At 51.1% G+C, this 57671-nt stretch carries 50 protein-coding genes and 1 pseudogene (1 of these 51 running past the window's edge); all 51 read right to left on the reverse strand.

Annotation, left to right across the window (positions count from 1 at the left end):
• On the reverse strand, positions 1 to 147 hold a 147-nt coding region (locus tag HY282_03345), incomplete at its 3' end, for an NAD-dependent epimerase/dehydratase family protein (protein ID MBI3802776.1).
• 93 nt (positions 148 to 240) lie between these two features.
• Positions 241 to 1662: a sugar transferase gene (locus tag HY282_03350; protein ID MBI3802777.1), complete on the reverse strand. Its 1422-nt coding sequence runs from the start codon at positions 1660 to 1662 to the stop codon at positions 241 to 243.
• A gap of 122 nt (positions 1663 to 1784) precedes the next feature.
• The gene (locus HY282_03355) at positions 1785 to 2897 is read right to left on the reverse strand and encodes a glycosyltransferase (protein MBI3802778.1); all 1113 of its coding nucleotides are present in this window, start codon (positions 2895 to 2897) and stop codon (positions 1785 to 1787) included.
• Positions 2894 to 3607: a class I SAM-dependent methyltransferase gene (locus tag HY282_03360; GenBank protein MBI3802779.1), complete on the reverse strand. Its 714-nt coding sequence runs from the start codon at positions 3605 to 3607 to the stop codon at positions 2894 to 2896. Before HY282_03360 ends, HY282_03355 begins: the two co-directional genes overlap by 4 nt.
• Positions 3600 to 4874 (reverse strand): flippase, encoded by a 1275-nt coding sequence (locus tag HY282_03365; protein MBI3802780.1) that lies wholly within the window; start codon positions 4872 to 4874, stop codon positions 3600 to 3602. The genes HY282_03360 and HY282_03365 overlap by 8 nt, the downstream gene beginning before the upstream one ends.
• A gap of 56 nt (positions 4875 to 4930) precedes the next feature.
• Positions 4931 to 5563, reverse strand: coding sequence for a glycosyltransferase family 4 protein (locus HY282_03370; protein MBI3802781.1), 633 nt, complete (start codon positions 5561 to 5563; stop codon positions 4931 to 4933).
• 516 nt (positions 5564 to 6079) lie between these two features.
• A complete protein-coding gene (locus HY282_03375; GenBank protein ID MBI3802782.1) occupies positions 6080 to 7030 on the reverse strand; it encodes a glycosyltransferase family 2 protein in 951 nt (316 codons plus the stop codon).
• Between the two features lie 103 nt (positions 7031 to 7133).
• Entirely contained in the window at positions 7134 to 9041 is a 1908-nt protein-coding gene (locus tag HY282_03380) for a hypothetical protein (protein MBI3802783.1), read from the reverse strand.
• Between the two features lie 706 nt (positions 9042 to 9747).
• Positions 9748 to 10452: a glycosyltransferase family 2 protein gene (locus tag HY282_03385; GenBank protein MBI3802784.1), complete on the reverse strand. Its 705-nt coding sequence runs from the start codon at positions 10450 to 10452 to the stop codon at positions 9748 to 9750.
• 22 nt (positions 10453 to 10474) lie between these two features.
• Positions 10475 to 11269: a TVP38/TMEM64 family protein gene (locus HY282_03390; GenBank protein ID MBI3802785.1), complete on the reverse strand. Its 795-nt coding sequence runs from the start codon at positions 11267 to 11269 to the stop codon at positions 10475 to 10477.
• A gap of 21 nt (positions 11270 to 11290) precedes the next feature.
• Complete coding sequence (locus HY282_03395) at positions 11291 to 11860, reverse strand: NUDIX hydrolase (protein MBI3802786.1); 570 nt, start codon at positions 11858 to 11860, stop codon at positions 11291 to 11293.
• Positions 11857 to 13104 carry an L-2-hydroxyglutarate oxidase gene (gene lhgO, locus HY282_03400; protein MBI3802787.1) on the reverse strand — a complete coding sequence of 416 codons (1248 nt, stop codon included), beginning with the start codon at positions 13102 to 13104 and terminating at the stop codon, positions 11857 to 11859. Before lhgO ends, HY282_03395 begins: the two co-directional genes overlap by 4 nt.
• A 2-nt stretch (positions 13105 to 13106) precedes the next feature.
• Complete coding sequence (locus HY282_03405; protein MBI3802788.1) at positions 13107 to 14045, reverse strand: NAD-dependent epimerase/dehydratase; 939 nt, start codon at positions 14043 to 14045, stop codon at positions 13107 to 13109.
• Between the two features lie 31 nt (positions 14046 to 14076).
• Positions 14077 to 14667, reverse strand: a complete 591-nt coding sequence (locus tag HY282_03410; protein ID MBI3802789.1) for an SIS domain-containing protein — start codon at positions 14665 to 14667, stop codon at positions 14077 to 14079.
• Positions 14668 to 14673: 6 nt separating this feature from the next.
• Positions 14674 to 15378, reverse strand: a complete 705-nt coding sequence (locus HY282_03415) for a nucleotidyltransferase family protein (GenBank protein MBI3802790.1) — start codon at positions 15376 to 15378, stop codon at positions 14674 to 14676.
• A gap of 7 nt (positions 15379 to 15385) precedes the next feature.
• Positions 15386 to 16552 (reverse strand): DegT/DnrJ/EryC1/StrS family aminotransferase, encoded by a 1167-nt coding sequence (locus tag HY282_03420; GenBank protein ID MBI3802791.1) that lies wholly within the window; start codon positions 16550 to 16552, stop codon positions 15386 to 15388.
• Positions 16553 to 16595: 43 nt separating this feature from the next.
• Positions 16596 to 17633: an alpha-ketoacid dehydrogenase subunit beta gene (locus tag HY282_03425; protein MBI3802792.1), complete on the reverse strand. Its 1038-nt coding sequence runs from the start codon at positions 17631 to 17633 to the stop codon at positions 16596 to 16598.
• A 12-nt stretch (positions 17634 to 17645) separates the two neighbouring features.
• Positions 17646 to 18671 (reverse strand): thiamine pyrophosphate-dependent dehydrogenase E1 component subunit alpha, encoded by a 1026-nt coding sequence (locus HY282_03430; GenBank protein ID MBI3802793.1) that lies wholly within the window; start codon positions 18669 to 18671, stop codon positions 17646 to 17648.
• A gap of 1 nt (position 18672) precedes the next feature.
• A complete protein-coding gene (locus HY282_03435; protein ID MBI3802794.1) occupies positions 18673 to 19656 on the reverse strand; it encodes a GDP-L-fucose synthase in 984 nt (327 codons plus the stop codon).
• 8 nt (positions 19657 to 19664) lie between these two features.
• Positions 19665 to 20663, reverse strand: a complete 999-nt coding sequence (locus tag HY282_03440) for a kinase (protein MBI3802795.1) — start codon at positions 20661 to 20663, stop codon at positions 19665 to 19667.
• 117 nt (positions 20664 to 20780) lie between these two features.
• Positions 20781 to 22310, reverse strand: coding sequence for a cobalamin B12-binding domain-containing protein (locus HY282_03445; protein ID MBI3802796.1), 1530 nt, complete (start codon positions 22308 to 22310; stop codon positions 20781 to 20783).
• Between the two features lie 133 nt (positions 22311 to 22443).
• Positions 22444 to 23370, reverse strand: a complete 927-nt coding sequence (locus HY282_03450; protein MBI3802797.1) for an NAD-dependent epimerase/dehydratase family protein — start codon at positions 23368 to 23370, stop codon at positions 22444 to 22446.
• Positions 23367 to 28445: a glycosyltransferase gene (locus tag HY282_03455; protein MBI3802798.1), complete on the reverse strand. Its 5079-nt coding sequence runs from the start codon at positions 28443 to 28445 to the stop codon at positions 23367 to 23369. Before HY282_03455 ends, HY282_03450 begins: the two co-directional genes overlap by 4 nt.
• Positions 28446 to 28492: 47 nt before the next feature.
• Complete coding sequence (locus HY282_03460) at positions 28493 to 29773, reverse strand: ABC transporter ATP-binding protein (protein ID MBI3802799.1); 1281 nt, start codon at positions 29771 to 29773, stop codon at positions 28493 to 28495.
• Positions 29774 to 29776: 3 nt separating this feature from the next.
• Complete coding sequence (locus HY282_03465; protein MBI3802800.1) at positions 29777 to 30589, reverse strand: ABC transporter permease; 813 nt, start codon at positions 30587 to 30589, stop codon at positions 29777 to 29779.
• 44 nt (positions 30590 to 30633) lie between these two features.
• Positions 30634 to 31122: a dTDP-4-dehydrorhamnose 3,5-epimerase family protein gene (locus HY282_03470; GenBank protein MBI3802801.1), complete on the reverse strand. Its 489-nt coding sequence runs from the start codon at positions 31120 to 31122 to the stop codon at positions 30634 to 30636.
• 9 nt (positions 31123 to 31131) lie between these two features.
• Positions 31132 to 31968, reverse strand: a complete 837-nt coding sequence (gene rfbD, locus HY282_03475) for a dTDP-4-dehydrorhamnose reductase (protein ID MBI3802802.1) — start codon at positions 31966 to 31968, stop codon at positions 31132 to 31134.
• Positions 31965 to 32969 carry a dTDP-glucose 4,6-dehydratase gene (gene rfbB, locus HY282_03480; GenBank protein ID MBI3802803.1) on the reverse strand — a complete coding sequence of 335 codons (1005 nt, stop codon included), beginning with the start codon at positions 32967 to 32969 and terminating at the stop codon, positions 31965 to 31967. Before rfbB ends, rfbD begins: the two co-directional genes overlap by 4 nt.
• A gap of 15 nt (positions 32970 to 32984) precedes the next feature.
• Positions 32985 to 34067, reverse strand: coding sequence for a glucose-1-phosphate thymidylyltransferase (locus HY282_03485; GenBank protein ID MBI3802804.1), 1083 nt, complete (start codon positions 34065 to 34067; stop codon positions 32985 to 32987).
• Between the two features lie 14 nt (positions 34068 to 34081).
• A complete protein-coding gene (gmd, locus tag HY282_03490; GenBank protein ID MBI3802805.1) occupies positions 34082 to 35044 on the reverse strand; it encodes a GDP-mannose 4,6-dehydratase in 963 nt (320 codons plus the stop codon).
• Between the two features lie 29 nt (positions 35045 to 35073).
• Positions 35074 to 36414 carry a phosphomannomutase/phosphoglucomutase gene (locus tag HY282_03495; protein ID MBI3802806.1) on the reverse strand — a complete coding sequence of 447 codons (1341 nt, stop codon included), beginning with the start codon at positions 36412 to 36414 and terminating at the stop codon, positions 35074 to 35076.
• 1 nt (position 36415) lies between these two features.
• On the reverse strand, positions 36416 to 37864 hold the full coding sequence (locus HY282_03500; GenBank protein MBI3802807.1) for a mannose-1-phosphate guanylyltransferase/mannose-6-phosphate isomerase: 1449 nt from the start codon (positions 37862 to 37864) through the stop codon (positions 36416 to 36418).
• A gap of 411 nt (positions 37865 to 38275) precedes the next feature.
• Positions 38276 to 38920 carry a methyltransferase domain-containing protein gene (locus tag HY282_03505; GenBank protein MBI3802808.1) on the reverse strand — a complete coding sequence of 215 codons (645 nt, stop codon included), beginning with the start codon at positions 38918 to 38920 and terminating at the stop codon, positions 38276 to 38278.
• An 11-nt stretch (positions 38921 to 38931) separates the two neighbouring features.
• Positions 38932 to 39777 carry a hypothetical protein gene (locus HY282_03510; protein ID MBI3802809.1) on the reverse strand — a complete coding sequence of 282 codons (846 nt, stop codon included), beginning with the start codon at positions 39775 to 39777 and terminating at the stop codon, positions 38932 to 38934.
• A complete protein-coding gene (locus HY282_03515; protein ID MBI3802810.1) occupies positions 39771 to 40934 on the reverse strand; it encodes a glycosyltransferase family 4 protein in 1164 nt (387 codons plus the stop codon). Before HY282_03515 ends, HY282_03510 begins: the two co-directional genes overlap by 7 nt.
• Positions 40931 to 42091: a glycosyltransferase gene (locus tag HY282_03520; GenBank protein ID MBI3802811.1), complete on the reverse strand. Its 1161-nt coding sequence runs from the start codon at positions 42089 to 42091 to the stop codon at positions 40931 to 40933. Before HY282_03520 ends, HY282_03515 begins: the two co-directional genes overlap by 4 nt.
• Entirely contained in the window at positions 42084 to 43100 is a 1017-nt protein-coding gene (locus HY282_03525; GenBank protein MBI3802812.1) for a glycosyltransferase, read from the reverse strand. Before HY282_03525 ends, HY282_03520 begins: the two co-directional genes overlap by 8 nt.
• Positions 43097 to 43924, reverse strand: a complete 828-nt coding sequence (locus HY282_03530) for a hypothetical protein (protein ID MBI3802813.1) — start codon at positions 43922 to 43924, stop codon at positions 43097 to 43099. The genes HY282_03525 and HY282_03530 overlap by 4 nt, the downstream gene beginning before the upstream one ends.
• 7 nt (positions 43925 to 43931) lie before the next feature.
• Positions 43932 to 45077 (reverse strand): putative lipopolysaccharide heptosyltransferase III, encoded by a 1146-nt coding sequence (gene rfaQ / locus HY282_03535; protein MBI3802814.1) that lies wholly within the window; start codon positions 45075 to 45077, stop codon positions 43932 to 43934.
• Positions 45074 to 46150 carry a glycosyltransferase family 4 protein gene (locus HY282_03540; GenBank protein ID MBI3802815.1) on the reverse strand — a complete coding sequence of 359 codons (1077 nt, stop codon included), beginning with the start codon at positions 46148 to 46150 and terminating at the stop codon, positions 45074 to 45076. The genes rfaQ and HY282_03540 overlap by 4 nt, the downstream gene beginning before the upstream one ends.
• A 6-nt stretch (positions 46151 to 46156) precedes the next feature.
• Positions 46157 to 46693: an isoprenylcysteine carboxylmethyltransferase family protein gene (locus HY282_03545; GenBank protein MBI3802816.1), complete on the reverse strand. Its 537-nt coding sequence runs from the start codon at positions 46691 to 46693 to the stop codon at positions 46157 to 46159.
• Positions 46690 to 47487 carry a glycosyltransferase family 2 protein gene (locus tag HY282_03550; GenBank protein ID MBI3802817.1) on the reverse strand — a complete coding sequence of 266 codons (798 nt, stop codon included), beginning with the start codon at positions 47485 to 47487 and terminating at the stop codon, positions 46690 to 46692. Before HY282_03550 ends, HY282_03545 begins: the two co-directional genes overlap by 4 nt.
• On the reverse strand, positions 47484 to 47654 hold the full coding sequence (locus HY282_03555) for a Trm112 family protein (GenBank protein MBI3802818.1): 171 nt from the start codon (positions 47652 to 47654) through the stop codon (positions 47484 to 47486). The genes HY282_03550 and HY282_03555 overlap by 4 nt, the downstream gene beginning before the upstream one ends.
• 54 nt (positions 47655 to 47708) lie before the next feature.
• Positions 47709 to 48740: a lipopolysaccharide heptosyltransferase II gene (gene waaF, locus HY282_03560; GenBank protein ID MBI3802819.1), complete on the reverse strand. Its 1032-nt coding sequence runs from the start codon at positions 48738 to 48740 to the stop codon at positions 47709 to 47711.
• Positions 48741 to 49315: 575 nt separating this feature from the next.
• Positions 49316 to 50323, reverse strand: a pseudogene (waaF, locus tag HY282_03565) (lipopolysaccharide heptosyltransferase II).
• A gap of 70 nt (positions 50324 to 50393) precedes the next feature.
• On the reverse strand, positions 50394 to 51272 hold the full coding sequence (locus HY282_03570; protein MBI3802820.1) for a lysophospholipid acyltransferase family protein: 879 nt from the start codon (positions 51270 to 51272) through the stop codon (positions 50394 to 50396).
• Positions 51273 to 51293: 21 nt separating this feature from the next.
• Complete coding sequence (gene lpxK / locus HY282_03575) at positions 51294 to 52412, reverse strand: tetraacyldisaccharide 4'-kinase (GenBank protein MBI3802821.1); 1119 nt, start codon at positions 52410 to 52412, stop codon at positions 51294 to 51296.
• Positions 52397 to 53767 carry a 3-deoxy-D-manno-octulosonic acid transferase gene (locus HY282_03580; GenBank protein MBI3802822.1) on the reverse strand — a complete coding sequence of 457 codons (1371 nt, stop codon included), beginning with the start codon at positions 53765 to 53767 and terminating at the stop codon, positions 52397 to 52399. The genes lpxK and HY282_03580 overlap by 16 nt, the downstream gene beginning before the upstream one ends.
• A gap of 33 nt (positions 53768 to 53800) precedes the next feature.
• Positions 53801 to 55549, reverse strand: coding sequence for a lipid A export permease/ATP-binding protein MsbA (gene msbA, locus HY282_03585; GenBank protein MBI3802823.1), 1749 nt, complete (start codon positions 55547 to 55549; stop codon positions 53801 to 53803).
• Positions 55546 to 56751 carry a lipid-A-disaccharide synthase gene (lpxB, locus tag HY282_03590; GenBank protein MBI3802824.1) on the reverse strand — a complete coding sequence of 402 codons (1206 nt, stop codon included), beginning with the start codon at positions 56749 to 56751 and terminating at the stop codon, positions 55546 to 55548. Before lpxB ends, msbA begins: the two co-directional genes overlap by 4 nt.
• 82 nt (positions 56752 to 56833) lie before the next feature.
• Positions 56834 to 57671 carry the 3' portion of a Gfo/Idh/MocA family oxidoreductase gene (locus tag HY282_03595; protein MBI3802825.1) on the reverse strand. Its footprint extends 158 nt past the window's final position, so 838 of the gene's 996 nt are visible here — the last part of the coding sequence; its start codon lies beyond the right edge, outside the window — the gene reads right to left on this strand; it ends in the stop codon at positions 56834 to 56836.

The following is a 57671-nucleotide window of genomic DNA, read 5'->3' on the forward strand; positions in this document are numbered from 1 at the left end:
GCGTGGATGCTGCAGGAAAGGGGCGATGTTCTCTTTGCTGCCGGTGAAGTAGTTGTCCAGCGAGAGCACTTCATGCCCCTGCCCCAGCAGCGCTTCACACAAATGCGAGCCTAAAAACCCCGCTCCCCCGGTTACCAAAATACGCATACAAAACTCCTGACGTGAGGTCTCCAAAATACCAGACACGTCTGAAAAAGGTCAAGCCGAAAACCAGCCAATCGGCAAATAGGAGCCGGACCGCTAAGAGGCGCCCCGACCGGCCAGAACTACCAAAATTGTCTTAATGAATATTTTAAAGTCGAGCTTGAGCGACCAGTTGTCGATATAGTGGAGGTCTAGCTCCATCCACTTTTTGAAGTCGGTGATCTTGCTCCGGCCATTGATCTGCCAGAGACAGGTCAGCCCCGGCTTCATCGAAAGCCGGCGGCGCTGCCACCGTTCATACCGAGCCACCTCCTCTGGCAGCGGCGGCCGCGGTCCGACGACGCTCATGTCGCCGCGAAGGACATTGTAGAGCTGAGGAATCTCATCCAGGCTGGTTCTACGAAGGAGCCGGCCGATCCAGGTGGTTCGGGGATCGTCCCGGATCTTGAAAACCGGCCCATCCATTTCATTCAGATGCGCGAAATGGGGCTTGAGCGCCTCGGCATTCTCGAGCATCGATCGGAACTTATAAAGGATAAATTGTCTTCCGTTGAGTCCGACCCGGGTCTGCCGAAAGAAGATCGGCCCCTCAGAAGTCGCCTTAATACCGACGGCGATCATAAAAAGAAAGGGAGAGAGGAGAATCAATAAGAAAAAAGAGATCGCCAGATCGAAAAGACGTTTGGCCAGCAGGAGGACTTCATCATGCGGCGTGGTGGTGAAGGTCAGCAGCGGCACCCCATGGAGGTCATCCAGATGAACCTTTGCGATCATATGCGGGAAAAAATTAACCGCAACGCGGGTCCGGATCCCCTGTTCTTCACAGAGAAGAAAAAGCTCTTCGAGCTCCTCCAGCCTTTTTCGTGAAACGGCAAAAATCAACTCATCCACGACATGGCTCTGAAGCATTTGGGGAAGGTCCGAAACGGAGCCGAGCACCGGAGACTTTCCGACCTTTTCTAATTTAATTTCGGGGCTGTCCGAAACAAAGCCGATTAACCGGACCCCCCAGTGCCGGTTCTTCCCAATGATCTCGGCCACCTCTCTGGCCCGCCGGCCCGTCCCGACAATGAGGATGTTCCGGTAGTTATATCCTCTCTTTCTTGCGCTGCGGATAAACGTGCGAAGGGCCAACCGTTCTAAAAAAAGACAGAGGAAGCTTGCCCCGCCGAAAAAAGTAATAAAGAGACGGCTGATGAAGTCGGCCTTGGCGGCGAAAACAATCGCCATGAGGAGGAGCATCCCTGAAATAGAAATTTTGGCGAGCTTCCAGGCTTCCCTCCAAAAGGTCTTGGTCCGCTGCGATTCATAAAAATCGAAGTAGTACAAGAGGGCGGACCAGAGGGGAACGATGACATAGATCAGCCAAAGATAGTTTTCAAAGGGGATCAGGCGTCCATAACTTTGGGATAAATACAGGTCCCGGATGCGGAACGAGAGATAAAACGCGCCGATCAAGATCGTAATATCAGTCAGGTAGACCCCGACCGAGACCAGTTTTGCCTTTTGCTTTAACATAGGGTTCCAATAATATAGCAGAATTTGTTAAATAGCTCTATTGGATTTCTCATTTCTCGAAAAAGCGGCAAAGAGCATCGGCAAGAGAATGGGCAATGAGAATGGGAAGGAGCAGGACGGTTTCATCCTCTCGCGTTATGATCAGGGTCACCCAAGTCGATATTTTCGCTTAAATAGCTCCGCATTTTTGCTTTAAAGATTTCTTGACCAAATTGCCCCGCATGGGCTCGAATCTTTTGCGGATCGAATTCCATTGACTCAAAGCGCCGAACCGCATCGATCAGATCCTCCGGGCTCTGTTTCTGGAAAAACAGGCCGGTGACCCCCTCCAAAACTGTTTCGAGCGCCCCCCCCCGACCATATGCAATCACCGGCCGGCCCGAGGCCATCGCCTCGACCGGCGCGATCCCGAAATCTTCCTCCCCCGGAAAGAGAAACGCCCGGCACCCACTCAGATAGGTCGCCAACGCTTCCTCCGAGACCCGTCCGAGGAAGGTAATATTCTTTTTCGCCTGCTTCCTCAGAACCGCTTCATGGGGACCGGAACCAATAATTAAGAGCGGCAGGCCGAGCCGGTTGAATGCCTCCACGACCAGATCGATCCTCTTATATGGATTTAGACGGGAGACAATCAGAAAATAATTTTCCAATCGGTCTGAAATGGAAAACCGGGCGAGATCGACCGGAGGATAAATTAAATCGGCCCGGCGCCGATAAACCCGTTCGATCCGATCGCAGATATGCTTCGAAATGCCGATGAAGCGGTCGACCCGCGCTGCGGTGGCGAGGTCCCACCGCTTCAGATAAGAGAGCGCCCCCGGCAAGATGATTTTGTAAAGGGGGTTGAGCCCCTCTTTGGCGAGATACGATTCCGCTTCCCAGACAAACCGCATCGGCGTGTAACAGTAACAGACATGGCGCACCCCTTTTGGGACCCGAATCCCCTTCGCAAAGGCGCTGCTGCTGCTGAGGATAACATCATAGCCTCGCAGATCAAACCGTTCCATCGCCGAGGGATAGAGGAGCAAATATTTTTTAAAATGTCGGTCTAGAAGAGGGAGGCGTTGCATGAAGGAAGGTCGAATATCCATCGTTGAGAAAACCGAGGGGAGCTTTTCCGGTATAAAAATAGAGGTGAATATCGGCGCGTCGGGAAAAAGCGCATGGAGCGTTTCGACCACCCGCTCCGCGCCGCCGTATTGATTGAGATAATCATGGACGATGGCGAGCTTCATGGAGAGGACATCGTCCCGCGCTCCCCAACAGACGACGCATCGCGCTCCGCGATGACGACCAGATCTCCTTTAAACATAAAACCCATGAACCAGAGATTTAAAAAGGTCTTTGCAAGCGCTACCAGGAAGTGTTTGTTCGGCTCCTTGTCCCGGGTCGTCTTGATCACCTTAAAGCCGGCCCGCTGGAGCAGAAGCACCAACAATTTCTCGGGATAGGGCCGGACATGGGTCGGGTCGAGCCAGAACCGCTCCGAGGTTCTCAGATCACTGGCGTTGGGGGTGATTAAAATCAGGCGGCCCCCCTTCTTCATCACCCGTTGGAATTGGCGGATCATCTCCATCGCCTCATTCGGCTGCAGATGCTCAATGACATGCGAGCAAAAAATCCCTCCGATGGATTCATCCCGGAGAGAACGAAGATGGCCGAGCGCGTCCCCCTGAACCGCATCGAGCCCTTTGTTCTTGCAGAGTTGAACCGCCTTCTCCGAAAGGTCGAGACCATAGCCGTTTAATCCGGCCTGCTTAAACAGATCGAGCATGATTCCCCGCCCGCAACCGAGATCGAGGATGACGCCGGGCGCCTGTTGAAAGTAAGGGAGATAGCGCGCCTGGTTCTTCCGAATCTGCGACGCATCTCCCCAGGCATACAGAAGATCGATATCGAGATCTTCGATCTGCCCGGCGGGCCGATTCTGATCTTCTTTAGCCAACCGGTCTCCTCCCCGCTATTTTAAAGACATAAATCGACTGAATTGCGGTGTTGATCGCCTCCGTGACCACCACCGCGATCGCCGCCCCTATCATACTATAGCGGGGGATGAGAACAAAACCGAGGATTGAATTGATCAAGAGATTGCCGGCGGCCACCGCAGTCACAACGCGGTACTTTCCGAGCGAGTTGATTATGGCGGTCAACATGGCATTGATCGATTTAAAGACGATCGAGCCGCTCAATATCATCAACACCAAGGTAACTCTGTCGGAAGGGGTCACCACCCAGCCGATGAGCGGACGGGCATAGAACGAGAGAAGAGAGGCGACGGAGAGGGTCGACAGGAAGGTGACCATCAAGACCTTTGAGACGATCCTCCGACTTCCTTTCTGGAAAAAGTCGCCGGAGGGAGACGAAAGAGAAGCATAAAGGGAGAGGGAGAGCGATGTGAAAATCAACATAAACGGTTCTGTGATCCGAAAGGCCGCCGCATACTCCCCCACGGCGGTGGTCCCTTGAAACCATCCGAGAAGAAGCTGATCCATTCTCATATAGATCACGATCATCATGACCGACAGACCGACCGGGAGGCTCTCTCCAATTAATTCGCGCGCGACGGCCGATTGAAACTGCGGGCGGACCCTTCCATAACGGCCATAAATTTTAAAGAGAATAATTAAGTTGGCCAGCTCCGTCACCGGAACGATGAAACAGATCAGCAGGAGCGAGCCCCCGCCTCGAAGGATGATCAGCGTCAACAAGATATAAGAGAGGGCGCTGATGATGTGGCCCAGCGCGGCCTCAATCAATCGCAGTTTTGCCTGGAAATAGGTATTGAATAGATTAATTAAGAGCGTGGTATAAATGGTCGTCGCCAAAATCAGCAGGAAAGGACGGCCGCCGATATCGGGATAAAGGAAGGAGAAAGAAATCAGCGCAATGAGGTAGCCGCCGGTCGCGAAAAGGCATTTCAAGGCAAACGCATTTCCGATCAGCGCTTCAACGGCGCCCTGCTGTCGGGAGAGCCTTCTGATGAGAACCGTATCAACGCCGAGATCGGAGAGAGACCTGAATATTTCCACGAAAGCATAGACGAGCGAAAAGACGCCGAACTCCGCCGGGCCAAACTGTCTGGCGATCAGAAGAAAAAGAAAGACGCGGGCGATCCCCGTCAGTCCCTTGAGGAAGACCATCACCATCGTGTTCTCGACGATGGCGGAAAGAGCTCCGGATTTTCTGAGGACGGCTCGGAAGGTATTTATCATGGAGGGGGCACATCCGTATAAATCTCTTAATCTTTGAGTATTGATCGATAAACTTTTTATTTTCCTTGGACCACGCGATCGTAGACGTCCAACGTCAAGGCGGCGCATCGCTCCCAGCTGAACTGCTTCGCCCGCTCCAGCCCCTTTTGGCTCAGCAGAGCACGCCGCGCTGGATCGGTGATGAGGTCCTCGATCTCCGCCGCCAGCCGTCCGACATCCTCAGGATGGACCTGCACCCCCGCCTCTCCAACAACTTCCGGGAGAGAGGAGACATTCGACGTGATCACCGGCGTTCCACACGCCATCGCTTCCAAGGGAGGAAGGCCGAAGCCTTCATAAAGCGACGGAAAGACAAAAACCGCCGCGCCACTGTAGAGGGCGGGAAGATCGCCTCCCGGAAGGTAGCCGGTCTTGATGGTGCTCGATTGGATGCCGAGCTTTTGAATTTGCATATCTAACGTTTCCATTAGCCATCCCATTCCACCCCCCAGAACGAGGGGATACTGCTCCCTCAGACGCGTTGGCAGGGTCGCATAGGCCCGGAGGAGATTGATGATATTTTTTCTTGGTTCCAGGGTTCCGATATATAAAATGTAAGAGCCTGGCTTTAGGCCGTACTTTGAGAGAACTGGATTTAGAAAAGCGACAGGGACTGGTTTAAAGTGGGCCTCCATTCCTAATGGAGTCACAGTGATCTTCTTAGGTGGAAGATTAAGATATTTTACCATCTCCTGTTTTGTGGCTTCTGAGATTGTTATATAGTGCGAAGCACGGTTGAGTCTTGGATAGAAGTAGCGCTCCATGTAACGAATTCGTTTGGCAGGATGAGTCGCTGGAAAGAGATGGAAGGAGAGATCAAATACAGTCAAAACTATCGGCCCGTTGAAATGCATTGGGATATAATTCGTTTCATGATAGAGCTCAAATTTTCTCCTCAACTGACCGAAGACGAAGAGAAAGTCAAGTGTAGCCCGATAGATGGGGTATGCTTTTCCCAGACGTTGAACAAACTTCCTTGCGCTAACATAAGGTTCAACTGGACGATCTTTTAAACGCTTTCCCCATTGAACTCCATAATAAAAAGTAATATCCCACACTCCCTTTGAATACTGCATGGATTTGAATAGTTGATAAACATAGTTTCCAACCCCGCTCCTGGGACTAAGAAGGGGGATACCATTTGCAATTATACGCACAACAGTTCCTTATAGCTTATGATATACCCGCTTTTTGCCAAAACGGCTTAAAATAAAATCAGCTAACCCCCGTAGTTTATCGAGACTCCTTCCGCCCTGATGCCGGCCTAAAAGAAAACGCATAGCCCCTTTCACAATTACTTTGCCACACCGATATTGTGCTTGGAAGGAAGTCTTACTGTGCTTCCTAAGAAACAAAAGCTTATTTCTAAGATGGTAATAGGTATGGAGTGAAGATCCTAAATTTGCTTTAGTAGATGCCGACTCTTTATGCCATATTTTTGCCGTTTGGACGCAAACAATTTTATATCCTGCCTTTCCAGCCCGAACACACCAATCGACATCTTCATAATATAGAAAATAATTCGGATCCAACAAGCCTACTTTTTTAATAACATCGGCCTTAACCATCATTGCACACCCGCTCAGCCGATCGACTTCAACCGTCTTATCATACTGACCGACATCTAAGTCCCCCTTTCCCCAATGGGGTGACTCCCCTGTTTCAAAATCGATCGACGCTCCCGCAAACCATATCCTTTCTGGTTCATTGAGATAATATATTTTCGGTCCAGCCATGCCGAGACTAAAGTCATTTTCCATCACATTCATCAGATCGGATAATACCGCCGGGTGAACAATAGTGTCATTGTTCAATAAGAAAATATAATCTGCTCCCTTTTCTAAAGCGTGGGAGATTCCAACGTTACTCCCAGCAGGAAAACCGAGATTGGAAGGAAGTTCAAGCAATGTAATGTTAGACGTATTCCGTAGCTTTTCGACCGATTGATCGCGAGATCCATTATCTACAACGATAATCTCACAATTCTGATGTGACACCCTCAATAATGAATTGATGCAGGCTAAAGTATCAGTGATTCCATTCCAGTTTACAATGACGATACTGATTTTTAAGTTATTCATTTCTAGTGCACACTTTAAATCCGTATTACCTGTCATTGATGGCCGAATTCACTAGTATAAACCTGCTCTTCTGCTTTATAGCCTGTAATTATAATAGGCTATGAACTATTTGTTATTTAAATTGATGTTAGCATCCGCCTTATGGCGACCTGGGTATGGCATCAAAAGCCTCTGATTGGCGAATCCTCCACCATGATAAAAATAATGTAACAAAATCAAAAATTATAACTGAAATAAATGATAACCCTATTACATAAGTGGAAAAGAAAAGCCTGGGGTCAAGTTGGCCGAAGTAAGTACTTACATAGGATAATGCCAAAAGCCGAACAAGAGTAAAAGCAAAAAAGATAATTGCTATCCAGTGAAATGGCCCAGGTACGGCAATGCGCCAGAGGAGTAAACGACCGATTGATGCGATGACTCCCAAAATTTCTAAGATTAGTCCAAATCGAATAAAAAAATGAGCAATCCGTTTTCTCCATTTTACAGTGGGGATTCCAAATAATGACATCCTCTCTATAGATTTTTTTTCACTCAATCTATTTTCTTCCCAAATCCGCCCCTCATGTTGACCATGCTCCCGGTAGTGAAGAACGGCACCCCATTCATCGCCGCCGCCGTGAGGGCCAAAGTCCTTTGCCGAAGCGACATCGGGATATCGAAGCCAATATTCTAAACTAAGATATAAGTCCTGAGGATAGTTTTTCCACCCTTCTCTAAGTGTAGATGTTACCTGCGATACGCTATCGAAGTAATGTGTCATTGTAGCAAATTGATACATGCGGCCATAATTGTCGTCGACTGGAAAGGTTTCTGGTAATTCGCCCGCAACTCCAATGGGCGGACGAATCATCATCTTTACAATTTCAGTTCCCTCTTTAATAAATGGCATCACCCATTGCACTTGAAAAGGAGGTATTAAACCCTCTCCATTATATCTACATCTCAATTGTCCATTCTGACACGCCTTTTGTATTTCCAGCCGGGCGTCATGAAAGAATTTCTGCGCGCTCACAAGATCTGGTGTTAAACCCGCACTAAAGGCAGCATCCTTAATCCAAAATAACATCCATCCGTTCGTCCACTCATCACAAATATTAAAACGAGCACATGAATATGAGCCGGGCCCTGGAGGAGGCAGACGCTCTATCATTGGGATCAAACGAGGAACTGTCTCTTGAATTTTTTTTAAAGATTCCTGAGTTACCATAACATGGCGACTCTCTTTACTCACCTCGATACTCCGTATCGCCGCGATGAATTTGGGGAACTCTCCTTCATCCATTTCATGTATAATGGGGAGGCCATAATGCTTTGAAATGAAGGAACGAACCATTGCTTTTCCCGTAAAAGCAAAAATCAACGGCATCAAAATAACTGCGAGAATGGCCAATCGAATTATTGTTGAACGAAATCCACCACAGGCCCATGCATACCCCAATACCAAAATATAAAAGAATAACAGAAGCGCATAAAGTAGTTTATCTTCTTCACGTACTAACAACCCAAATGAAAAACTGACAGCAAGTATAGTAATAGGCCAAAATAAAATCTGTTTGGACCGAATACCATTAAGAAAAAAAATCATTGAGCTTAGAATCACGACTAAGAGCCCAATCGATAAAGGCTCCCGCATGACTCGAAACCATTGGTGATCAAAGGTAACCGGATTAAAGAGATAAATAATGAAAATAAATAGCAAAATAATTCGATGGAAGCCACAACGTTCCAACGCGGTGATAAAAAAAATGCCCGCTGAAATATATAAAAGGTTAATAGATAAAAGGTATGGAATTCCAAGTAACCTGCTCCCCGCAATCCAAAGAGATAAACCGGGGATTTTTACCAAGAGCCTAGCATCATAAGGACCAAATGCTTCACCCTGAAGGAGATGAAAAGCACGGGAAACGTAGAGCCCATCGTCATGAGGAGAATAAATCATCTGTATCGCCAAATCGGAAACTAAAAAAAGCCGCAGCAAAACAATTAAGCTAATAAGAAGCCAAAAGCCAAAAACTATTGGTAGCCTCGAACGAAGAGTTTCCATCTTTACTACCTTTCAGCAACGTGATCATTTATCTATAATATTTATTTTGACGAAAAACCTTTGCTTCTCCAATTGGGTTTTGAAGGCTTTTCCTCAAACCAAAGTTTAAACTGTTCAAATGGGCCTAATACAATCGGAGACTATTATTCGACTCATTGTCCTCCCCATAGGACGCCCACCATTAATCAAGTAAAGATTACTTATAGAGATATTTAGAACGAACATTAACGAACCCGCGCCGGCCCTACTCTGGTACTATACTAAATATTAATAAATATTAAGGAATTGCATATCTTTTACAAACCTGAAATTCTGTGGGTCAAACCGGAAACATATAATATGGCATTCGGTCATGATTAGAAACAAGGAGAGAACAGACCCAAAACAGGACAAGAGCACTGATACCCATCAAACTTGATTAAAAAGAGGAAAAATGAGGAACAATCATATAAGCTCAAGTCACTTGAAATAGAATCATCATAGCCAAAAATTAGTATCTAATGGAATAAATAGAGCGGAATAGATCTCATATAGACATAATAGAAAATATAAAATTGAAAATTAAAAATCCTTAAAACTCTGGAGACTATTGAGTACGAATTGTAATAACGTCGTAAGGGACATGTACTGAGTAAGAAAATTGCCAGCCAGACCCTGAGGAAAAGACCATAAAGATGGCGGTCGCTCTCGATTCAGATCTCCTTCTTTACCTCCAGAAAAACCTCTCTCGAATAAACTGAAAATAGTATGCTGCGCCCCACTTAAATACCTGAAGTTTCCGCTCCCCTCCGATTCTTGGAGGCTCATCACCAGGGATTTCCGTTACCTTAAGCTTTCTCTTAGCTGCCCGGACAGAAAGCAGTGGTTCCCAACTGATCCGGGTATTAAAAAGCTTCTCAGGAGTAGAGTACCCTTCATCTTTATTTAATTCCAAATCATAAACCAATTGAGTTCTATACGCCCGAAAGATCACCATTACATCCGTATAGTGGCCCCCGTGAAGGATATTAACGGTTTTCGTAAAAAGCCAGTTGCCAAAGGCCGTTACAAAGTCGTCATCGTGGCTTTTCGCACCGTCCAAGTAGCGCGAGGCAATCACCATGTCATAGCCTCCCGACATTTTCTTTATCAAATCCGGAATCAGCTCTGGAATCGAATTTCCGTCCGGGCTGAAAGTAATGATCACATCTCCCTGAACGAAGGGAAGGATCTCGTTGTAGCCGTGCCTGAAACCTTTCTTCTTTTGCACATAAACGGAATATCCCTCTTCTTTAGCGTATTCGATTGTGCCGTCCGTCGACCCGCCATCCATAATGATGATTTGATCACACCACTCCTTTTTCACTCTTGGCATGATCGCTTTCATGCCATTGACCTCGTTTAAAGTGGTCACTACCAGTGTAACTTTCATCCAAATCGCCTTTCTCTGTCCTTTAGGAAAGTTCAGATTCCTTTTTTTTAAAAAACCGTTTTATCATTACTCTTACAAAAACCAGCAAACCCGCAGCGCCGGAAAGGAGAAAAACATGCTTTGTGAAGTCATAAGATTCTTCCTTCAGAACAAGGTCTCCAACCGAGTACCCTAAAAAGGAAAATAAAATAATTGGAGGGGTCATAAACACCGCCGATACCCAAACATATCGTCTAAACGGAATCGGAGTAATTCCCCAAAAATAGTTCAAAGGACCGAACGGGAAGATAGGTGCAATCCGGGTGAACGCAACCGCTTTCCATCCCTGTTTATCAATTCCTTCTTTTAATCGGTTCCAAATCGGTTGTTTAAACTGTTCTTTGAAATAGCCTCCGACCAAGTACCGCGAACTGAGAAAGGCGAGGGACGCTCCCATAGCTGCCCCTAAAATTGCCAAAAAACTTCCAAGCCAGGGCCCCCAAAGGAAACCAGCCCCGAGGTTTAACGGTAGGGTCGGAAGAAAAAAAACAGGCAGGATACCATAAAGTAAAATAAACAGAACCGGTGCCAAAGTCGGATGAGACTCTAAATAGACCAGGAGGTACTCCGCCCGAATATATCCCTGACGTCTCAAATAAAAAAACCAAAAAACGGAAACCAGAAAGAACACGATCATTATTAAGCGTTTTCTATCAAGGAAGTGATTCTCTTTAGACGGACAGGTCAAAGCGGGCTCTTGAGCATCTTCAGGTTGCTCTAAGAAAGTCTCATTCCGTTTCTGCGTCGATGGATCGTCACTTATATTCAAGTTATTCAACCATATCGTGCACATTTACGTTCAAATGCAATTTCTTCGATAAAGCGCTACCAAAGTGCAAGGATCTTGAATCACGAAATCCGCAGCCATCCGAGCAATATCTGACGTTGGAAAAAATCGAAGCTCTTTGTGGCCAAATTCTTCCCCACTAAAAGGCCTTATATTAAAACATTCTAAAGCTCCGAAGATATGAATCCGTGCCTGGAGGATTCCTGCTTCAGGTGTTAAGTATCCCAATGACTTCATCCTCTCCGGTTTGCAACCCAAACCCGTTTCTTCTTCCAATTCTCTGATCGCGGAGATGGCAGGGTCTTCTCCTTCGTCGATAAATCCCCGAGGGATCTCCCAGGAGTAATCTTGAATTCCGTGCCGGTATACTCTAATAAGTCCGATTTGCTTCTTCAAGATCGGGAGGATGGCAACCCCGGTGATGAGATTCTCAGCCCTGCTTTTAGGAGCAATAACAAGATAATCCCGGACAACCTCTCCATTTGCTCCTTCAATGAAGTCAAAAAAAACATTAAACTTACTGTTTTCGCAAACCAATCTTCGATCGCGGAGAATGAATTTCGTCCCTCGTCCTTTACTCATTGAGACACCGTCTGTTTAAAGGACTTTTCATATCGATCAACCAGTAGCTCGGCAAAAGCAAAAGAGCTGGTAAATGCGGGAGAAATTGCATTGAGGACGTGCGTAGAAGTTGGCGTCTCTTCAATGATATAATCCATCTCGAGCTTTTTCATTTCAATATTGACCAACTGCGGACGGATACCAACTTTGTTGGAGGGCACTAGATCTTCGGAGGTCAATTCCGGCACGAGTTTGCGGGCTGCTTCCAAAAAAGAGCGTTTACGATATTTCCGCATTTCTGTGTGTACAAGCAGACGAAAGTTCTGATGGTTCCTCAAGTACATGCCGGCCACATGGCGTCCAATTCTCAACCCCTCCGCCATTTTGATTCCACCGAAAATTCCGTAATTCTCTCGGCCAAGTGCTGGAATCGCCGTGGGACCGACATAAACATCTCCACTAACGACCCGCGTTAGATGAACCCCCAGAAAAGGAAGCCTAATGTCTGGAACGGGATAAATGCTTCCCTTTACCAGGCCGTTTCGTTCTGGCCGCAATTTGTAATAAAGTCCTTTGAAAGGAAGAAGCGCATACCCACTCCCCAGCCCCATCTTCTTGGCAATTAAATCTGCATTCGCTCCAGCACAGTTAAACAGGTGCCCATAACCATACCGGCGACGATTGGTATGTACAATCCGCTCCTTTGACTGAATGCGATGAACCTCTTCATTGAAAAGGATCTGGCTTCCTCTATCAGAAAGGAGGGAAGCCAGCTTTCTGACCACGGCCAGACTGTCAATAACAGCCGTGTCCGGACTATAAATCCCTACCTTATATGGACCTGCGTGAGGCTCTATCTTCTTAATTTCCTCCTCTCCGAGAAGCTCGGCTCGAATCTTATTTTCTCGGGCATTCTTAAGCAAACGATCGACTACGGGAAGATCTAGCTCACCGGTCGCGATAATGACTTTTCCAGAACAGTGATACGAGATCCCATATTCTTCGGCAAATCGGCACATCCGAGCAGCACCGATCGAGCAGACCTTCGCCTTTAATGTCTCACTGCCATAGTAGATACCGGAGTGCAACACCCCACTATTGCGGCCACTGGCATGCATCCCAACATGCGGTTCTTTTTCTAAAAGGGCAACGCGGGCCTCGGGATAGCGCTTCTTTAACTCATGGGCGGTGGTGAGGCCGAGAATTCCAGCTCCCACAATGATGAAGTCATAATTCTCGGCCGGCTTATCAAGTGAGCCGTCCAACGTCAGACATTTCCATATTTGGAGTTCTTGATCATGGTATATCCTTTTATCAGTTCCTGAATGCCGAAATCCAAGGGATACATCGGCTTGAAGCCGGTCCGCTCAATTTTTTCATTGGAAACGATATAGTTGCGCTTGTCCGGATCCTCTCCTACCGGAGCCTCTAAAAAGACAAAATCTGAGAGCTGTTTCTGAATAGCCTGACAGAGTTCCAGCTTAGAGAGATTGGCCTCGGAGAGCCCCACATTATAAGCCTCCCCCTTCATCCTATCAAAATGTTCGATGCCATCAAGAAAGGCACGAGCCACATCACGAATATGGATATAATTGCGCTTAAAATGAGGCTCGAATAAGATCACAAAACGATCATATACAGCTCTGTATGTAAAATCATTGACCAAAAGATCAATCCGCATCCTCGGAGACATACCGAAAACAGTCGCAAGCCTAAAGCTGATGGCGTTTTCATGCTCAAGAAGGGCCTTTTCAACCTCCACTTTGTCTTTGGCATAAAGTGAGATAGGACGCAAGGGAGAATCTTCATTACAATAGTTGTTTTTATCACCGCTTCCGTATGCGCTATTGGTCGTTGGCATTAGGACCCGCTGCTCTTTAGATAATGCTTTCAGCATCGTCAAAATTGCTTCACGGTTTGTCGTGGAAGCGGCAATTGGATCCTGATTACACAAGGGCGCACCGACAAGAGCGGCCAGCGGGATGATGATATCGGCCTTCTTCAAAAGCGGTGCGACCGTCTTTTCGATACGGACGTCTCCCCGAACAACACTGAAATTGGGATTGTGACAGACGTGGGCAAGGCTATTCTGTCCGAACATAAAGCTGTCTAACACCGTGACCTTATGTCCCGCGTTGAGCAACTCCGGAACCATAATAGACCCCAAATAACCTGCTCCACCCGTAACGAGAATATTAAAACTCATCATCTTCCTTTCCGAATAAGTTAGACAGCCGCTAAACTACGTCTGGAAACATCTCCGCTTCAACAGCAGCACAAAGTGTGTGTGCCAGAACAATATGCAATTCTTGGATGGTACTGGTCTCCTCTCCGCTGGCAATAATGCAGAAATCGGAAAGCTTTTTCGCATCTCCACCGTCCCTACCACAGAAAACAATAGTGGTCATTTTCATCGAACGACATTGCTCCAGTGCTCTGAGGATATTCGGAGACCGGCCAGACGTCGTAATTCCTAAAAACAGATCGTTCACTCGCATCTTCCCTGCGATCTGCCGGGCAAAGACCTCGTCATAGCCATAGTCATTTCCAATTGCAGTTAAAATAGAGCTATCCACAGTCAAAGCCTCGGCAGGTAACGGAGCTCGGGGCTTGGCAAGCTTGCTGACAAACTCCGCCGCCAAGTGCTGCGCATCCGCCGCAGACCCCCCATTTCCTGCGATATAGAGCCGACCTCCTTGTCGGTAACCCTCCACAACGGCTTCTATCGCCCTGCCGAAGATATCAACCTGCTCATAGTTGGCCAGAAATTCTTTTTTAGCCAAAATCGACTTTTCCAAACTTTCTCTCAATCGATCTGTATGTTTCATCTTTCCTCAGTCTATCTCACCCAGCATTAAAGCGGATGCATAATAATCGTCCGGAATCCCAATATCGATAAATCGGCCTGCCGATTTAAACCCATAAACTCTGCTTCCCGACTGAAGCAGCACTGGGAAAAGTTGATCCTCCAGGGATAGCGCGCTTCCAGGAATCCATTCATCGGAGAGTGCGCCCTTTTCAAAAAGATAAACTCCCCCATTGATCAGACGATTGCTAGGATTGGAGATTCCGCGGTAGGCGACAATTCTCTCTCCTTCTCCGAGCTGCACGCCGCCGTAGCGGCTGTTTTCAGCAACCTCCAAAAGGGCCATCGTTAAATCAGCCTTCTTTTCGAGGTGAAACGATTTAAGCTTTTCCAGATCGACTTCAAAAAAGGTATCCCCGTTTAGCACAAGAAAGGGGCTCGGGTTCTTGATTCTCTCGAGTGCAAGCAACAATCCGCCGCCGGTACCAAGCGGTTGTTCCTCTACCGCATAAACGATCTCGATCCCTTTATATCTATCTTTAAAGTAATCCTGAATCGCATCTCGCTTGTATCCGACCGAAAGGATAAACCGGAGGACCCCTTGCTTAATCCAATAATCCAGTTGGTAGGTCAGAAAGGGACGTCCGTTGATGGGAGCCATCGGCTTGGGGAGATCGGGGACAACCGACTGGAGTCGCGTACCCCGTCCCCCTGCGAGAATAATTGCCTCCATCTCGTTCCTAAGCCAGCTTGGTAATTACGCTGTGAAAGTACTTTATCTTTTCCGAAATATCCGTTGGGAAATTACCGACGAAAAAGCCTTGATCGTGAGCAATATTGGCATTTTTTATTTCTCCGACACACTCATAATCAAAATACTTGATGACATCGTGACGAAGAAAATTGCCCCCAGTGATAATGCGAAAGTTGATTTTCGCCTCCTTGAGCCCCTGCATCACTTTTTTTCGATCGATCTTAAGATCGGGGTTGAGAATCACGGTAAACGAAAACCAAGAGCTCTTTCCATTTTCTCTCTGGATAATAAAGCGCTCGTCGCCCTTAAAGAGGCAAGTAAACAGCTCCGCATTTTTACGTCTGATTTCAACCATCTTATCGAGCTTTTTCAACTGTTCCAAGCCAATTGCGCCGCTCAACTCGAGCGGGCGGGCATTGTAACCGGGCAGAATAAAACGATACGCTTCATAAAAATCATCAGAACGTCTTTCAAAGATTTTTGTATCTAGTGGCAGATCTCGAATCCATCCATGGGCACGAAGCGATTTGGCGATATGATACGTCTCCTCATCTTCCGTAACGAGCACTCCCCCTTCCATGGTCGAGATATGATGGGAATAAAACGTACTGAAGGTACCGATATCTCCGAAGGTGCCACAGAGACGGCCTCCAAGCTCGGCCCCCATTGATTCGCAATTGTCTTCAAATAAATAGAGCCCATGCTCGTCACAAAATTTTCGAAGCCTGTCGAGCGCACACGGATTTCCCAGAATGCTGACAGCGACCACCATCCGGGTCTTTGGGGTCAGCGCCCGCTCCAGTTGGGAGGTGTCCATATTTAACGTGTCCAACTCGATATCGAGAAACTTAAGCTTTAGTCCATATTGCTGAAGGGGATAATACGTCGTTGACCAAGAGATGGAGGGAACGATCACCTCGTCTCCCCGTTTGAGAGGACGGTCTTTCTTATAGAAGAGAGCGGCAATACCAACCAGATTGGCAGTAGAACCGGAACTCACCATCAATGCGTGACGACTTCCAAATTTTTTTGCAAAGGCGGCCTCAAACTTTTTTACGTTCTCTCCCATGGTGAACATGCCGCTATCAATCACCCGGTGCATCGCCTCAATCTCTTCTTTTCCCCAAGAGGAGGCGGTCAGATCATACTCGATTTTTTGCTCTTCTTTTCCCGACTTTTTCTTTATCTTTTCCATGCTATTTCTTACACATCTCCTTAATCGTATTTTCGATCTTGTCAACACTGGGATAGATATACTGTTCCAGAGTAAAGCCAGCTGGGGTTGGAATATCAGGCATCCCGATGCGTCGAACGGGCGATCTCAAATCATCGAATCCTTTTTCGGCCGCAAGACATCCGATTTCAGCACAGAGTCCCCCCATGGTCCAACCGGTATCCACCACTAAAATTCTTCCGGTCTTTCTGAGCGATTCGAGGATGATCGTCTCATCCAACGGCTTAAGCGTCCGCAGATCGATCACATCGGCGGTAATATCCGAATCTTTTAATTTGTCGAGCGCTTTCATCGCTAGATCTAATACATGAGAAGCGCCAACGATGGTGAGATCTTTTCCCTGTCGGCGATAGATCCCTTTTCCAATCGGGACGGTATAAATTCCTTCCGGCACAACCCCCTGCTGCTTCATTAACCAACGGTGCTCAAAAATAAGGACAGGGTTATTATCATAAATGGCGGCGAGCATCAGGCCCTTTGCATCATGGGGCGTACTCGGCATCACGATCTTCAAGCCTGGAACTCCCAGCAAAAGCCCCTGGATCGCTTGGGAGTGTTGCGCACCGGAACCCCAACCCCGCCCGATCGCAGACCAGACAACCATGGGGACTCTCGTCTGCCCATTATCCATGTAAGTGAACTTCGCCGCATGCGTCACCAACTGATTGAAAGCCAACAAAAGAAAATCTGGACGATTATGCATGTAAACGGGGCGCATACCATTCATCGCGGCGCCGACACAAACGCCCATCATTCCTTCTTCAGAGAGGGGCGTATCAAAGACCCGATCGTGACCGAATTTTTCCGGCAGGCCTTTTGTCGTACCAAACATTCCTCCCGGATCATCTACACCCTGCCCGAGCACGAATACGGAGCGATCTTTATCTAGCGCGAGAGAGAGCGCCTCGTTTAGAGCCTGAGCATAACCCAAGATCCGTCCTTCGGAAGGATCTGGCACATCATATACCAGAGAATTGACTAGTCCTTCATCCCAAGGCATTCAAATCACCTCTTAATCACTATAAACGTGAGTATAAAGATCTTTTTCCTTTGGCATCGGACTCGCAATGGCGTGGGCAAATGCCTCCTGGATTTCTTGGTTAATCTCACTCTCCATTTGTTCTCGCTGCATACCGTTTATATCACCCCGATCGGAAAGAAACTCGTAATAGATCTGAATCGGACAGTACTTCTGCCAGACTTTGACCTCTTCCGAATCTCGGTAACCGGTTGCGCTGTCGTCACCGGCCCCGCCATGGCCTCTCCAGCGATAGGTACGGGCCTCGATGAAAGTCGGCCCCTCTCCCCGCCTGGCTCGCTCCGCGGCTTCACGAGTTGCTTCATAAACGTCTAGGACATTATTACCGTCGACGCAGACGCTCGGAAGACCGAAGCCGGCAGACCTCTTGTAGATCTCCACATGCGGCTGACGTGTCTCCAGAGAGGAACAAACGGAATAGAAGTTATTTTCGCAAAAAAAGATAACAGGTAATTTCTTGAGCACCGCGAAGTTCAAGCTCTCAGAGGTGACCCCTTCCTCTGTAGTTGCATCCCCGAGGAGAACCATCGAAACATAATTTTGCTTCTTCAATTGAGCAGCCAGCGCCGCACCGGTGGCAATTGGGACCGCTCCGCCGACGATCGCAGAGGTTCCCGCCATTCCGACGCTCTTGTCGATTAAATGCATCGAACCTCCGCGAGAGCCAGCACAACCATTTGCGCGGCAATACATCTCCGACATCATCCTTTTCAGATCTCCCCCCTTGGCGAGATAGATTCCATGCGTTCGATGGCTTGAATAAACAAGGTCCTCTCGCTTAAGGGCGGATGTGCTCCCGACGCAAGCCGCCTCCTGTCCAATGACCAAATGGATTGGCGTTTTCATTTCATCTTCATGATAGCGGCGCTCGATCTCGAGTTCGACGAGGCGGATACGGAGCATTGACCGATAAAGTGAAACCAAAAAGGTTTGGTCATAATCAATCCCTTTTTCTTTTTGCCTTTGAAAGCCACTTCCGGTATAAGGGTATCGGATCATTTTAAACGCTACCTTCTTGTTTGATAAACCATTCATAGGTGTTTCGAAGACCTTCTTCTAATGTAATCCTGGAGCGCCATCCCAGCGCAATGAACCGGGTACTGTCTAAGAGTTTTCTAGGGGCACCGTCAGGTTTTGACGTATCCCATTCGATTTTTCCCTCATATCCCACGACCCGGCGGATGATCTCGGCAAGCTCTCGGATCGACTGATCAGAACCGACCCCAATATTCAAAGGGAATTCGACTTTGGAGACATCCTGCTCCAGGAGGAGAAGACACGCAGCTGCAATGTCATCCGCATGGATGAATTCTCGTCTAGGATCTCCGGTTCCCCATAATACGACTGACTTTTCTTCCTTTACCTTTGCTTCATGCATTTTTCGAATCAACGCAGAGAGAACATGAGAAGAAGCTGGACTAAAATTATCGTGGGGACCATACGCGCTGTTCGGAATAACTGGAAGGAACCGCTGTTCTCCATACTGACGGTTATATGAGAGACACATCTCCAGTCCTGCCAACTTGGAGATGGCATAAGCAAGGCTGGTCGGTTCAGGTCTGCCGCTTAAAAGTTGGGACTCCTTCATCGGCTGCGGACACTCGCGCGGATACATGCAGGAGGATCCGAAAAAGATCAATCGCTTCACTCCAGCCTGATGCGAGGCACGCAAAACATTCAGCTGAAGCTCTAAGTTCTCAGTAATAAAGTCCGCCGGGTATTCTCTATTCTCAATGATGCCACCGACCCGACCGGCAGCAAGAAAAACGGTATCAGGTTTCTCTTTGTTAAAGAAAGCATCCACCTGGGTACGGTTACAAAGGTCCAACTCATCTCGGGTTCGAGTAAGAATCGGTTGACCCTTCGCTTCCAGCCTACGAACCAAAGCTGAACCAATGAGGCCCTGATGACCTGCGATGTATATTCGTTTGGCTTCCCAGATTTGGAGAGTTCGACCTATACTTTGCAGACCGCCTCGAATCATCCTCGCATTTAACCTAATCCGTTCGGCTGATAAAGCACAATTTTGCTGCCTGAATTTTCAAAACGAAAAGGAACATGGATCAAATACTTCAGCTTCTCCATCACCTGCTGGCGAACCGCTGGGGTAACAAACAAGAGCAAAAACCCTCCCCCGCCCGCCCCCAAGATCTTCCCGCCGGTAGCCCCCGCACGCTTTGCCGCCTCATAAATTAAGTCTATTTGAGGGGTCGATACTCTATCGGAGAGGCTCTTTTTATATTCCCAACACTCGTGTAAAAGTTTTCCAAAATTCTCTATCGGCTCGTTCTTGGACTGAAGGATTGCAATGGCTTCGTTTACCATCTCCCGCATCCTGCAGAGCTCTACCACACGATTTTTAAAGTTTTCGATTTTTGACTTGGCGATATCAGAAGCAATCCTTGAGAAGCCGGTGAAGAAAAGCATTAGATGATTCTCAAAATCTTCTTGTCTCGGTTTATCCATAATAATCGGAAAGACCTCAAAAGAATCATTCGTTTTGAACTCTATCTTATTAAACCCGCCAAAGGCCGCCGATATCTGATCCTGAGAACCGACATTCTCCTTAATCACGTTTTGCTCAATGTGGATCGCCTGTTTCGCAACATCCTCTTTAGAGATATGCTGGCCGTTCATTGCCATAATTGCATTGATTAGCCCGACTGTAAAAGACGAGCTCGATCCAAGTCCGGAACGGGCTGGAAGATCCCCATCATGATGGACCTCAAGACCCTTATTGCAGCCCATCTCTTGCAGAACAGCCTTCACCGCAGGATGGTTGATGTCTGCGATGTCTTTAACCGTCTCAATTTTTGAATAGACGATTCTATATTTATGGTCGAAAAAGGGCGGAAGATAACGACAACTGAGATAACAATACTTGTCAATTGTCGTGGCAAGCACCGAACCTCCATTTTCTTGATACCAGGCAGGATAATCGGTCCCACCTCCAAAAAATGAGACCCTAAAAGGCGTTCGACTAACGATCATGACCGATCCTCATATTGAAGTTTGGACGCCCAGATCCGTTTAAAATCAAGTTCTTTCTCGAGTGGAATTACAGCCGAGACAGGCTACAGGAGCATATCGATTTAACATATTTCAGGATTAAATTACGGGAAGCGCTTGTTTCGTTGGGATCTGCCTATACCAACGACGTTCAACTTTATGGCTCGCCATCTCCCGGATATGGTCGACCGTTTCTAAACCGAATCTTTCTTTAACATAGGATAAATATCTCGGATTATTGAAATAAATCTGAAACGCTTCATCTCGGAACTTCAATACTTGTCCTGCCGTCAAATGTTCCGTCGGAAGTGGTAAAGTATCAATTCCATGCTGCGAGAAACCATGCCACTTTTCGGGCAAAGGCCACCCCTTCTCAACCGCCAAGTTATATAACTTAGAACCAGGATAGGCCATTGCGCTATAAAAGTTTGCGAATTCACAATTCAATTCCAAGGCTAGGTCGAGCGTGTCCTGCATGCTCTGAAGATCATCGTCGGGTAGGCCGAAAATGTAATTTCCAATCACGTTAATTCCGGCGCGCTGAATCGCCCGGACCGTTTCCTGAATATCTTCCTGACCAAACTTCTTGAGGACCCCATCACGGACATGTTTACTTCCGGACTCAATCCCGAGCGCCAGCCAGTTGATGCCAGCTTTTTTCATTTTCTCAAGCATCTCTTCCTGTACCGTATCTACTCTGGCATAGGCCCAAAAGTTAAGATTATAGTTGCGTTCAATTAAAAGATCACAAATATCAAGCACATGTTTTTTATTGAGAACGAACATCTCATCGAGGATCTTAATCGATTTAACCTTATAATTCTGAACAAGGAAATCAATTTCCTGAATCACACTTTGAGGACTTCTATATCGGATGCTCGGTTTTCCAAAGGGAGCGTTAATGCAACAGAAGCTACATTTAAAGGGACATCCTAAACTCGTATAAAGCACCGCATACGGCTGCCGATCATTTAAACGGCCGAAGCAGTGCCAATTATGTGCACGGTATTTCTCCATCGGCAACAGATCCCAAGCCACCCCCGGAAGATCACGATCCAAATCATCACTAATAGGAGCAGGAAGATTTGAAATAATCTCCCCCGATTTCCGATACCAAAGCCCAGGGACAGATTCCAAAGCTTCTCGATTTTCACTTTTTAATACACGAAGCAATCCAAGAATCGTAAAGGGGCCTTCTCCCTCGCAGACAAAATCAACAGGTTCCTCTTCAAGAGTCTTTTTAGGCAACGCTGAAACATGAACCCCGCCGAGGATCGATTTAACATCAGGAGCAAGACGTCGAATTGCTCCACAGGTATCCCCTGCGGCGGTCATCTTTTGAGTGGACGCTGAAGGTTGGGATCCAAAAACAATGACCGCCGCTAACCGGGGATTAAGCTTTCCTATCTCTTCCCCCACCCTCTCTGGAGACCACCCCTCCGCCTCAGCATCGATAATTCTTACCATTTCGCCATGATTCCGAGCAAAAGTCGCGATTAAACCAACCCATACAGGTGGCTCGATTGCGGTCAGTGTGCTGCTGAGACCTTGGTATACCTGCTTCTGCGCGCCTGGATTAACCAATACCAGATCAAGTCGCTGATCACCGGATCTCTCTGAGCTTGCCATTACACACTCCTCTCTTACTCATTATCAATTGAGTGTTACTATCAAAATAGAGGATAGAACGAAATTGATTTTTGTTTGATGCTGTTATACAAGATGCCACATAGATTGTCAACTCTAAAGTCTTGCAATAACCTCAGCTTAAGAGCTTCCTATCCCTGATCATTTGTGAGATTCCCATTGAAAATGGGACATCGGGAGACCAGTCTAATGCCTGGGATGCTCTTTCAATGGCAAGGACATTTGCCGGCACATCGATTTTTCTGGCATATGTAAATGTCACTTTAAGCTGATGTCCCATCTCTTTTTCGATCTCTGAGATAATATCTCGAAGCGTATGTCCAACCCCACTCCCTATGTTAAAGAGTCGATAATCGGTACAATTATTTATCGACTTTACAAAAGCCCTTGCCACATCTGAAACATGAATGAAATCTCTCACGATACTTCCATCACCCCAAATTTCAATGGGCTGTTCCCGAAGAGCCCTCTCAATGAAAATCGAGATAGCGCCCTGATTCGATTCAACCGATTGCCGTGCTCCATAGGGATTCGAGATCCTCAGAACAGCGTAGTCAATTGCATAAAGGCAATGATACAAATGCAAATACTTTTCTATGGCAAGCTTTTGAATTCCATAAGAACAGATAGGGAGGGTTGGATGATCTTCAGGTATTGGAAGGACCTGGGGAACTCCATAAATCGTACCCCCTGATGAAGCAAATATTATCTTTTTTATACCTTCCCTCTTGGCGATATCTAGCATCTGAACAGTTGCGACGAGATTCGATGAGAGATCATAGATTGGATTATCATTTGATGATTGTGGGAGTGTAGTACCGATTAAGTGGAATACGATATCCATATCCGAAAGTGCCTCTCGAACATTATCTAGATCAGAAAAATCCCCTTCCTTAAGATCGATCTTATTTATCAGATGCTTTATATTTATCTTGCTGCTCCCTTTCTTTTCAAAAATTCGCACAAAATGGCCCCCGGCCAATAAACTATCACAAAGATGAGACCCTAAAAAACCACCACCCCCGAGAACAATACAATTCATTGAGAGTTTCCTTTGTAAGAAATAATCGCTTCGCGACATAAATCAGCCTGCATGGACAACAATTTAGTATTATCAAACTTTCGCTGCACAGTGCACCATGCATGAGAAGCTAGGCGGTTTGCCAAAGTTAGATCACTTAAAATTCGATGAATTTGTTCAGCCATCACCTTTGGTTGCCCAGGGGGCACGAGAAGGCCCTCCATTTCAGAGCTAATTATCTCTGGAATACCATATACATTTGTAGAAATAAGGGGAAGTCTAAAAGCCATCGCAAGCAAGACAACCATTGGAAAAGATTCTACTGAACTGGCACAGACAAAAATATCGCTTAATGCATAAAAATCGTAAACTTCTGGAGTTTCCATATATATCTTAAAAAATTCTTCTCCGGCCAATTTAATTTGCCTGCGAAGATTATCGAGATATTCACCCTCGCGACCTCCAACGAGGACAAATAGTAACTCCTCCTTAGAATAAGCGAAATCTCTGATTAAATGGTCCGCTGCATCAATAAAAACATGTTGTCCCTTACGTTCGCATGTGGTTCCAATTAATGTAATTATTTTGCGATTCTTCGGCAAACAGTATTTTTCACGTATTTTCTCTTTGGTATTTTTTTCACAATATTCCGCAATACGATCAAGAGGCAGACCTCCAGGAACGATACGAATCCTATCTTCCTTATCAAGATGGTGATACATTTGGGCGGTTGCATCCGCTGCGATCACGACGCGACATGCTTGAGTGAAAGAACTCTTAACCAATTCTATAACAGGATCAGGAAGATAAAGAAAGTGTTCTTCTATATTGGTACTCTCATGGACATACCATATACTTGGTTTATTGAAAAGCTTGGCGAGTTCGATCCCCCAAAATGTATTGAGCGTATTACATCCAATTAAATCAAAATTTTCTACTGCAAGCTCTTGCCCAAGATCCTTAAGTTTCATACGCATTTTTGTAACACTTTCACCGGTTGCAATCGATTCCTTAATAATCTTTAGAGGTAGACCGGCTTCTTCATACTTCTTCCGCAATGGACCGTCCAAGGGTGACAGCGTAACGACTGAAAATCCTTCCTTTTCAGTTAAATATTTAGCCAATTCAAACGCAACAATAGGAGCTCCCTCAAAATTAAGGTTGTGTGTCAGCAATAACATTTTGATCTTTTCAATTGGATAGACATGCCCTACATATGTTGGATTCAAAGCCATTTCTGTAGAATTGCGATCGAGGGTTCGATTAACAAATGGATCAACATAATTCGGATAACGTTTAATAAAGTTAAGATGTTCAGTAGAGTCATATTGCTGGCCTCTGCTAGCTCCAGTACGATGGACCAATGTGGCATGAGGGGTATAGACAGCTCTTCCGCCGCTTTTCCAAAGTCGTAAACAGAAATCTACATCATTGTAGGCTACGGGAAACATCTGCTCATCCATCCCGCCAAGGCGCTTATAAGTTTCCACTCGAGTTAGTAGGCAAGCCCCGGTTAACGCGGAAACATTCCTAACTATTTGGGCTAAAAACAGGTATCCCAATTGATCTCGATGTTGCCCTATGAAGAAATGGTCTGCCAAACCGTAATATGGACCTATAGTTATACCCGCATGTTGGACTGTCTGATCTGAAAATAGTAAACGTGCTCCGACTGCCTCCACTCCAGGAATTGTCAGCCAACCGACCATATCTTCCAGCCATCCAGGTTCCATAGCCTCAATATCATTATTGAGGATTAACACTGAAGACGTTTGGACATACTCAACGGCCTCATTGATTAGCCGTGCGAAATTAAACGTCCCATCTCCTCTTTTTGGCCTTATAACTTTTACATCGATTGAACATTGGGTATGTAATTTTTCTAAATAATTAAGCGTTTCAATATCCTTAGTCCTATCATCAATAATCAAAATATTTACACTTTTGGGATCCACCGTCCGCTCAAGCGAATCAATGCATGGTTTTAAAAGATCAATTCGATCTTTTGTGGGAATAATAATAGTTACGGGACTTTCTGCTATTAAATGAGCATCCCAATGGAGTTGATAAAGACAAAGATCATGCTTCTCTGCAAAAGATGGGAGAAAAGTCTTAGCCTTAAGGCCTCGTCGATCCAAAGCTTCATTGATTGCCTGTTTCGCGTGCTCAAATATATACTTTTTTTGTCTTCCATTAGAGGCAGTACTTTTATCATGCGCCCTCCAGTGGTAACAAACATACGGAACATGCCTTATTCGGTCAGGAGTTGTCTGCTCTGATACACGGAGAAACAAATCCAGGTCTTGCGCACCTTCAAATCCCTTCCGTAATCCTCCTACTTTTTGTAAAATGCTACGACGGATTACTGTAAGATGATGAGTATAGTTATGGGTAAGGGCCATTTCTGGACTCCATTCCCCTTTGAATTGTGGATCATATCGTCTGCCTTTAGAGTCAATTTTATCCTCATCTGTATAAATCCAATCTACGTCGGGAAAACGATATATTTGCTCTGCTACATGAAGGATCGCATCAGCTGATAATTCATCATCATGATCAAGAAATGCAACATAATCTCCAGTAGACAATTCCAATGCGGAATTAGTCGCTTCTGAGATATGTCCATTAGTTTGACGAAATATAACCTTAATACGAGAGTCTTCCTGAACTAGCTTTGAAAGATAGTTCTTAACTTGTATTTGGGTCGAACAGTCATCGGCCAGACAAAGTTCCCAATTAGGATATATTTGATTCTTTACGGATTGAACCATATCCATCAAGAATTCAAGAGGGGTGTTAAATACTGGAACAATAATACTAATCTTTGGACCGATTCCCAGTAGTCTTTGTGATTTTTCTTTTAAATAATTGAAAAGTGTAGGAGTCATGGCGTTGTGGACCAACCAACGCTCATAAGGAGTTTGAAATTCCCATGCATGCTTTATCCGAAATTCTTTCAACTGCATAAAGCGGTACCGATTTTTGAGAACTCGGACCCGCAATCGCACCTCGCTAAATGATTTAGGCCAATGGCCACGAGCGTTGAATTGCACCGTTTTCCATAACAACATGAGAATAAATTTTATCAAATAAACATATTTCGAATGAAAAAATTTTGGCTGTTGTTCTTCAAGCTTAGTTATTTTTACAGATCGAGTAAAAGCCAACCTCCTACGACCATCCTTCAGCTCTGCTTCTATACCTAAATTAACCCCGCCCTGGCCAGCCAAATCTATAGGCACCGTTCCTTCAAATCCAGAATATTTCGCTTGGGGAAAATGAGGAAAAGCTCTTAGAACGTCATCGCGTTGGATACCATGCCTTAACTGAATCGAAGATTTTCCATCTAGTATTACACGCAATACAAGAGTAGACAAATCCTCAGCAAATAGCCAACCATGAATCTTCAGTAAACCATTTTCTAGCACCGCTAGGGTCAAGGGTAACTCTAGATTCCCCTTGAAACTTCCCGTAGGCGTTACCTCAACGCCTTTTCTGAGCTTAGAAAAATATAAAACGATCTTTGAATAAAGATTATTAATCTCTAAAAACAAAGCCTTTCCCTTTCGAAATATTTTTCTTAAATACCGGCCTTTTCGATTAAGACTATCAGCCAACTGCTTATCCAAATCTAGAACTTTTAAATGCAACTCGACATTTTCTCGTGTTTTGGAATCTAACTCACTTAACTTGTTTTCCAATGTGGCTGTGAGTTCTTTCACAGTTTTTTCCTCTTCGGTCAATCTCCTTTGCCGAACTTCTAGCTCCTGTTCAAGCTGATTTACCTTTTTACTAATTGCCTCCAGTTTTTGCCGTTCGACATGTATAGAGAACTCGAGTTCCGCTGCCTTTTGGCCTTGCTGATGAAGACTTTCTTCTAACCTTTTATTTTCTGCCGCAAAGGAAATATCAGCAATAAGAAAATCAGCAGACATAGGCCAATCCATATCAACTTCCAATGTCCATGAGATCTGTTTAACAGAACTAAGGTGGATAGGGAGGTCCAAAAACAATTTAGGATCACCGGTTGTCGCTACAAACACTGCACCTAAAGGTTCCTGGCAAAAATGAATGTTATCCAACTGAACATTCTGCATGATTTCATCTATGTTGTTCAAACTCCAGTAATTCTCTTCGATTCCATTCAATAAATTCCTTCCTTTAAGATGAATTGAAAACAAATGGAAAAACCCTGGTCGATCTGAAGGATCCAGCCGTAATCTCTGAATATCGATATGATCTGGTAATTCAAAACGTAGGAGTTGGCGCTCTATACCTATAGGAGCCCAAATAGATTTACTCCTTTCCTCAGTAAAACTCCCATTGGAAGAGGTCCAGAACAACGCAACTTGAAAAGACGGTTTAGATGAAACATTCGGTAAAGATAACGTCTCCCATTGCTCTTCAGTCATTTTTCCTACAGTCGCTGAGACAATAAATTGGTATGTTAAAGCATCAGCATGGCTCAACAACTGTTGTCGTAATATAATTGGGAGGAACTCGAGATGGTATTTGTATTCTGTATATTCAGGCATTACTATATTGGCATCAAAGCTGTCAACTCTAAAACCTGATGATCGAAGCATGTATAAAACACTCTTCCTTGTAAAAAAGCGAAGATGCGTTCTATCTAGAAGTCCCTCGTCACGATATTCAAAATTTCCTTTTAACAAATCTCCCACCAAAGCAGCATGCCCAATATTTGGAATAGAGAGCAACAACTTCCCACCAGTCCGAAGCAACGGTCTGCACATTTCTACAACCCGCCATGGATCTCTCAGGTGTTCCAATACGTCTGCCGCGATGATGTAATCATATGTTCCTTCTTTAAAGCGTGAATACAAGTTAATTTGGTCAAGATCTGCAACCCACATTTCTCGACAGTATGGTGCGGCACATTGAGCCATCTCTTCCGACCACTCTATACAGTCGACGGTACACTTCAAGATCTCAGATAAGTAGCGTGTGAAATAGCCTGTTGCCGGACCGAGTTCCAGAACAGTCGAACCGGCCTCGATCATTCGACCAATCCTTCCGAGCGCATCTTGAGCGTTAGGATCAAAAATCTGATTGTAAATATGCCTTCCACTCATCATGATCAATCCAGACTAAAAGTAAGTGATTTATTCAATACGACTCTCGTTCATGAATGAATTACAATATCTACCGGAACCCAAACTTTAGATTGAATTTTCTTATACTTTGGTGGGAGAACCTGGATGATGGTTGCAGTATCTACCCAATCAAAATACCTGGGCAAGCTGTCGTCATATGCAAGTGCTACCGTAACACTATACGTTCCTGGTGTTAATGGAATATTCTGGATAAAATCGACAACAAGTGTCTCGCCAGTTTTTCTGGCAGGAAGCGACTTATTTTCTTCAAAAGTATTAGTCCCGATGACGTCCGTCCCATTTTTATCTCTAAAAATAAATCCAAGAATAGAAAAATTCACATCCTGAGAATAGAGGATATGAACTCTTAGGAGTATTCTTTGGTAGAAATTAATAGAATCTATAGGATCTAACTTCTCATCAAGGATTTCAACATTCTTAATTTTTACCTCACCGCTGCCATGTCGAAAAAGTTTTACCCTTTCATCAAAAGAGGAATCCTCTTTAAACAACAAATTAGATGATACTGCTTGCGTCGGAAACTCTTCCGTATGATCAAGAGAGACTTGCTCACTCCGATAACTATTTGCAACTCGTGCATGATAAATATTTACAACAGATCCTGGGTCGGAATGGCAAATCAGTTTACCTTGATCTATTAGCATTGCGGAAGAACAGAGTGTTTTAATTGCTCCTGTATCATGGCTAACAAAAAGAATTGATATATTATTTTTTTGAAGATCTTTTATTTTCCTCATACATCGGTGCTGAAAAACCACATCTCCAACGGCCAGGGCTTCATCTATTATTAAGATATCGGGATCAACATTAATAGCAGCAGCGAAAGCCAACCGCACAAACATTCCGCTCGAATAAACTTTTACCGGTTGATCAATAAACTCTCCTATTTCGGCAAAGTCCTCTATTGCAGGAAATCGCTGATCCATCTCTTGCCGATTCAGCCCCATTAGAGCTCCATTCATATATACGTTCTCTCGCCCCGTAAATTCCGGGTTAAATCCCGCTCCGAGTTCAAGCAAGGCTGCAACACGGCCATTCACCTTCACTGATCCGTTGGTAGGCTGGAGCACTCCACAAATCATCTGGAGCAGTGTGCTCTTCCCGCTCCCATTTTGTCCGATAATCCCAACCGTCTGCCCTTTTTCAATATTAAAGGAGATATCATTCAACGCATAGAACTCTCGGTGATATTTTTTGCCGTTGAAGTGAAACATCTCCTTTATACGATCTTTAGGAGAGCGATATAAACGGTAAATTTTAGTTAAATGGTTAACCTCAATCGCATTCATGAGTTAGAGGACATCCGCAAAGGCCGGTTTTAACTTTTTAAATACCAGACCCCCAATTGCAAAGCAACACAAGCCAATAGTGAAGAGGTATACCAAGCCGAGTGGATTGGGATCTTTCTGCCCCAACAGGGCCAAGCGATAACCGTCTACCGCGTGAAGCATCGGGTTCAACTTGAGCAATTCTTGAAATCTGTCTGGGATAAGATTTTTCGGATAAATAATGGGAGTAAAATAAAACCAGATGTTAATAAAAACCCCGATAACCTGACCGATATCTCTGAAAAAGACATTAAAGGCGGATAAAATCCATGAAATGCCCATGGCAAATATCCCAATGGAGATAAGGTAAGGCACGATTAGAATCGCTCTAAATGAAAGCCCTATATCAAAAATACCAATAAGAATTAAAAGGATCGCTACTGCTATAAAATGATTTACCATGGCTGCAGCGAGATGACTAAAGGGTAGAATTTCAGAAGGAAAAATGGTCTTCTTAATCAAATTAGCCTGCTCTAAAACCGCGCCAGGGGCCCGCATAACGACCTCAGAAAAGAACATCCAAGGAAGTAATCCCACTATTAGCCAAATGGAGAAATGGGTTCCACCATATTCAGGGCCCAGTTTTACTTTTAAAATTACAGAAAAGACAAAATAATAAATCGACAGCTGAGATAAAGGATGGATCACAGACCAGAAAATACCTAGAAGGGATCCAACATATCGAGCCCGGATATCCCGAACAACGAGACTCTGGATCATATAACGATTTTGAATAATTCTTCGAAGGAAGTTTAAAAGCGGTTTAACGAGATCCAATGTTGACCTATCTATATAAATCCATACTGAATAAAAGAGAAGAGTTAATGCACTGGACGAAGATCAATCACAAAAGGGGAATTCGGATCATCCTCATGCCGAATCTCATCAATAGCCTCTTTCTTCCCTCGGCCCATAAAAAGCCTGTTCGGACAATTGATGACAATCCCATCTTTTCCGCCCACATTTTGGTAAGAGTGAACCACCCCTTCCGGAACGATCACCACTGTCGGGGCATCCTCGCCGACGACGAATTGCATCTTACTTTGGTAAGTTGAACTTCTCTCGCGATTATCCCAAAGAGTTACTTTGAAATTAGACGGACCGATGAAGCAGAAATAATCGGTTTGATCAACATGCTCATGAGGTCCGCGCGTCACTTCGGGTCGAGTGAGAGAGATGTATGACATAACCGGCATAATCGATTTTTCGACGTCATCTTCCCGAAAGAGCTCAGAGAGCCATCCTCGCTCATCAACATATTTCTTCAGGGGGCGAATTTCCACACCGTTAATTTTTCCTTTTTTAAACATGAGGGCCTCCTATACCGCTCTCATAAATCTTTTTAGCGCAGTCTCCCAATTTGGAAGTTCCCATCCTAGCTCCGACTTTGCCTTGTTAGTAGAAAGAACGGAATAGGCCGGACGTCTGGCAGGCCGAGGGAATTCTTTAGTCGAACAAGGAATCACCTTGGTTGAAAGGCCTGCCTCTTCGACAATGCGGGTTGAGAACTGGTACCAGCTGCAATGGCCTTCATTTACAAGGTGGTACTCTCCTGTCGCTCTCTTCTCAATTAACCTTAGAGTCGCTTCAGAAAGATCTTCCGTCCAGGTCGGCGAGCCGATCTGATCATCCACCACCTTTAAGACACTTTGCTTCTCGGCTAATTTTAAAATCGTTTTTACAAAATGATTTCCGCCCTGCCCATAAAGCCACTGTGTTCGGATCAAAAGATAATTTTGAAGATACTTCCGGACGAGGCACTCTCCTTCCCATTTTGAAACACCATAGACACTCAAAGGATTCGCCGGACTATCCTCATAATAGGGTGTCTGTCCAGTGCCGTCAAAGATGTAATCCGTGCTGAAGTGGACCAGATAGGCCCCCCATTGATGCGCCGCTTCGGCTAGATATCCGGCGCCACGGCAATTCACCGCAAACGCAAAATCTCTTTTCTCTTCACATTCATCGACACGTGTGAATGCAGCGCAGTTGAGAATGATCTTGGGACTGAACTTTCCAACTGCATTCCTTACCTCTTGTTCGTTTGTAATATCCAACTCATTCTTACCCGCGGCCCAGACCTCCCATCCAGTCGGTATTTTATTTAAGAACGCCCGGGCCAACATTCCACCGGCCCCGGAGATAAGAACCTTCATAGCGAAACACCATAGATCTTCTCATACATTTTGAGATACTCACCTGATTTGACCCGCTTCCACCAATCAGTCCGAGTCACATACCAATGGATTGTCTCTTCCAGGCTTTTATCAAAGAGATGAGCTGGCTTCCAGCCAAGTTCATTTTCCAGCTTGCCAGGGTCGATCGCATACCTTCGGTCGTGTCCCGGTCTATCTTTGACATATTGGATCAGAGATTTGGGTTTCTTAAGAACGTCCAAGATAAAGTGCACCACTTCGATGTTTTTCTTATCACCCTGCCCACCAATATTATAAGTCTCTCCGGGGAGACCGTGGTGAAAAACACGGTCAATCGCTTCACAGTGGTCCAGAACATAAAGCCAATCGCGCACATAGAAGCCATCGCCGTAGATCGGAAGCGGTCGGTCTTCCAGAGCGTTCGTAATCATCAGCGGAATTAACTTCTCAGGAAATTGATATGGACCAAAGTTATTCGAGCATCGAGTGATGAGTGTTGGGAGACCATAGGTTTTATAATAAGAGGAAACCAAGAGATCGGAGCTGGCTTTGCTCGCCGAGTAGGGGCTCGTTGGCGAGAGCGGATCTTCTTCTTTAAAAAATCCTTCGAGTCTGCTTCCATATACTTCGTCGGTCGAAACATGGACAAACCTGTGATGGCAATATTTCCGCGAGGCCTCGAGAAGGATATAAGTCCCATAGACATTGGTACGGATAAATTCATCGGCATTAACGATGGAACGATCGACATGAGTCTCCGCAGCAAAGTGGATGATGGCTTCAACCTCCTGAGCCAAGCTGTTTACCAAAACAGGGTCCGTAATGTCGCCGCGTACAAACCGATGCCGTGGATTTGCCTCTAGATCACCGAGACTCTCCAAGTTACCTGCGTAAGTAAGTTTATCAAGATTAATAATCGAAACAGAGAGGTTCTGTTCAAGAAAATATCGGACGAAGTTACTCCCGATGAATCCGGCTCCGCCTGTCACCAAAATCTTCATTGCTGACCTTTCAGTCTAGCTTAGTTCAATCCGGCTTTGATCACCGATGATAAATTTCTGGGTCCGCGGCTTGGCCGTTCCTCGAAAAAGTTCGACCTCTTTTCCGAGAAGACTCTTCTCAATCCGAACGTCTACGTCTGTAATTTGACATCGCTCCAAAACAATACTGTATTCCAGCTCGCTATGCTTAATGATACAGTCGTGATATATTGAAGTATATGGGCCGATATAGCTATTTTCAATTCGGGTTCCTTTACCGATAATAGCGGGACCCCGAATCTGGCTCTGAATGACCTTTGCACCCTTCTCAACAATCACTTTCCCCCGTAACTCACTTTTGGAATCCACCTCTCCATCAATTAGCAATCCGTTTGGACTTTCTATCATTTGATCCAGCACAAACCGATTTGCTTCAAGGAGATCCTCAGGCTGTCCTGTGTCCTTCCACCAACCGGTGATCTCTGAATAGCTGACGCCGAAGCCGCTCTCAATCAAATACTGGTGTGCATCGCTGATCTCAAGCTCTCCTCGTTTACTTGGCTTAATCTTATTGACTGCTTCAAAAATATTCTGATCATAGATGTAAATACCCGTGACGGCATAGGGACTTTTCGGCCGCTTTGGTTTTTCTTCAATTCCGATAATCCGGCCATTCTTCAATTCAGGGACGCCAAATCGCTGCGGGTCTTTCACTTTGGAGAGAACCAGATGGCAATTGGTCTTGGTTTCTGAAAAGGCTTTTACAAAATGATTGATTCCGCCAATAATGACGTTGTCGCCCAGATAAAAAACAAACGAATCCTTCTTGATGAAATCTTGCGAAATTTTTACCACATGGGCCAACCCGGACGGTGCTTCTTGGGTAATGTAGCTGATCTTCGCTCCCGACGGTCCCTTATATCCGAGAGCCACCCGTAATTCTTCCTCTGTTTCGGGGTTGACAACAATTCCTATCTCTCGAATTCCAGCAGCCGTTACCGCTTCGAGGGCATAATGAATCATCGGTTTATTTGCAATAGGGATGAGATGTTTATTGCTTGTATGGGTAATAGGCCGAAGGCGCGTACCTCTGCCGCCTGCCGTGATGAGCGCTTTCATCTATCGAGCCTCTATTATCTTGCTTTGAGAATACGAAGATCCTGTTGGACCATCATTAAAATGAGTTCTTCAAAAGGAACACGTGTGACCCACTTCAATTTTTTCCTCGCTTTCTCTGAATTGCCAATTAAAAAATCGACCTCTGCCGGTCTTAAAAATTTCGGATCTGCAGTAATATAATCCTTCGCTTTCAATCCTACGCTATCGAATGCAATTTCGACTAATTCCTCCACGGAATGTGCCTGGCCGGTAGCAATCACATAATCTTCCGGCTGATCCTGTTGAAGCATCAACCACATGGCTTCGACAAAATCTCCGGCAAACCCCCAGTCGCGCTTGGCATCCATATTGCCCATCCGAAGTTCTTTTGCAAGTCCCAGTTTGATTTTAGCCACTGTATTCGTTACCTTTCGGGTAACGAATTCCAGGCCCCGGCGAGGGGATTCGTGGTTGAAGAGAATACCTGAGCAGGCAAAAATGTTATAACTTTCGCGATAGTTAACCGTAATCCAATGGCCATAGACCTTTGCAACGCCATAAGGACTTCGTGGATAAAAAGGAGTTCTCTCCGTCTGGGGGGTCTCTTGAACTTTCCCAAACATTTCGGAAGAGGAGGCCTGGTAAAACCTCGCATCCGGTTTATGTTTCCGGATCGCCTCCAAAATACGGGTCACGCCTAAACCAGTGACGTCGGCGGTTAAAACCGGCTGGTTCCAGGATGTGGGAACAAACGACTGGGCAGCAAGATTATACACTTCTTCCGGCATAATCCCTTTAATCGCCTCATCCAGCGAAGATTGATCGGTTAGATCCCCCTGGATGAAATGAAGTCGGTCGCGGATATGCTCTACCCGCTCATAGTTCTCAGAGCTGGATCGTCGGACCATTCCGAAAACTTTATATCCCTTCTCCAACAAGAATTCGGCGAGATAAGAACCATCTTGCCCTGTAATCCCGGTAATCAGTGCTTTTTTCATCTTTCCTAATAATCTTTAACAGAATAAAATTAACGGATTTTCCGTAAGACCCCGCTCACATAGCGTTGCATCTCTTCCAACCGCTGAAGTGAGCTTGCCTCAAAGCGCAGCACCAACGCGGGCTGCGTGTTCGAAGCGCGGATCAATCCCCATCCATCATCAAACAAAATTCGTATCCCGTCGATATCGACCGTTTTATATTTCTTTGAGAAATAGTCCCGGCATTTTTCAACAATACTAAATTTCTGGTCATCGGCACAATCGACCCGAATTTCTGGCGTTACGAAGGTGCTCGGGAGGTCGGTGAAGAAAGACGACAAGGGGCGATTCTCCTTGACCAGAATTTCGACCAACCGGCAGCCGGCGTAAATCGCATCATCATAGCCGAAGTAGCGATCGGCGAAAAAGAGATGCCCGCTCATCTCTCCGGCGAGCAGCGCGCCGGTCTCCTTCATCTTGGACTTGATGAGGGAGTGACCGGTCTTCCACATGATGGCATTGCCGCCCAACCGGGTCACCTCATCATACAGAATTTGGGAGGCCTTCACCTCCGAGATAATCGACGCGCCGGGATGGTCCCTTAAAATCGTCGAGGCGAAAAGGAGGGTCAACTTGTCCCCCCAAATGATCTCCCCTTTCTCATCGACCGCGCCGAGCCGATCGGCATCGCCGTCGAAAGCCAAGCCGACATCGGCCCCCTCTTTCCGCACCACCGCAATCAGGTCGGCGACATTCTCCGGGACGGTCGGGTCGGGGTGATGGTTTGGAAACCGGCCATCCGGCTCGCAGTAGAGCGGGATCATTTCGCAGCCGAGTTCTTTGAAAATCTGGGGGGCAATCAGGGCAGCGGCGGCATTTCCGCAGTCGATAACGACCTTCTTCGATCGAAAAGAGCCAAAATGTTTGACGAAATACTGTAAATAGCGCGAGAGGAAATCACGTTCGAAGGTGAGCTCCCCCTCCCCTTGGTCAAAATCGCGCCGCTCCATCATCGTCCGGACCTGCTGGATTTCGGCGCCGAAGAGGGTTCCCTTTCCGCGGCAGAGCTTGAACCCATTAAATTCGGCCGGATTGTGGCTGGCGGTGATCATCGCCCCGCCGTCGATATCGAGCTCGAAAAGGGAGAAGTAGAGGACCGGTGTGGGGCAGGCGCCGATATCGACGACATGAAGACCGGTGGAGAGAAGGCCGGTCAAAAGGGCTTCTCGAAGCGACGGACTGCTGAGGCGAATGTCATAACCGAGCGAAATTTTCTTTCCGCCGGAGCGTCGGATCAGCGTCCCGAACGCCTTTCCGATCCCCTCGGCGACCGCTTCGGTTAACGCCGTGCCATAAATTCCTCGGATGTCGTATTCTCTGAAGATCGACATGTCAGCTCTTGCGGGCCTCCACCCTCCCGTAATCGTCCTGGAAACGGACGATGTCGTCTTCTCCTACATAGCCTCCGCACTGCACTTCGATAATCTGAAGCGGCTCCTCGGCCGGGTTCTCCAAGCGGTGCTTCACCCCCATCGGGACGAACGTACTCTGGTTTGCCTGAATGGTATAGACGCTCTCACCGCAGGTGACCCGCGCCGTTCCTGAAACGACCACCCAATGCTCGCTCCGCTTTGAATGCATCTGGAGAGAGAGACGCGCGCCGGGATTGACTTCAATCCGCTTAATTTTATGGTCCCGCCCCTCCTCCAATACGGTATAGCTTCCCCATGCTCGAACCACCGTCCGATGCACCCGGTGCTCGTCGCCGTTTCTCTTTTTGAGCGCTTCGACGACTTTCTTCACCTCTTGGGCTTTGTCCTTCGCACAGATGAGCGTCGCATCGTCGGTATCGGCGACGACGATATCTTTTAAGCCGACGACGGCGACCACCCTTTTGTTTCCATAGATAATGCTGTTCTGGCTGTCGATATTAACGACATTTCCGGTAAGAATGTTGCCGTCGACATCCCGCTCGATGACCTCGTCCAGCGCGCTCCAGGAGCCGACATCCTCCCACCCCATGTCGGCCGGAATCACCGCCAACCGGTCTGATTTTTCAAGCACGGCATAGTCGACCGAAATCGAGGGGAGGGCCGGATAAATCCGCTGGAGCGTCTCCGCCTCCTGCTCCGTTCCGATCTTTTGATCAAATTCTTTGAGCCCTTCCGCCAACTCCGGGAGAAACCGTTTGATCTCGGCCAGAATGGTCGACGCCTTCCAGAGAAAAATACCGGTGTTCCAGAAATAGTCGTCCCGTTTCAGATATTGCTCCGCCGTCTCTCGGCTCGGCTTTTCAACAAAACGTTCGACCGCGGCCGCGCTCATCTGTCCGGCGAAAGGCTTTCCCCGCTGAATATACCCGTAGCCGGTCTCCGGCCGGGTCGGCTTTGCTCCCAGTGTCACCAGATAGCCTTCATGGGCAAGCTTCTCTCCCAAGCGAAGGGCCTCCAGAAAAGCCTGAGGCTGGCGGATAAAATGATCGGCCGAAAGGACCACCATCACCCCATCTTCAAACTTCTTCCGAAGGTGGATCGCTGCAAGGGCGATGGCCGCGGCGGTGTTTCTTCCGATCGGCTCCGAGATAAACCGAGGCTCACCAAAGACAGGATCTAATTGAAACTTAATCTGCTCCGCCTGGGACGGGTTGGTAACGATGTAGATCCGGTCGGATGGAATTAAATCGGAGATCCGCGAGAGGGTTGCCTGAATGAGGGTCTGATTGCCGAAAATCTTCAGAAGCTGCTTCGGATATTCCTCCCGACTCAACGGCCAGAAACGGGTTCCACTTCCTCCTGCCAAAACCACACCGTACATACCTTCTCCCAATGATCGATGAACCATTCGAGCCGGAGATCACCTAAATCCAAGCTGGATCTGTTTTCTAGTTATAGACTAAATAAGAAGCCGTATCTGTTTCCCATGATATCGAAAACGATCGGTAAAAACTTTATATGTTCCGGAGTAACCCGCTAAAGATTTTTGAGGTGTAATAGATATATCAAAACAGGGGAAACATTGCAAGAATAAGTTGGGGTTAATTCGTTGATTTTAAAGGTGTCGGGAAAAGAGCGAATCGGATGAAAGGGGCCTTCCAATCTCGGGTTAAAGATCTCTAGAAGGTCTCCCTGACACCGAGGAACGCTCAAGTGACGCGGCACTTTCAGCTGGAGAAGAATAGCGTGCCGCCCCCGCCGAAGCAACCACGGGGCGGAATGGCTTTTCCTGCAGGGGGGGCCTTTTTCAGGCGAGAAATCAGATCTTGCTGCAGAGGAGGATCATGTTGTCCGAGAAGATCCGCGAGACGGGAAAAACCTGCTCAATTCTCAGCCCGGCCCGCTCGATTTCACGAAAAATCTCATCCTTCGGCCGGCGTTTTTTTCCACTTCCGACCCCCAGTTTCGATCCGAGGTCTCTCCAGAACGCTTTGTATGGATTTCGATACGTATGATCGATGACCAACCAACGCCGGCTGACCCGGCCCATCTCTTTCAACACCTCATGTTTGACCTCGATCGGCAGGTGTGGAAGAAAGCGGATCGAGAGGACACAGTCGACGCTCTTATCCCGCAAGGGAAGCCGCTCCGCATCGCATCGCAGATGTCCGAGAATGCCGGCGCTCCCCGCCAACTTTTTCTGTGAAAAAGACATCATCTCAGCCGAGATATCGGAGCCGATCCAGCGGTGTCCCAAATCGGATAAAAACGCCCCGAAGCGGCCGGTGCCGCACGGGATATCGACCACGGTGCTCTGAGGGGGCAAGGAGGCGAGCGCCTTGGCGAGGGTCGCATGGGTCTGTTTGTTTTTCAACTGTCCCCAAATCGATTGGTACCGGTCTCGATCGTAACGACCTGCAACCGCGGTATTTTGATAACGTTTCTTTGCCGTGTATTTATCCACCTCTACTCCCTTCAGGCGGAGGCTGGGCCCCGTCCCTTTCGTTGAATGGCATGCTGATAAATGTTCCTGAAAAACACTTTCCGGTCGACCTTCAGGTTTGAAGCCGCCGCGAGATACCGCTGGAGGAAACGAACGGCATCCCGTCTGGAAACGATCCCGAGAAAAGAGCTGAGCAGGCTTCCCAAATCTTCAATCCGTCGCGCAAGCGAAATCTCTCTTGAAATTCGGACCGACTCCAAATCGACAAAGGTCAAATGGACCTTCCCCTCCGCCGGATAGACGAGCACATTGCTCGCTTTCAAATCGCCGTAGAACATTCCGGCCCCATGCAGCGTCGCCAATGCGCCGGCCAGCGTCTGGAGCAGGTCCTCTTTCTCACGCAACCGTACTCCATCTGCACACCCTTCGTATAAGCGCGCATACCGTTGATGGACCGCCTCCGCCGAGGGAATCTGTTCCACCAGAAGATACGATTGGAGCAGGAATCCGCAAAGTCTTCTCTCCAAAAAGGCGATCGGCGTCGGCGTCGGGAGCGATGCTTTCATCAGCGCCTCGCCGGCGCGCCACGATTTTCTGGCGCGGGAGCGGACGAAGCGATTTCGAATCCACTTTTTGAACCGGACCCGGCGGGTAAAATCATCCACTTTGACGAAGAGCGGCTCTTTTCGACCGGACCGCTCGATTTCAATCACAAGATAGAGACGGTCCTCCCGCGCATGCAGCAGCGGATAGCGATTCTCCGCAATCGCCTCCGGAAGCCGATCGAGAAAATGTCGAAAGGAAGGATCCTCATATTCGGCATTCACCTCCCCGACGAGCCGCCCCTCCTTCAAGGAAATCGGAACCGTCTTTAACAATCGGGCCGACCCCCGGCGACGATCTCCCGGTAGAGCGCCACCATCTCCCGAGCGGCCTTCTCGGGCGGATATCGCTCCGCCTCCCGACGGGCCGCGCGTCCCGTCCGTTCCATGAACCGGGGGTCGCTGCGGGCTTCATTATAGAAAGAATTGATCTTCTCTGCAAGCAAAAGTGAGTCGGTCGGATCTTTTAAAAGCGCCCCGTTCTCCCCCTCCCGGACGATCTCCGCCCCGCCGCATCCCGCATTGGTAATGACCGGCAACCCGCTCGCCATCGCTTCCAAATGGACCTGCCCAAACGGCTCATAAAGGGTCGGGAAGACGAAGAGGTCCGCCGACGCATAATATTTCTCGATCTGTTTCTGCGGCCCCAAAAACCGAACCGACGCGCCGATACCCAACTGCGCCGCCCGCTGCAGATAGTTGATCGAGCGTCCCCGGCCGAGGACAAAGAGAACGATCTCCGGCGTTTTCAGCACTCCGAGCGCTTCGATCACACAGCGAAGCCCCTTTCGCTCGAATCCCGATCCGACGAAGAGAAGGAGAAATTGCGATTCGGAAACCTGGTGCCGTTTTCGGATGACCCCCCGAGACGCCTCTCGGTTTCTCGGATGAAACCGCTCCAAATCAACGCCGTTGTAGATGACCGTCACATCGTCCGGTCGGACCGGATAGAGTTGGACAATCTCCTCTTTCACCTGCTTCGAGATGGCGATGATTTTTTTATAGTTTCCCCTTTTGAAAATGCGCGATTCGATCCGGAGAATCAGCCAATGAAGGGGGTTGAGAAAAACCAAAAACCGTTGAAAGGGAGAGAGGCGTTTCGTCCGCGCCGACAGCCAGGCGCGATGGCATCCATCCTCCGCCCAATAAATATCTTGCGAGACGGTCTTGTCTAGGCTCTGGACGATATCAAATCGATGTCCGCGCAGCCGGCGCTTCGCGAACCAGGCAAAGGTTAAGACCTTGAGAAAAGAGAGCCCGCCGATCATCGGCACCGGGTGAAAGGTGATTCCCGCCAGACGGTCCCCGGTCCATTGATGGGCGAAGAGATGCACCTCATGGCCCGCTCTCTGAAGATCGAGCATCAGCTGGGTCAGGTGCTGCTCCGCGCCGCCGTGAAAACGGTAGCTTTTTCGGACGAACGCGATCTTCATGGCGCGCCCGCTTCCGTGACCCAAATCTTTTTCTCTTGCAGAAGGGTCTGATACAATCGTTGAATTTTCTCCATCATGATCGCATCGGTAAACTCGGCCGCGACCCGCGCCTGCGCCCGCCGCCCCATCGCCTCCGCCTCCGAGGGGTTCTTCAACAGAAAGCGGATCTTCTCCGCCAGCGCGCCGGCGTCATTCGGCGGAACGCGCAGGCCGAACTTCTCGGAGGGAAGAATTTCGACATTCTCCACGATGTCCGAAGCGATCACCGGCTTTCCCGCCGCCATCGCCTCCAACAACGCATTCGAGAACCCCTCGTTCAACGACGGAAAGACGAAGAGGTTCATCAGCGCCAGATAATCGGGGACCTCCCGTTGAAGTCCGGTCAAAATCAGGCGATTGCCCAGGCCTCGGCGCGCCCCCTCTTTCTCGAGCGCCTCCCGCTCCGGTCCTTCGCCGACGATGATGAGATGGAGATCGGGAAACTCCGACTGCAGCAGCGAAACCGCCTCAATCAAAAGCGCCTGTCCCTTCTCCTTCGCAAGCCGGCCGACGGTCCCGATCACCGGTGCGGCGGCCGGGATCTTCCATTTTACGCGAAGGTCCTCTTGCAGCGCCGGTCTCATAAAGCGGTCGATGTCGCATCCGTTATGGATCACCTTGATTTTCTCTTCCGGAAGATGATCATACCGGATCAAATCCCGCTTCACCGCGTCCGAGACGGTAATCAGCCGATCGGTCCCCCGCGCCAAGAGCCAGTTGACGACGGAGCGATGCCGCTTTCGCCGGGCATAGGTGTTGTGAAACGAGGGGAGGATCACCGGGACGCCGGCCGAAATCGCCGCAATCCGACCGTAGAGGTTTGCGTGAAATTGATGCGTCCGAAGGATCGTCACCCGCTGCTCCCGCATCAAGCGGCGAAGGAGGCCGACGAGCCGCAGATCGAAGGTATGTCGCTGCATCCGATTCAAGACGATCACCGGGGTGCCGTCCCGCTCGATCGCCTCTCCGGTCTCTCCCTTCTCTTTCATGCAGCAGACGATCGGCCGAAACAGCCGCCGGTCATAGAGGCGGACGACCTTACGCAGCTGGTTCTCCACCCCGCCGGACGGAAGCCGCGAAATCAGATGGAGCACCGTCACGGGAGCGCGCTCAGCCATGATCGGCTCCATAGAGGGAGAGAAGGGTATCGACCCGGTGCGCGACGGTGTGATCCTTCAAAACACGGCGGTAGGCGCGCTCGGCAATCTGACGCCGGGTCTCCTCATGATCGAGGTAGTATCGGATCAGCTCCAACAGCTCTTTTTTGTCGTTGTAAGCAATGATCTCTTCGCCGATCTTGAAATGCTTTTCCAAATCGGCCTTCCGATCGAGCAGCTGGAATCCGCCGCAGGCGGCGATCTCGAAGGTCCGGTCGTTGATCCCGGTGATGTCGTTGAGGGGGTGATGGGGGTTGAGCGAAATCTTCGACCCGCAGACCACCTTCGTCTTCTCCTCTCCCCAGACGCTTCGTCCCTGGACCGCCGGCCGAATCGGATCGTCGGACGGGAGGGAGGCCCATCCCTTCCCCCAGATCTTCAGATCGAACGCCTGCAGCTCCCGCATCAAAAACCCTCGATACGGATAGTGCGACCCGACGAGGGAGAGATCGGCGCCCCACCCTTTTTGTTCCTCCGGCGTCAACGCGACGGGACGGCAGACGTCGGGATCGGCGGCATGCGGAAGATAACGGACGTTTTGAAATCCGATCTTCGTCAACGCCGCCAACGCATACGAATCTTTGATGAAGAAGAAATGATATGGCTCGATATTCCGGAATGGCATCATGTGAAGCGGGTTGTCCGGAAAGAGGTTCATCATCACCGTCGGTGTTCTGTTCCGGATCTCCCAGAGCGCCTCGGCCTCGACCGAGCCCCCCTTAAAGACAATCATCAGGTCGGGACGCTCGGCGACCACCCGGCGGACGAGATCGCGGTTCATCCGCCGATGCCACCAGGCTTTCACCCCCTTGTTCTTCTCGATGAATGCAAAGAGATTCCGCTTCTTGTAGGCGAAAAAGTCGACCGCATGGCCCCGCTGCTGCAGCAGACGATGGAACGACCAAGCGATGTCGCTTTGGAAACGCCCCCCTTTCTCGTCATATTCGGGACCGACGATCAAAATCTTCATCCGATTCTCAATCCTTGCTCCAACATCGGCCGAGAGGCCCGCATCGCAGGATATTCTGAAAGGTACCCCTCCAGGATCTCCCGTTGCGCGTCGATCGGGAGCGACCGGACCTGTCTTCCGAAAAAGCTCCGGAGGTCGTCGAGCGCCATCGCCGCAGCGCGGGTAGGATCGGCTTCGCGGCAACCTTCATTATCGAGGAAATAGATTTCGGGCGGACCGAGCGGCTCGACCGATCGGACCAAGAAATTGGTGACGTTCAGATCGCCGTGGATCATCCCCTCCCGGTGGAACGCCCCCAACAGCTTCCCGATCCGTTCGAAGAGCCGGCCCCCGCTGTAACAGTCGAGGAGTTCTTTCTGTTCAAGGAGCTTGGAGAGGCGGACCCCCGCCACCTCTTCGGTCACGAAAAACGATTTGCGGATAAAGCCGAGCCGCCGCTCCTCCCCGAGCGCCAAAAGGGGCGGGGTCAGGAAACCCCGCGCATCCATCCAGCGCCCCGCGGTCCAAGCGCGATGGCCCTTCGACGCCGCAAAGGGGGCCGTCATCGCATGCCGCCAATGGTTGTAGAGAAAGACCTTGAGATAAACCGGCCGCCGAAATGCTTCAATACGATAGACGGCGGTGTTCACCGAGCTCGGAATCCGCTCGATCTTCTCTAACGCTCGTGGGGCGTTCAACTCTCCGGAGAGAAACGCAATAAAGGCCGGGCTGTTCCAGTCGGTCCGAACGGTCAAATGCAAGCGCCCGACGCGCCGCTCCAGATAGGGCGATGCGGCGGGCATCTCGGTCGGAGCGGAGAGATCGGTGGCATTCAGCGGTTCCATCCTCTCTTTAGACTCCGATTGCCGGCAGGAGACGGATGACGCTCGGCTCGCGTCGCGCCGCCTTTAATAGAGAGAGGCTCCGGTCAATCTCTCCGATCACCTCTTTCGGCGTCATCTCCTCCAAGCAGCGGCTCCGCTTGCTCCCGCCGCAGCCGTCTTGGCTGCAGGGAACGCAGGAGAAATCTTTGATCACCGTCGTATGTCCCTCTCCCCAGGGCCGCCAGAGCTCCGCCACCGAGGGGCCGAAGAGGGTGACCACCGGCGTTTCCATTGCCGCGGCGATATGCATCGGCGCACTGTCGACGCCGAAGAAGAGGTCGGCCCGCTTGGAGAGCGCCGCCAGCTCGCGAAGGCTGGTCTTGCCGACCAGGCTCATCGGACGGTGTCGGGTGAGAGAAAGAATCCGGTCGCACTTCTCTCGTTCAATTGCGGCCGGCCCTCCGGTCAACACGACATCGACCCCCCGTTCCCCGATCAGATGATCGATCGCCGCCGCCATCGCGTCATCTTGCCAGCATTTGAAGATCCATCGCGACACCGGATGGACCTGCACCAAAAACCGTCCCTCCGCCTGCCGCCGCTCCGACCACCCTTGCGCGATCAAGAGCGAGAGGAGCCGGTCTTCCTCCTCTTTGGAGAAGAAGAGCTCCGGCCGTTTCCGAAGCGGCTCATATCCGAGCGCGCGGATCGATTCCAGATGCCGCTCCACCATGTGGGTGTGGGTGTTCGGCACCTGAAAGGGAAGGTTATAAATCATCCGCATCAGCCGCGCCGGCCGCTGCGTCGGAAGGAGCCCGACGCGATGGCCCGCCCCCGAGTAGAGCGAGAGAAAAAGGCCGCGGTCGCCGGTGGTCAAATTGACCGAGAGATCGACGTGAGCCGACCGGATTTCTCCCAAGACCGCCCGCTCCCGCCGAAGCCGCTCCATCGCCGGGAGCGCTTTCCACTTCGGATCGACGACGATGATCCGGTCGATGAATGGATTTCCCTCTAAAATCGGCGCCGACTCCTTGAACACCGCCACCGACATCGTTGCCTGAGGAAACGCCTCTTTGAAAGCGCGGATTGTCGGCGTCGAGAGGAGGACGTCGCCGATCTGGCGAAAAAGCATGATCAGAATCGATCGGACCTCCTCCGGCGCAACCCCGATCATCTCCCGCCCCTCTCCAGCGCCGCGTGATAGACCGTCTCGACCTGATCGAGCATCCGGTCGAAACTGAACTCTTTTTCAACCCGCGCCCGACCGGCCCGTCCCATTGCAGCCCGCAGGGCCGGCTGTTGAATCAATTCCAAAATCTTCGCCGCACACGCGTCCGAATCCCGAGGAGGAATGAGATATCCGTTCACCCCCTCTTCGATCACCTCCGGAATACCGCCGACCGTCGTTCCGATCACCGGTTTCTCCATCGCCATCGCCTGGAGCAGCGACTGCGGTACCCCCTCATTCGCATAAGAGGTGAGGACGACGATATCCAGGCGACTCAAGACCGCACGGATGTCGGTCTGATATCCGAGCATCTCGATCCGATCGGTGAGATTGATCCGGTCGAGGAGCGATCGGAGCCGCTCCTCTTCCGGTCCGTCGCCGACGATATAGAACGCCGCCTCCGGCATTTTTCGCAAGACCTCCCGCGCGGCGTCGATGAAGTAGGTATGGCCTTTCCAGTCTCTGAGAAAGGCAACCATCCCGACGGCCGGCACCCCGGCGGCCGGCGGGACCGGCTGAAAATGGCCGAGATCGACCCCGGTTGGGATGGAGATGATCCGCTCCGGCGCAAGTCCACTCTCCTCGATGAGCAGACGGCGGGTCGCCTCCCCGGTGGTGATGATCCGGTCGGGACGCCGATAGAGCCAGGTCGAAAGCCAGCTCCGTCCGACCGGGGTGGAGAGATGCCGTGTCCGGATCAGCCGGGGCCTTCGGCCCGAAAAGCGGGCGGCAAAAAGGCCGAGCCAGCTGTCGCGCGAGCTGTGGGTGTGGACCAGGTCGATTTGATGTTTTTCAATGACCTCGAGAAGCCCCTTCACCGCCGCGGGGTAGCCGCTCTTCTGCATCGGGACCGCCTCGGTCGGCAGGCCGGCTTCTTGCGCGCGGGCAAAAATAAGAGCGTCGGGGGGCGCGGCGACCACCACCGTGTGGCCCCGTTTGACGAACCCCTTCGCCTCGGTCAAGATCCGGATCTCCTGGCCGCCCCACGCCAGGGACGCTTCTGTATGCAAAATCTTCATCTTTTTCTAGCCGACCTTGATGATCATCAACACCAACATCACGAGAATCCCGAGCCAGGTCCGGTGCTCCCGATGTTTCATCACCAGCCCCCAGTCGAAGCTCCCCGCCTCGGAAGCGCCGCGGCGCCAACGGGGGAAGAATCGGGGAACCGTCGTGACATACGCCGAGAAGCGCTCGCCGAACCTTGCAGCAAGCCGTTCTTCTTCCTGCCGGATCGTTGAGCGATAAATAAACGCAAACCCAAAGAGGAACAAGAGGAGGAGCACCCAGCTCCGGCCCATCACCACGAAGCCGAATCCCAAGACCCCATTCCCCAGATAAAGGGGATTTCGCGTAAAGGCATACGGCCCGGTCGTCGCCAGCTCTTGATTCTTCCGGATGTAGCCGGAGGACCAGACGCGGATCGCTTCTCCCAGGAGAACGAACGGGATCCCGGCGGCGATGGAAACGAACGAAGGCCGGGCAAAAAACCAGAAAGCCGCTCCCATCAGCAAGCTGGTGACAATCCGATTTTTTCCGACCAACTTTGAGAGATCAGTCATCCCTCTTTAGGCTCCTTCTTTGTCGTTGTTGCCGGCTTCGCCATTTGGGCGAGCTTGGCATATTTGAAATAGGTATACCGGCTGTAGAGCCGCGCCAATAGAAAACCGTCCCATCCGTCGAGAAAACCGAGACGGAGGAGATACATCCTGATGAAGGTCGTCCAAGGGCGGAGCGTCAGATCGAGGGCGTTCGCTTTTTTCCCCCGTTCGAACAACTCCTCCGCCGCCAAGGTGGAATACCGCTCCATCCGCTCGAAGTAGGCCTCCAGCGACCGGTAGGTATAGTGCTCCAGCGGCGTCTTTAATCGGCCGACCGGGCCGTCGACCGAGACCGCCTCGTGGACCTTTCGATCGAGAAAGCGCCCTTCCTTCCGCTGAAAGAGCCGCAGCACATAATCGGGAGACCACCCGCCGTGGCGAATCCAATGCCCGAGAAAGAAGTTTTTTCTCGGGATCAGATAGCCGGCGGCCGGAGAGGGGGCGCCGATCGCGCGCTCAATCTCCTCTCTTAAGGCCGGGGAAACCCGCTCGTCGGCGTCGAGGCTGAGGATCCAATCATGCGAGGCCTGGGCCACCGCCCAATTCTTCTGCCGGGCATACCCTTCCCAGGGATGATGAAAAACCTTCCCGGTAAACCGCTTTGCGATCTCCACCGTCCGATCGGTGCTCCCGGAATCGACGACGACGATTTCATCGGCCCAGGCCACGCTGGAGAGGCAGGCGTCGATCTCTCCCGCCTCATCGCGGGTAATCACCGTGACCGAAATCGGAGGCCGGCCCGTGGGGGGGGTCACGGGAGCTTGACGGCCTCGTCGATCAGCATGATCGGGATATCTTCCCGAATCGGATAGAGCAGTTTACACTTGGGACAGGCCAACCCATCCCCCTTCTCATTCAATTGAATGTCCCCTTTGCACTTGGGACAGGCTAAAATTTCGAGCAAATCTTTGTTGACCGCCATATCTTCTCCTTATTCAATGGTGGATTTCGGATTGCGGAATGAAATACAAGCGCTTCATATTTTTAATCCGCACTCCGAAATTTCCTTTATCACTTCTTCTACACTGATCGCCCGCATGCATTCGTTTTCTCTCACGCAGCGGTTGCGGTGGCAACCGGCACAGGAGAACTCCTTCCGAATAACTCTGTTTCCTGCGCCATAGGGACCGACCTTCCTCGGATCGGTCGGACCGAACAATGCGATCACCGGCGTGCCGACCGCCGCTGCCAGGTGCATCGGACCCGAATCGTTGCAGATGAACGATTGCGCGCGGCGGATCAAGGCGGCCAGCTCCGGCAGGGTCGTCTCCCCCGCGGCATTCCCTGCCGGCTGTTTCATCATTCCGACAATCCGGCCGACCTCTTCCCGCTCGCCGCGGCTGCCGACGAAAACGATCGAGCGCTGCTTCTCTCCAATGAGCCGGTCGGCCAGCTCCGCGAAACGGGCCGGCAGCCACTTCTTGCTCTCCCAACGGGCGGTCGGGTGGATCACACTAAACGGTCCCGGGGCGGAGAGGCCGATCTTGGGAAGGAGCCGATCGACCGCCCGGTCTGCCTCGGCCGAGATTGAAATCCCGAAGTCGATTCGCGCCACATCACAGCCGAGCGCCCGCGCCACCTCCCGATACCGATCGACCGCATGGACGCTTTGCTCCGGAACCACCACCCGGTCGGTATAAAACCAGGGGGCCCCTTCTCTCGCTGCGGCAAAACCGACCCGGACCGACGCCGTCGTCGCCGCCCCCAACAGAGCGCTCCGCGACAGCCCTTGCAGATCGACCACCAGATCGAACGGCCGCCGTCGAACCGCCCGGATCAGCTGCGGGACGGCCCCCCAGGCAAACGGCACGGCGATCACCTCATCGATATAGGGGTGTCCGGTCAACACCGGCGCCCACTCCGACTTCACCAGCCAAGAGATCCGCGCCGACGGATATCCCTTCCGAATCGCGCCGACCGCCGGGAGGGCATCGATCACGTCGCCGAGCGAACTCGGCTTGAGGATGAGCACCTCTCGATAATTCCGTCCCGTTATTCCGCGAGCCACTCCCGCCTCCGCAGATCGTCCAAGATCCAATCGACGGCGGCGGCCAGGTCGGCGGCGACCTGGTCGGGCCGGCTTCCCGTCCGGCGCATCTCCTCGAGAGAGCGCTCGCCGTAACCGGTTCTCACCAACACCCCCTTTGCGCCGCCGCGCGCCAATCCGATGTCGAGCGGCTTGTCGCCGACGACATAGGAGCCGGTCAGGTCGATCTGATGCTCCGCAATGGCCCGCTCAATCATCCCCATCGCCGGCTTGCGGCAGTCGCAGGGAGAAATCTCGGGATGATGCGGGCAGTAATAGACCGCATCAAGATGCCCCCCCGCCTCCGAAAGAAGGGCCTGAAGATGGCGGTGAACCTCGCCGACCTGCTCCTCGGTAAAATAGCCTCGCGCGGCGCCCGACTGGTTTGTTACGATGATAACCGGAATGCCGCGCCGGTTCAACCGGGTAATCGCTTCGATCGATCCGGAGATCGGCGTAAAGCGGTCGACCGTGCCGATATGCCCGACATCCTCGTTAATGGTTCCGTCCCGGTCGAGAAAAACGGCGATCTTCCGGCGCCCCAGCCGCGCCAGCTGCCGCTCCGCCGCCGCCCCGACCGCCTCGGCCGAGACCCGCTCCATACAGCGATGGTCGATCGGACAGACCCGATAGGTGCAGGGGGCGCAGTCGACTTTGTTTCGGACGATCAGATCATCGGCCCCCGCCGGAGAGGTCGCATCGGGATTGGTCGGTCCGAAGACCGCCACCACCGGCACCCCCAAGGCGGAGGCGACATGCATCGGCCCCGAATCGTTCGTGACAAAGAGCCGGCAGCGGGCGATCAGCGCCATCATCAGCCGGACGGTCGTCTTTCCCGCGACCACGACCGCCGGGTGGGTCATTTTCTCTCGGACCTCCTCGGCCATCGCCACCTCCGAAGGACCGCCGAAGAGGACGATCCGGGCGGGATGCAGATCGAGCAGGCGGTCGGCGACCGCGGCAAACCGGACCGGGTCCCACCGTTTTGAGGAACCGTACGCCGCACCGGGATTAATTCCGATCACCTGCTCCCAGCGGGCGACTCCCTGGGACAGAAGAAGGTCCGAAGCGGCCTGGCGCTCCTTCTCGGTGAGGGTGAGATAGGGCGCCTTGAGGTCGGGCGCGCCGCCGACCTGCTGCATCAACCGAAGATAAGCCTCTCGCTGGTGGACGGGACCGCCTTTGCGCGAAAGAGATCGCGTCAGCAAAAGGCGGCGGCCGTCGGCGGCATAGCCGACCCGCTCCGGAATGCCGGCCGCGGCGGCGACGAAGGCCGCCTCAAACGCATTCTGGAGGAGAAAGGCAAGATCAAATCGCCCCTCCCGAACCCACTTGATCAGCCGCCAGAGACCGAGCAGACCGGCGTGCCTCCCGGGGGACTCATAGAGCATCAGCCGGTCGATGTCGGGATGGTGCTCGAAGAGGGCGGCGACCGGCGGCTTGGCGAGCAGCGTGATCCGGCTCTCCGGAAAACGGGCGCGCAGCGCCGAGAGGGTCGGGATCGCCATCACCGCATCTCCGATCCAATTGGGGGCGCGAACTAAGATTTTTTGATAACGCTTCATTTCAGCTTTTCAGCGTCGGCGCTCAGCCTTCAGCTTATTCTGATTCGCTGAGGGCTGGTGACGGATCGCTTTATTTCGGCTGTGTTTTCCATCGTCGATGGACCCAGAGCCATTGATCGGGATAGCGCCGGACGTACGATTCGATCGTCCGTGTAAAGAGCGCGGTCGCCTCGCGAATGTCCCGCTCCAGATTGCCCGTCCGCGGGATCTCCAGCGGCTTCTCGACGATGACCCGGTGCCGATTCCCCTCTCGAACGATGAATGCGGGAAGAAGGGGAACGCCGGTCCGGAGCGCCATGATCGCGAGCCCCTTATGCGTGGCCGCCGGCCGGCCGAAATAGTCGACGAAGACCGCTTCGCTCAAGGCGGTGTTCTGGTCGAGGAGAACGCCGACCGTCTCCCCGGCCCGCAGCCGCCGCATGATTTCCGCCGCCGAGGTCCGCTTGTTTAAGACTCGGTTTCCGTAACGCTCCCGCCAGCCGTTGATCATCTCATTGAGGTACGGGTTATCGAGCGGCCGCGCAACAACCGAGAGCTTCATTCCCAAGACGGCTGCGGCCGTCGCCATCCACTCCCAATTTCCAAAATGGGCGGTGAGAAGCAAGACCCCTTTTTTCCCCTCGGCGGCGGCGGTATAGTGCTCCATCCCCTCGAAGGTTGTCCGCTGCATCAACAGATCGGCGGGCCGTCCCTGGATCCAGACAAACTCGGTGACCGACCTCCCCAGATTCTCGAAGACCCCGCGCGCAATTCGCCACAACTCCCGCTCGTCTCGCTCCGTTCCGATCGCCGTTTTGAGCGCCTCGAACGTAATCCACCGGTGTCGGCGGTCGGCCAGATAGAAAAGCCGTCCCAGCGCGGCCCCGAAGGCGACGGCGATTCGAAACGGCAGGCGCTGAAGAAATAAAATCAAGATGCGTGCGAGGAGATATTCGAGCTTTTGTCTCATTCCTTACAGCCTATGCCGCCCTCAACATCGGCCGCCTTCAAAAAGAAGCGGCCCCCATTTTTCCTGATGATCCCAAAAGACCACCTCGACCCGCACCATCCAGATCTCCAGCTTTTCGGTCTCTTGGGAAAGAAGGCCTTTGATCTTAACGGCATCTTTTTCGGTCGTTACGACACGGGTCACCCCTCTCTCCTGCGCCTTCTTTTGAATTCGGCCGAGATCATCCGCCTGATAGCGGTGATGATCTCGGAAGTTGATCTGCTCCCGCAGATCGACCTGCAATTGCTTCAGAAGGGTCGCAAACGAGTCGGGATTTCCGATCCCGCAAAAACCGAGAACCGGCTCCCCCGCCAGCGCCTCGGGAGGGAGGGTCGCTCCGGTTCGCACATTCATCCAGGCCGTCGGTTGGAACATCGTTCGAACGCAGGGACGGCCGAGCCGTTCGAGCTCGCCGATCCACTCCGATGCATCGGATTGATCTGAAGAACGGGTAAAGATGACCACATCGGCCCGGCGGACCTCGGAGAGCGGCTCCCGAAGGGTCCCCCGCGGAAGGAGGGCGCCGTTTCCAAAGGGATTCGTCGCATCGACCAGGAGCAGATTGAGGTCTCGGTGGAGCCGAATATGTTGAAAAGCGTCGTCCAAGAGAAGCACATCGAGCTTGAATCGGTTGAGGAGCCACCGGCACCCTTCGAACCGGTCGGGCGAGACGATCACCGGAACCCCCTTCAGTCGCTGGGCGATGAGGTACGGCTCGTCTCCGACCGCCGATGGATCTTCCAAAATTTCCTGGCCGTCCGAGACCAATCGAAGCGGTCCTTTGTAGGTCCCTCCATAGCCGCGGCTGACGACCCCGACCGCCGCCCCCCGCCTCTGCCACTCCTCGGCCAGGAAGATGGTAAACGGCGTCTTCCCCGTTCCGCCGACCGTCAGATTGCCGACGCTGACGACGCGGCAGTCGACCCGCCGCCGCTCGAGAAACCCCTTTTCATAAAGCAAGATTCGAAGACGGCAGAGCAGGCCGTAAAGCGCGGCAAGCAGCGTAAAGGGGAAGAGAACGACCTCGGAGAGGCCTCTTCCTCGATTCCAAATCCATCGCCAGAGGGCGACCCGCCGACTGGATTTTAATTTTCGAGCCACCGGCCCACCTGCTCCAGATTCCGCAGAACCGCGCCGCGATTCGCCAACACCACTTGGTAGGCCGCTTCGCCGCGTTTTTTTAACTCCTCGGGATGTCGAATCAACCAGAGCATCTGCCCCCCCATCGCCTTCCCGTCGGCCACCTCGATCCCGCCGCCGGCGCGCCGGAGCTGGTCCGCAATCTCTTTGAAATTCGACATGTGGGGGCCGAAGAAGACCGCCTTCTTCGCAACGGCCGCTTCAAGGACGTTGTGGCCGCCGATCGGCGCCAAGCTCCCCCCGACGAAAACCAGGTCGGCCAGCGCATAATACCGATCGAGCTCGCCGATGGTGTCGAGGAGCACCACACGGGGAGTGATTTCGGAGGGCGGAGGGCGGAGTGCGGATTGAAAATCATTCCGCTCTGCGTCTGGAGCAGATCGCTCGGCCAGGACCGTCTTCCGGAGGAAGGGAACCCCCCGCTCCAAGAGAAGACGCTCCACCCGCTCCAGCCGCTCCAGATGCCTGGGCGCGATCAGCAGCCGGATCTGCTCGACATCGTCCGAGAGGATACGATACGCATCGAGCACCGCCGCTTCTTCTCCCTCATGGGTGCTTCCGGCGATCATTAATCTCTCGCCGGACCGGAGGCCGATCTTTTCAGCCAACTCCGCCATCCGCAATCCGAAATCCGCAATCGCCTCCGTCCCTCCCGCCGCCTGATCATACTTCATATTCCCCGTTGCCGAGACCCGCTCGGCGGGAGCGCCGAGCGCCCGAATCCGCTCCGCTTCCCGTTCCGTCTGCATCAGGAAGAGTCCGACCTCTTCGAGCACGTGCGAGAGGAAAAATCGGATCATCCGATAGCGGCGAAATCCCCGATCGGAGATCCGGCCGTTGATCAGAATGGAGGGGATCTTTTTTTTGGAGAGGGAGCGAAGGAAGTTCGGCCAGAGTTCGGTCTCCAGAAAGATGAAGAGGGTTGGGGAGACCTTCTCGACCACCGACCGGGTCACCCAGGGAAGGTCAAAGGGAAAATAGAGAAAGCGGTCGACCCCCCTCAATCGCTGCCGGGCCGCCGCCTGGCCGGTCGGCGTCACCGTCGAGAAGACGATCGCCGCCTCCGGATAGCGCTCCCGGAGCTTCCGGACGAAAAGCTCGGACGAGATCACCTCTCCCACCGAAACGGCATGGACCCAGATCACCCGCTTTCCGCGAAGCGGCGCAAAGAAATCGGTCGGATAGCGGCCGAGCCGCTGCATCACCCCCGCGCGATACGCCGGACGCCCCGCCAACCTCCGGAGAAGAAAGAGGAGCGCCGCGGGGAGCGAGAGGAGAATTAAAATTTGATACAGTCCGAAATAAATCCGCTTCATTGCATCCTATCAGCGCGGGGCGCAACGATCTCCTCACCCGTCCCGACCGGTGACCCCTTCTTCTTGAAACTGCATTTGGTAGACTTTCCGATAAGGGCCGTCGCGACGCATCAGCTCTTCATGTCGTCCCTGCTCCACGATTCTTCCCTGATCGACCACCAAAATGCAGCTCGCCCGCTGCACCGTCGAAAGCCGATGGGCGATCACAAACGTCGTCCGGTTTTGCATCAAGTTCATCAAGGCCTTTTGGACGATGAACTCCGATTCGGCGTCGAGCGCCGAGGTCGCTTCGTCCAAAATCAAGATCGGCGGGTTCTTCAATAGGGCGCGTGCGATCGCGATCCGCTGCCGCTCTCCCCCGGAGAGATTCGCCCCCCCTTTCTCGACGACGGTATCATACCCTTTCTGCATTTTCCCGATGAAGAGATGGGCATAGGCCGCCTCGGCGGCGCGGACCACCTCCTCGTCGGAGATCTGATCGAGCCCGTAGGCGATGTTCCATCGGACGGTGTCGTCGAAGAGGACCACCTCCTGGCTGACAATCCCGATCTGGCTCCGAAGCGAGGCGAGATGGATCTCTTGAATCGGGATGCCGTCGATCAGGATCCTTCCCTCTTTCGGCTCATAAAAGCGGGGGAGCATGTTCACCAGCGTCGTTTTTCCGGCGCCGCTGCTCCCGACGAGCGCAATCATCTCTCCCGGACGCGCCTTGAGGCTGATGTTCGAGAGGGTGGCCGATTGAATCCCGTCATACGAGAAGGAGACGTTTTGAAATTCAATCTCTCCCCGCAGGCTCGGCACCTTGCGATGGCCGGTATCGACCTCGCGCTCATTCCGATCGTCGAGGATCATGAAAACCCGCTCCGCCGCCGCGAGCGCCTGCTGCAAGATATTGTTTGCCGAGCTGAGCCCTTTCATCGGGGCATACATCATCATCGAGGCGGCCATAAACGAGAAGAAGGTTCCGGGGGTCATCTGATCGGAAATCACCTGATAACCGCCGTACCAGATAATCGCCGCCGCGCCGATGCTGCCGAAGGTCTCCATCATCGGGCTGGTCAGCTCGGAGACCGACGTGGCGCGCATTACATTTTTGAAGTAGTTGAGGTTCTTCTTCTCGAAGCGCTCGGTCTCGAAATCCTCCCGGCCGAACGCCTTCACGATCCGAATCCCGGCGAAGGTCTCCTGGAGAACGCTGGTCAGGTCGCCGATTTTCTCCTGCCCCATCCGCGCGATCTTCCGAAGCCGGCGTCCCACCCGAATCATCGGATAGGTGGCGAAGGGAATCGCAACGACCGAGGCGAGGGCGAGCTGCCAGTTTTGATAGAAGATCACGGCGGTCAGCGCCGCCATCGTCAGCGTCTGCTGGAAGAGATCCTTCACGACGGTGGAGACCGCCGTCTGCATCAATCCGACATCGTTGATGACCCGCGACATCAGCTTGCCGGTCGCGTTTTTGGCGTGAAACCCGATCGGCAGGAGCAAAATGTGATGGTAGAGGTTCTTCCGGATGTCGGCGATGATCCGATTGCCGATATACCGAACGAGGTAGGCCTGGCCGTAGTTGAAGGCCCCCTTCAAAAAAGCGACGACGATGATCGTCACCGGAAGGAGCATCAACATCTTTACATCTTTTCGAATAAAGACGTCATCCAACACCGGCCGGACCAGCCAGGCGTAGGCGGCGGTGAGCAAGGCCACCATCGCGCTGCAAAAAAAGGCGGCGCTCAGCGTCCAGCGATACGGCTTTAGAAATCCGAGCAATCGAAGATAAAGCTTCATCCGGTCCCTCGCGGTGACTTTCTCTCTCGCATCACCCTTCCCCTTTTCAATCTCTCTAAAATGACGGCCGCGGCACGGCTCGACGCGCCGGCGGCCCCGAGGCGCTCCGCCACCTCTTTCAAATCGCCCTTCATCCGCTCGCGCGCAACGCCGTCTTTCAGGAGGCGGCCGACCTCCTGCCGAATCCGCTCGGGAGAGGCCTCCGCCTGAATGAGCTCCGGCACGATCGGCCTTCCGGCGACGATGTTGACCAGACCGATCGATTTCAACCGGATCAGCCGCCGTGCCAGCCAGTAGGTGAGCGGAGAAAGCTTGTAGACGATCACCATCGGCGCCTGCGCCAGCGCCGTCTGGAGCGTCGCCGTTCCCGAGGCGACGACCACCGCATCGGACGCCCGAAGCACCTCCTGAAATTCCCCCTCGACACACCGGAGAGGAAGATCAACCCGCCGCGTGAGGTCCAAGACCCACTCCTTCGACAGGGAGGGAGCGACCGGGACCAACAGCTGCAGACCGGGGATCTCTTTTGCCAGCAGCGCCATCGCCTCGAGCATCGTCGGCAGGTGCGAGAGAACTTCCCGATGCCGGCTTCCGGGGAGAAGGCCGATCGTGGTTCCCTCGGGAAGCAGACCGCATCCCTCAAGATAAGCCGACTTCGACGGATACTTCAGTTGAGCCGAGGCGGCCTCGTCGAGCAGCGGATGGCCGACAAACTCGCAGGGGATTCCCGCTTCGGTATAGATCCGCTCTTCGAACGGCAAAATAACCAACATCTGATCGATCCGCTCCCCGATCGTCTTCACCCGACCGGCCCGCCAAGCCCAGACCTGGGGGCTGATATAATAGACCACCGGGACCCCCCGCTGCTTGGCCGCCTTCGCGAGGCGGAGATTGAAATCGGGATAGTCGATCAGGACCAGAAGATCGACCCCGCTCTCCAGCGTTTTGACCCCCATGCGGTATGCCTCCCATACCGACTTTAAATGGAGGAAGACTTCAAAAATACCGACCACGCCGAGCTGCGCGATGTCGAAGATCACTTCTACTCCGGCGCGCCGCATCGCCGTGCCGCCGAAGCCGACGATTTGGAGCGAGGGATCCTCTTTCAACAGCGCCTCGGCCAGCGCCCCGCCGTGGAGATCGCCGGAGGCCTCGCCCGCCACCATCATGATGCGGGCCGGATTGGGTGACTGCGCCGTCATTGGTTCAACCGCGATGAGAATGCGAAGTGTGGAGGCGCGTTCGGAGGGGAGAGACGAACCGGTTCGGAGGACGACGCCACATTCAGGAACCGCTTTCCGCGTTGGAGAATCCGCTTTCCGCGTTGCCTGGGTTGCTCTTGATGAGGTCGACCACCTGAAGCGCCACGGCCAGCGCCCTTCGCCCATCTTCCCCGGAAACCTTCGGCACCGTTCGCGTCCGGACCGCCTCCAGGAACGAAGAGAGCTCCGCTTTGAGCGGCTCCTCCTTTTCAATCTCCACCTTGTCGATCGTGACCTCCGGCCGCGCGGCGTCGGGCCGGACGATCCGTCGGCAAATCACCAGCTCCTGTTGAAGGTAGTCGAGGGAGAGGTAGGTATCGGGTTGGAAAATCCGGATCTTCCGCATCCGCTCGCGCGAGACCCGGCTCGCGGTGACGTTGGCGACACAGCCGTTCGCAAAGGCGAGCCGGACGTTGGCGATGTCAATTTGAGCGCTTAACACCGGCACCCCGGTGGCGCGCACCTCGACCAGCTCGGACGGCACCAAGGAGAGGATGATGTCGATGTCATGAATCATCAGGTCGAGAATCACATGGACATCGGTTCCCCGTTCGATGAACGGCCCCATCCGATGGCATTCAATAAACCGTGGCTGAACGAGCCCCTCTTTGAGTTTTCGGACCCCGGCGTTGAATCGCTCGACATGCCCGACCTGCAGCATCCGCCCCTTCTGTTCGGCCAATACCAAGAGCGCATCGGCCTCTTGCAGCGTCGCCGTCATCGGCTTCTCTAAAAGGAGATCGACGCCGTTTTCCAACAAGGACTTCGCCACCTTGAAGTGAGCGGGGGTCGGGACGACGACGCTCGCCGCATCGATCTTTCCGAAGAGGGCGGCCGCGTCGGTATAAGCGCCGCAGCCC

It is taken from the genome of Candidatus Manganitrophaceae bacterium (genome assembly GCA_016200325.1).
In the GTDB taxonomy this organism is placed as follows: Bacteria; Nitrospirota; Nitrospiria; order SBBL01; family Manganitrophaceae; genus Manganitrophus.

What these genes read in the sequence shown, in the direction of transcription:
- HY282_03530 (MBI3802813.1), bottom strand. Translation starts at nt 43,924, where the DNA reads ATGGAACCGCTGAATGCCACCGATCTCTCCGCTCCGACCGAGATGCCC.
- HY282_03410 (MBI3802789.1), bottom strand. Translation starts at nt 14,667, where the DNA reads ATGAAACATACAGATCGATTGAGAGAAAGTTTGGAAAAGTCGATTTTG.
- HY282_03385 (MBI3802784.1), bottom strand. Translation starts at nt 10,452, where the DNA reads ATGAAAGTTACACTGGTAGTGACCACTTTAAACGAGGTCAATGGCATG.
- HY282_03450 (MBI3802797.1), bottom strand. Translation starts at nt 23,370, where the DNA reads ATGAATTGTATTGTTCTCGGGGGTGGTGGTTTTTTAGGGTCTCATCTT.
- HY282_03525 (MBI3802812.1), bottom strand. Translation starts at nt 43,100, where the DNA reads ATGAAGATTTTGATCGTCGGTCCCGAATATGACGAGAAAGGGGGGCGT.
- rfbD (MBI3802802.1), bottom strand. Translation starts at nt 31,968, where the DNA reads ATGAAGGTTCTTATCTCCGGGGCCGGTGGAATGTTGGCCCGGGCGTTC.
- HY282_03415 (MBI3802790.1), bottom strand. Translation starts at nt 15,378, where the DNA reads ATGGAGGCAATTATTCTCGCAGGGGGACGGGGTACGCGACTCCAGTCG.
- HY282_03570 (MBI3802820.1), bottom strand. Translation starts at nt 51,272, where the DNA reads ATGAGACAAAAGCTCGAATATCTCCTCGCACGCATCTTGATTTTATTT.
- HY282_03455 (MBI3802798.1), bottom strand. Translation starts at nt 28,445, where the DNA reads ATGATGAGTGGAAGGCATATTTACAATCAGATTTTTGATCCTAACGCT.
- HY282_03540 (MBI3802815.1), bottom strand. Translation starts at nt 46,150, where the DNA reads ATGAAGATTTTGCATACAGAAGCGTCCCTGGCGTGGGGCGGCCAGGAG.
- HY282_03500 (MBI3802807.1), bottom strand. Translation starts at nt 37,864, where the DNA reads ATGGTTCATCGATCATTGGGAGAAGGTATGTACGGTGTGGTTTTGGCA.
- HY282_03440 (MBI3802795.1), bottom strand. Translation starts at nt 20,663, where the DNA reads ATGATCGTTAGTCGAACGCCTTTTAGGGTCTCATTTTTTGGAGGTGGG.
- HY282_03580 (MBI3802822.1), bottom strand. Translation starts at nt 53,767, where the DNA reads ATGAAGCGGATTTATTTCGGACTGTATCAAATTTTAATTCTCCTCTCG.
- HY282_03430 (MBI3802793.1), bottom strand. Translation starts at nt 18,671, where the DNA reads ATGATCCGATACCCTTATACCGGAAGTGGCTTTCAAAGGCAAAAAGAA.
- HY282_03470 (MBI3802801.1), bottom strand. Translation starts at nt 31,122, where the DNA reads ATGTTTAAAAAAGGAAAAATTAACGGTGTGGAAATTCGCCCCCTGAAG.
- HY282_03545 (MBI3802816.1), bottom strand. Translation starts at nt 46,693, where the DNA reads ATGACTGATCTCTCAAAGTTGGTCGGAAAAAATCGGATTGTCACCAGC.
- HY282_03460 (MBI3802799.1), bottom strand. Translation starts at nt 29,773, where the DNA reads ATGAATGCGATTGAGGTTAACCATTTAACTAAAATTTACCGTTTATAT.
- HY282_03555 (MBI3802818.1), bottom strand. Translation starts at nt 47,654, where the DNA reads ATGGCGGTCAACAAAGATTTGCTCGAAATTTTAGCCTGTCCCAAGTGC.
- HY282_03375 (MBI3802782.1), bottom strand. Translation starts at nt 7,030, where the DNA reads ATGACAGGTAATACGGATTTAAAGTGTGCACTAGAAATGAATAACTTA.
- lpxB (MBI3802824.1), bottom strand. Translation starts at nt 56,751, where the DNA reads ATGACGGCGCAGTCACCCAATCCGGCCCGCATCATGATGGTGGCGGGC.
- HY282_03380 (MBI3802783.1), bottom strand. Translation starts at nt 9,041, where the DNA reads ATGGAAACTCTTCGTTCGAGGCTACCAATAGTTTTTGGCTTTTGGCTT.
- msbA (MBI3802823.1), bottom strand. Translation starts at nt 55,549, where the DNA reads ATGAAGCTTTATCTTCGATTGCTCGGATTTCTAAAGCCGTATCGCTGG.
- gmd (MBI3802805.1), bottom strand. Translation starts at nt 35,044, where the DNA reads ATGAAAAAAGCACTGATTACCGGGATTACAGGGCAAGATGGTTCTTAT.
- HY282_03495 (MBI3802806.1), bottom strand. Translation starts at nt 36,414, where the DNA reads ATGTCGATCTTCAGAGAATACGACATCCGAGGAATTTATGGCACGGCG.
- HY282_03435 (MBI3802794.1), bottom strand. Translation starts at nt 19,656, where the DNA reads ATGATTCGAGGCGGTCTGCAAAGTATAGGTCGAACTCTCCAAATCTGG.
- HY282_03515 (MBI3802810.1), bottom strand. Translation starts at nt 40,934, where the DNA reads ATGAAGATCGCGTTCGTCCGAAAAAGCTACCGTTTTCACGGCGGCGCG.
- HY282_03350 (MBI3802777.1), bottom strand. Translation starts at nt 1,662, where the DNA reads ATGTTAAAGCAAAAGGCAAAACTGGTCTCGGTCGGGGTCTACCTGACT.
- HY282_03445 (MBI3802796.1), bottom strand. Translation starts at nt 22,310, where the DNA reads ATGGCAAGCTCAGAGAGATCCGGTGATCAGCGACTTGATCTGGTATTG.
- rfbB (MBI3802803.1), bottom strand. Translation starts at nt 32,969, where the DNA reads ATGAAGATTTTGGTGACAGGCGGAGCCGGATTCATCGGGAGTAACTTC.
- HY282_03520 (MBI3802811.1), bottom strand. Translation starts at nt 42,091, where the DNA reads ATGGCTGAGCGCGCTCCCGTGACGGTGCTCCATCTGATTTCGCGGCTT.
- rfaQ (MBI3802814.1), bottom strand. Translation starts at nt 45,077, where the DNA reads ATGATCGGGGTTGCGCCGGAGGAGGTCCGATCGATTCTGATCATGCTT.
- HY282_03365 (MBI3802780.1), bottom strand. Translation starts at nt 4,874, where the DNA reads ATGATAAATACCTTCCGAGCCGTCCTCAGAAAATCCGGAGCTCTTTCC.
- HY282_03395 (MBI3802786.1), bottom strand. Translation starts at nt 11,860, where the DNA reads ATGAGTAAAGGACGAGGGACGAAATTCATTCTCCGCGATCGAAGATTG.
- HY282_03355 (MBI3802778.1), bottom strand. Translation starts at nt 2,897, where the DNA reads ATGAAGCTCGCCATCGTCCATGATTATCTCAATCAATACGGCGGCGCG.
- HY282_03405 (MBI3802788.1), bottom strand. Translation starts at nt 14,045, where the DNA reads ATGAGTTTTAATATTCTCGTTACGGGTGGAGCAGGTTATTTGGGGTCT.
- HY282_03485 (MBI3802804.1), bottom strand. Translation starts at nt 34,067, where the DNA reads ATGAAAGCGCTCATCACGGCAGGCGGCAGAGGTACGCGCCTTCGGCCT.
- HY282_03425 (MBI3802792.1), bottom strand. Translation starts at nt 17,633, where the DNA reads ATGCCTTGGGATGAAGGACTAGTCAATTCTCTGGTATATGATGTGCCA.